This window comes from Cohnella nanjingensis, from assembly GCF_014212125.1.
In the GTDB taxonomy this organism is placed as follows: domain Bacteria; phylum Bacillota; class Bacilli; order Paenibacillales; family Paenibacillaceae; genus Cohnella; species Cohnella nanjingensis.
This window is the reverse complement of record NZ_JACJVP010000040.1, coordinates 1-44,171: the sequence shown is the minus strand read 5'-3', so window position 1 is coordinate 44,171 and position 44,171 is coordinate 1. Positions and strand designations below refer to the sequence as shown.

The following is a 44,171-nucleotide window of genomic DNA, read 5'->3' as shown; positions in this document are numbered from 1 at the left end:
AATGTAGGTAGTTTATTTACCCTTCGTTAAGCGTACCGGGCGAGAAAGGTCGCCCTGCAGATGTTGCAAGAGCGGCCTATTTTGTCACTTTGAAATGTATTCGATTTCATAACGGGTCGCCTTGTCTATAGGGGGCGAGGTGGCTCATACCCTTGATAATCCCTATAATTATTGGAGTTTTCTAAACGCTCGGTATTTTACTAAGAAATATTTTCATGATGGAGTGCAAAAAATGATTGTAATCGATTACAATATCCCCTATAATCACTTCATGGAAGCGCTTAAATCATACATGAGAGTAAGTGAAAGGCATGAACGACAGCAAAATGATCGACGTGGCCCGGCAGGCCAAGGTGTCCGTCGCCACGGTCTCCAGGGTCCTCAACGGCAGCAGCGCGGTGAGCGACAAGACGAAGAAGCGCGTCCTTAGCGCCATTAAGGAGATGAACTACGCGCCGAACGCGTCGGCCAAAAATCTGAGGTCCCTCAAGACGATGACGCTGGGCGTCGTCGTATCGGACATTCTCGTCTCCTACTACGCGGAGATCATCAAGGGGATCGAGAACACGGCCAACGGCCTGAACTACAACATCCTCATCTGCGACGCGCAGAACCGCAAGGAGAAGGAACGCGAATATATGTCGCTCCTCCTGAACCGGACGGTGGACGGGATGATCCTGGTGACCCCGCTGCTCGGCAACGAGGAGATCCGGGACTTCGCCGACATGGGCTGCGCGATCGGCATCGTCGGGCGCTACATCGATCATCCGAACGTGCCGTGCATCTACACGGACAACGTTAAGGCCTCCCGCGAGGTCGTGCACCATCTGATCGAGGAGGGACATGAACGTATCGCGTTCCTAAGCGGCTATGCGGACGCGGTCGACAGCTACGAACGCCTCGAAGGCTATCTGAAGGCGCTCCGCGATGCCCGGCTGCCGTTCATCCCCGAGCTGATCGAGAACGGGAACTTCAACGAGATCGGCGGGAACGAAGCCTTCCGGAGGCTCATGGCCAAGGACATCGGCTTCACGGCCGTCTTCGCGGCCAACGACGAGATGGCGCTGGGCGTCTACGAGGCGTGCAAGGCGCTGTCCATCGAGATTCCCGCTCGGATGGCCGTCGTCGGCGTCGACAACAACCGGATCTCCAAGTACGTGACGCCGAGGCTGAGCACGGTCGACCAGCCGAAGTATACGATGGGAGCGCTGCTGGCGGAGAAGCTGATCGATCAACTCAACGACAACGCGTTCGCCGACAAGCGCACGTTCAAGGTGGATTCCAAACTGCTGATCCGGGATTCTTCGCGCAACAGAAAGTAATCGATTACATTTTTTGAACCTATTCCTACCGCACCGTGGAGGTGGCCCGAATGTCCGGTCTGTTCCGGGAGATCCGCAAGAACAAAGTGCTCGTGCTCATGATTCTCCCCGCGCTGCTGTTCTTCGTCTTGTTCTCCTACGCTCCGATGGTGGGGGTATACTTCGCCTTCACCAACTTCAGCTTCGACGGCGGCCTGTTCAAGAGCCCGTTCGTCGGCATGGACAACTTCAAGTTTCTGTTCGAATCCGGCACGCTGTGGAACTTGACGAAGAATACGATCCTCTACAACATCGCCTTCATCCTCATCGGCAACGTCCTGCAGGTGATGAGCGCGGTATTCCTCAGCGAGCTGCCCGGCAGATGGTTCAAGAAAACGTCGCAGTCGATCATGTTCCTGCCGTTCTTCGTCTCGTTCGTGCTGGTAGGCGCCTTCGTATTCAACCTGTTCAGCACGAACAACGGGCTGGTCAACACCCTGCTGGAGCAGCTCGGCATGCAGCCCTACGACTTTTACATGCACACGGCGCCGTGGAAGTACATCATCGTCTTCTTCAGCGTATGGAAGGGGCTCGGCTACGGTACGGTCATCTACCTCGCGGCGATCATGAGCATCAGCGACGAATACCACGAAGCCGCGAAGATCGACGGGGCGAACATCTTCCAACGTATCCGCTTCATCACGATCCCGATGCTCGTGCCGACCTTCATCCTGCTCATCCTGCTCAGCCTGGGCGGCATCCTCAAAGGCCAGTTCGACCTGTTCTACCAGATCATCGGCAACAACGGCATGCTCTTCGATTCGACGGACGTCATCGATACGTACGTGTTCCGCGCGCTCGCCGTGAACTTCGACATCGGCATGGGGACCGCGGCCGGGCTGTACCAATCGTTCTTCGGTCTGGCGCTCGTCTTGACGGTCAACTACATCATACGGAGAACCCGCGACGATTACGCGCTGTTCTAGGAGGAGCGGACCATGAAGATCAAAACGGAAAAATCGACGGTTGCCTTCAACGTTCTCGGCTTCGCGGTCATGACCCTGCTCACGCTCGCTTGCCTGCTGCCCTTCTGGGTGATCGTCTCGGGCTCGTTCACTTCGGAGCTCGAGATCATCGAGGACGGCTTCAAGCTGTGGCCGGACCGGCTCTCCGTAGAGGCTTACCAGGCCGCCTTCAGCAACCCGGCGCAGATCTTCAGGGCCTACGAGGTGACGATCGCGCTGACGGTCGCGGGCACGGTCATCGGCCTGTTCGTCACCTCCATGGCGGGCTTCGTCCTGTCGCGCAAGGACTTCAAGCTGCGCAACGGACTCGCGTTCTTCATCTACTTCACGACGCTGTTCAGCGGCGGCCTCATTCCCTGGTACATCATGATCGTGAAGTATCTCGGCTGGAAGGACAGCTATCTCAGTCTGCTGGTGCCTTCCTTGCTCGGCGCGTTCAACATCATCCTGATGAAGAACTTCATGCGGTCTATTCCGGAATCCATTCCCGAATCCGCCAAGATCGACGGGGCGGGCGAATTCCGGATCTACTGGCGGCTCATCCTCCCGCTGTCGACGCCGGGCCTCGCGACGATCGGCCTGTTCATGGCCTTGTCCTACTGGAACGACTGGTTCCACGCCAATCTCTTCATCACCTCGGAGGACAAATACCCGCTGCAGTTCTTGCTCTACAAGATTCTGGCCAGCGCGGCCGTCCTGAAGACGAACGTCGCCGCGAACCTGTCCGCGGACATGAAGCCGCCCGCCGAGACGCTCAAGATGGCGGCCTCCGTCATCGTCACGGGTCCGATCGTCTTCCTGTATCCGTTCGTGCAGCGGTACTTCGTCAAAGGTCTCACGATCGGCGCAGTCAAAGGTTAGAACCGGGACGCCGGCTAACATAGACAGTTCATCCTTTATGAGGAGGGGTCATTTTTGAACCCACAGATGAAGAAAACAGGTTCTCTGCTGCTCTCGCTCACGCTGCTCGGCACCGTACTGGCGGCTTGCGGAGGCAATTCGGACAACAACGGCAATAGCCAGGCATCCCCCTCGGGTTCGCCTTCTAGCTCCGGTTCGGCCTCGCCGTCGGCCGGCGGCGACGCGGCGAAGCCCGATACGTCCAAGAAAGTCGAACTCGTCTGGTATCTGCTGGGCGACGCCAGTTCGGAATCCGCCAAGGTCAACGCCGAGTTTAACAAGCTGCTGGAGAAGGATCTGAACACGACGGTCAAGTTCAACTTCACGACGTGGAACGATTGGCAGACCAAGTACAACCTCCTGCTCGCGAGCGGCGAGAAGATCGATATGCTGTTCGCCTCTACCTGGGCCGACTACTACAAGTTCGCGAACCAAGGCGCCTTCCTGCCGCTCGACGATCTGCTGCCGAAGTACGCGCCCGAGACCTGGAACAAGGTGCCGCAGCAGGACTGGACCGAAGCGACGGTCAAAGGCAAGATCTATGCGGTCCCCGCCACGTATCCGGAGTATACGCCCGACGGGCTGGTCTACCGCGAGGACTGGCGCCAGGAGCTGAACCTGCCGGAGATCAAGGATCTGGACACGCTTGAAGCCTATCTGGACGGTGTAAAAAAGGCGAAGCCGGACGTCACTCCGATCAACGGCAAAGCCTGGAACGAAGCGTATACCCTGTTCAAGAGCTACAGCGGCTACGAGCAGATCGGCGGCGACAGCGGCGTCGTCGTAGCCAAGTCGTACGATGCGCCGAGAGACATCGTCGCCTACCCGTTCACGGACGAGTTCGAAGCGTGGGTCAAGCGGATGAAGACGTGGGCGGACAAAGGCTTCTGGACGTCCGACTCTCTGGCTTCGCAGAAGGAGGCCGGCGACGCGATCAAGGTGGGCACGGGCGCCGTCTACTGGCGGAACGCGCCGGGCGCGGGCGGCTACATTACCGACATGGAGAAGAACAAGCCGGATATCAAGATGGGCTACTTCCCGTTCACGCGCTTCCACAACTACGCGATGCCGACGCTGTCCGTGAACAACGCGATGGCGATCCCGAAGAGCGCGCCGAACCCGGAGCGCACGCTGATGGTGCTCGACAAGCTGCGGAACGATCCGAAGTATTACGACTTGTTGACCTACGGCATCGAAGGCACGCACTACTCGATCGCCGACGACGGCAAATCGATCGTCAAGCCGCCGAAGGGCATGGAGGGGAAAAAGGACTTCAAAGGCTACGACATCGCCAGCTGGGGCTGGCGGATCGAGAGCATGTCCCGCGAGAAGCAGGCCGCCGGCTGGACCGGATTCGACGCGCTGCTCGCGGAGTTCAAGGCCGAGAGCAAGCCGAATATCTTCTCGCCGGTGCTGCTCGACTATGCGCCGGTCAAGTCGCAGCAGGCGGCCGTGAATCAGGTGTTCGAGCAGTACGGCAAGCCGCTCATGATGGGCCTCGTGAAGGACCCGGACAAATCGCTGGCCACGTTCCGCGATCAGTTGAAGAAAGCCGGCGTCGACAAGATCGTCGACTATATCAAGACGGAAGCTTCCAAATATTACGATGAAAAAGGAATCCAATAATCGTCATCCATAAGATTTCAGGTTGGGGGATGTGAAGCGCCCTGCTCGCGCGGGCCTCTCATCCCCCTGCTATTGACTGGCTTTTGGGAATGACGGGAATGGAGCCGTGAACGACCTATGGGGAACGGGCAATCGCCGGGCAAGAAAAAGGTATGGCGATGGATGGCCGCGGCCATCGTGGCGGGAGGAGGAATCATACTGGCTATTCAACAACAGGGAATCCGAGGCGGGCAGGAAGCGAGGGCCGCGCTGAATCCGATTCCGCACACTTCGCAGGAAGGCTTCTTGCAGACGACGTTCTCGCTGCAAGCGATCGACGGGACGCAGGTGCCGTTCCAGAACGGCCTGCCGGTCCCCTCGTTCGAACCGCAGCGCCGCAAGACCGTGCCGCTGTCCGGCGAGTGGGAGAAGCGCCGATTCGAGGCGGATCACGGCTTCTCGATGCAGCCGCGTACCGAAGCCTGGCTCGCCGAACTGGAGAAACGGGAGGCCGACTATCTCGCCGGAGAAAGCAGGGCGGAGTGGGAGCCGAAGACGCTGCCCGCGCCGGAGAATCGGCTGACCGGAGAGGCGGCGGCGAACGCTGCGGAGACTTTCGAAGACGGCGTCTGGTATCGCCGGACGTTCCTCGTGGACGGCTATAGCCGAGATCGCGCGTATACGTTGAAGTCGCTCGGCGTGAATTACGTCTCGGACTTCTGGATCAACGGTCATTGGATCGGCTACCACGAGGGAGGCTTCACGTTGTTCGCCTTCGACGTCTCGCCCTTCCTGCGCGAGGGGGACAACGAGATTCGGGTGCGGGTCGACAACCCGCCGTGGGGGAGCCGGGACGACATCATTCCGGCCGTCGCGGGCACGGACTTCTTCAACTACACCGGCATCCTGCAGGATCTGTACGTGGAGGAGACGGACGCCGCGCAGATCGCGCGGGCGGACATCGTGCCGCGGAGCACCGACGGCAAGCTCGACATCCGGGTGGTGGTGGCGAATCGGGGAGACAAGCCGCGGAACGTCGCGCTCAAGGGCGCGATCTACGAGGCCGATCCGAAGTCTGCAGCCTATTGGACGTCGCCCGAAGCGTCCGGGATTCGAGGCGCGGCCGCCGCGACCGATCGGCCGATCGAATCCGTGGTTGCGTTGAAGCCCGGCGAAGCTCGCGTCCTCTCCTATCAAGTGCAGGTGGCGGAGCCGAAGCTGTGGTCGATGCGGACGCCGAATCTGTATGTCGCGTCGTTCGAGCTGTCGGATGCGGAAGGAGCCGGGGCGGGCGGCGGCGACCGGTTCGACACGCAGTTCGGGATCCGGACGCTGGGCACGAAGCAGGCGAACATCCTGCTTAACGGGAAGCCGACGTTCCTCGCCGGCATCGCGCGGCACGAGGAGTGGCCGGACACGGGGCGGACCGCGGCGTGGGACCGCATCCTGGCGGATCTGCGGCAGATCCAAGCGCAGCATGCCAATATGGTGCGGACGGGTCATTATCCGAACCAAGTGTATACCTATCTCGCGCTGGACCGCCTCGGACTCGCGGCGATGAGCGAGATTCCGCTCTGGCAGTTCGAGACGGCGCACTATCGGATTCAGGAGGAACGGCGGTTCGCGGACCAGATGTGGCGGGAGATGGTATTTTCGCAGTACAACCGTCCGTCGGTGCTGCTCTGGAGCACGCAGAACGAATCCAAGGAGGTCGCCCTTCGCTTGACGTACAACGAGCGGCTCGTGAACGATCTCCGGACGAACTACGACGACGGCCGGCTGATCACGCAGAGCGCGGCGGCGGACCAGCCGGGTCCGGAGGACCCCTCGATGGCGCCGCTCGACGTCGCGGGCTGGACGATGTACTTCGGCATTTTCCACGGGAGCACGTATTACGAAGGCACGCGCCAATTCCTCGAGAAAGCCCATGAAGCCTACCCGGACAAGCCGATCCTGAACACCGAGTTCGGGCATTGGACGGGAGACGGGGACGCGGAAGCGCCGGCGCAGTCTCAGACGTACGAGGAGACGATGCAGGCGATGATGGAGAAGGCGACGCTCAGTCCGGCCGGAACGGCGAGTCCGAACGGGTTCGTCGCGGGCGTCGACTTCTGGATCATGTACGACTGGTACGTGAACCACAACCAATGGATCGACACGTTCGGCGCGTACCGCATGGACCGCAAGCAAGCGAAGCCCGTCGCCGCCGCGATCGCGGCGGACTACGCGCGGCTCACGGCGCTGGGCGGCGAAGCTTCGGGAGACGGGCGACCGTCCGCCACGCTCTGGACGCGCGGGGACGGGAATCCCAAGAGCGGCAGTCCTGATGGCGGCGGTCGCGATGGCGGGAGTCCCGATGGCGGGAGTCCTGAGGGAGGGAGTCCCAAGAGCAGCAGTCGTGAGGGCGGGAGTCCCGATGGCGGGAGTCCTGATGGCGTTGATCACGTCGCTGCCGACGGAGCGGGCGAATTCAAGCTCGCGCTGGGCTCGGCCGCGGATCTGTCGGGTTACGCCTGGCTGCGTCTCGACGTCCATGACGACCAGTCGCAGATCGGCTTCGACGTCTCGTTGGAGGATGCGGACGGTCAGGTCTGGACGATGAGCACGCATCGCATCCTGACGTATGCCCGGTATCCCGTATACGTCTCGTTGGCCAAAGCCGCGGGCATCGACCTATCGGGCATCGTTTCCGTTACGGTACATGGGGAGGGGCGTGACGGATTGTCGGTCTTGCAGGTCTCCGCGACCGATGACGCCAGCGAGGCTTGGCGGCCGTTCGAGGAGCCGTGACCTAGGGACCGCTGTCCGCCTTCTTTTTCCGTTGCCCGAACAGGATCGTTCTGTAACGGATGAGATAGTAGAGATTGGTGCAGAGAAAGAATGCGCACGTCCAAGTCTTGTACGTTCTCTCTTCCGAGCCGAACGTGCCGTAGTACTTGACCATATAAACGATCAGCGAGAGATTAACGATCGTAATGACTGCAACCGCCAGTCTCACGACAAGCTTCATAAACGGACTCACCCCTTCGATAACCCTCCCTTATGCGCGCGCATAAGGGAGGGTTATTGGATTGGAAGACGAATAATTAGCTTATACAGCGCTCGCTCTAATGGCTTCTCCCCATTGGGTCCGTATTCCTCCTCGAATCCGCAGAGCGGGGGAAGGGTGCCGCCGTAGTGGGATGGATGCCGCCGTAGTGAGGAAGGATGCCGCCGGTAGCGAGGAAGGATGCCGCCGTAGTGGGATGGATGCCGCCTATATGGTGAAGGATGACACCGCCATTGGTGAAGGTGCCGCCGTCTTGGGGATGGTTTTTACGAAATGGTCCGGCCATGATCGCATTCAAAGCGCAAACGTACAAACGGGCATTCTCTTTTGCGCCTCATTCGGCAGTCCCGATGAGTGATTGCTCTACAGTGGGGACCGCGCTCCCAAAAGTTGTATTCGTACCACTTATCTAGCCGTAATCGGCGTTAAAGGGACCATCTCTTGCAAAAGTACAACTTTTTCCGAAGAAAATCGAAAAACAGGCCGAAAACGGCCGAATAAGTGGTATGTTTACAACGATTTCTCCGTTTGAGGCTCATTCCCGGGAAAAAAGTTGTACGTTTACAACGATTGTTCACGGGAGGCTCATCTTCAGAAAAAAAGTTGTACGATTACAAGTACTGCTCACTTTGAGGCTCATCCGCAAGAAAAAAGTTGCGCGTTTACAACTACAGAGTCGCATGCTCGGCTGCTATGCGAGCCCATCTTTTCATCGCCTATTGCATGCGTTGCATCATCGCTGCGGCCCGCAAAGGTCATGAATCGTTTTTGTAGCATGCATCGGGGCGTTGTCCGAATATAATGAAAAACACCCGCCACGTCTTCGCGGGACGGAAGCCTGCTGCCAATCGACGGAGGCTCGATGCGAACCGGTGCGGATAGGGGGAGATGCGTCATGTGGATCTGGTGGGTCTCGGCCTTGCTGGCCGTCGGCGTACTGTCCGGGTTCGTCCTGTTCAGGCGCCATACGATCGTCGCTAACGCGGAAGCCGGCCCGGAGACGGATCAGCCGAGGAGGCTGTCCGTCATCATCCCGGCGCGCAACGAAGCCTTCAATTTGCCCGATCTGCTCGCTTGTCTGCAAGTCCAGACGCTGCGTCCGTTCGAGGTCATCGTGGTAGACGACGAGTCCGGCGACGAGACGTACGAGATCGCGAGGCGCTACGGCGCCACCGTCATCGCCAATACGCCGCTCCCGCCCGGCTGGACGGGCAAGAATTGGGCGGTCCGCAACGGCTACGCGCATGCGACCGGCGACCTGATTGCCTTCCTTGACGCGGATATTCGGCTCGTCCCCGAGGCGCTGGCTTCGCTCGTGCAGGCGAGAGAGCGGACGGGCGGCGTCGTCTCGGTCGTCCCTTACCATACGGCCGGCCGATTCTACGAGCGCCTGGCGCTTATCATCAACATCCTCGGCGTGTTCGCCTTCACTTCCTTCCTCGAGCGCAATCGGAGCACCGGGCTCTACGGCTCCTGCATCCTCACGACGCGCGCGGACTACGAGCGGGCGGGCGGCCACGACGGCGTCCGGTCCGAGGTGCTCGAAGACTTAAGCCTCGGCGCCCAATACGTAGAGGCCGGCATCCGGGTCACCAATTTCCTCGGGGCCGGCATGGTCAGCTTCCGCATGTATCCGCACGGCATCCGCAGCGCCATCCAAGGGCTGGGCAAGGGAGCACTCCTCAGCACGTCCAAGTTGAGCGGCCTCACCGTCCTGCTCGTCGCCCTCTGGATCGTCGGTCTCATCGGCGCGGAGATCGGGCTCATCTGCGCGCCTTTCGCGCCGGCCCAAGGGTGGATCCCGCTCTGCGCAAGCTATATGCTCTACACCCTTCAGATCTTCTACTTCATCCGGTATGTCGGAAGATTCGGCAAGGCGGTGCCGATCGTGCATCTCCTGTCTACGCTGTTCTTCCTCTGTGTCATGATCTATTCCGCGTACAAGGTTGTCTTCCGGGGCCACGTCACGTGGAAAGGAAGGCAGATCGAAGTGGGAGGCAGGCAGCGCCGATGATCATCCTATGGACAATCGCCTCGTTCGTATCGGGCTCGCTCATGTTCTCTTACGCGCTGGGACGGATCGCCCGCCGCGATCTGAAGGAAGTCGGAGACGGCAATCCGGGCGGATTGAACTTGTGGCGCGCCGCCGGCATGCCGCTCGGGATCGCGGGCATCGCGCTGGACTTTCTGAAAGGGTATGTGCCGGTTCTGCTGTTCCTTCGGGCCAACGACGATTACGCGTCCAGTTACGCTATGGTGCCCGTCGCGCTAGCGCCCGTCCTGGGGCACGCCTTCTCTCCCTTCCTGAAGGGAAGAGGGGGCAAGGCGATCGCGGTCACGTTCGGCGTCTGGAGCGCGTTGACGGGGTTCGAAGCTTCGATAGCGTATGCTGTCGTGCTCGCCATCGCGATGGCGCTGGACAGATCCCTCCGGCGCCGGACCGCCGCATCGCCGCAGTCCGACGCGCTGCAGGTGGTGAGCGGAATGCTCCCGATGGCGGGGTATCTGGCGCTGCGGGGCTATCCCGGCTCGGTGCTGCTGTTCTGGCTGGCGAACTTCCTCTTGATGGCCTATACGCACCGGCGCGAGCTGCGGCGGGTCATCCCCTTCCTGCATGAGGCGGAGAAAAGGAAAGGAAGAGAGCTTTGACGGCTCTTTTCCGAATTCCCGCTTGCAAAAACTAATGACATTAGTTATATTAAAACTAATAACATTAGTTTATGGAGGGATTCGCGATGATGGCGATTCAAGCGGTCATTTTAGGCGTACTTTTTTTGGTGGAACTGGCGGCTTTGGCCGGACTTGGCTATTGGGGATTTCATGTGAAGCAGGGAATTGCGATTCGGATTCTCCTCGGGATCGGAACGCCGCTGCTCACGGCCGTCGTTTGGGGACTGTTCATCGCGCCCAAAGCGACCTTCCCCGTCACGATCCCGGTGCGCGCCGTTCTCCAACTGATGGTGTTCGGGCTGAGCGCCGCTGCGTTGTACGCTTCCGGACGGACGGGGCTCGCTGCGGCCTTCGCCGCGGTGGCGCTGGTCGATATGATTCTGGTGTACTCGCTTAAGCTTTAGGCGGCGCACGGCTGATGACGCAAAGGTATCGCCCAACCCTTAACCCCATATACGATAAAGGGCGATGAATATTGACTCCGTAAATTATTGACGAAAAATTAAAAATAGTCTAAAAATTAAAAATACGGATGGATATAAAGATATTATCGGTGTTAAAATATGGAATTATCGAGGCAGGAGGTGTGATGATAATAAGATGTGTTAGATAGACATACATAACAACATCATGGCGGTTCTAACCCATCGGCAAAACTGCAAGGCAGATCTGTCGTTCGGCTTCCTTCATCGAATGGAAAATCGAATCGAGGAGTGGGACCCATGAAAAGCAAGAATAAGTTGACGATGTGCCTATCCGTCTTCGCCTTGGCCGGAGCGCTGCTCGCCGGGTGCAACGGAGCGGGCTCCAAGGCCTCCGACTCATCCCCAAGCGCTTCACCCTCCGCCAGCGCTTCCCCCAGCCCTTCCGCATCGGCAAGCGCGCCCCCCGACGCCAATCAACCGGTGGACGGCGGGAGCATCGTCATCAGCTCCTTTTCCGATATCGTCTCGATTAACCCGATCTACGTCCAAGACACCGCGTCCGGCGACGCGCAGGGCATCGTATTCGCCAACTTATACGATCTCGACCGCCAGGGCAACGTCGTCGCGGAGCCGTGGTCGCTCGCGGCCGAACTGCCGACGATTAGCGCGGACGGACTCACCTATACGGTCAAGCTGAAGCCGAACGCCAAATGGAGCGACGGGCAACCGGTGACGGCGGACGATATCGCGTTCACCTTGAACACGATGAAGAATCCGGAAGCGGGCTCCCCTGGTATCAGCAACGTCGACAAGATCGACACCGTTGCGAAGATCGACGACCAGACGGTCGAGATCAAGCTGAAGCAGGTATTTTCCCCGTTCCTGTACTCGCTGTTCACGCCGCTGGCGCCCGCGCACGTCCTCAAGGACGTTCCGCTCAAGGGGTTGGAGAAGAACGCCTACGGTTCGGATCCGGCGAAGACCGTCACGAACGGCCCTTGGAAGTGGACGGCTTGGGAGCACGGCCAATATCTGACGTTCGAGGCCGACCCGAATTACTGGGGGGCGCAGAAGCCGCATATTCAGAAGATCACTTACAAGATCTATGCGGACCAGAACACGGAGGTTCAGGCGCTGCTCAAGGGCGACACCAACATGACGGAGGCCGTCCCGCTCACCATGCTGGATACGGTCAAGAAGCAGAAGGGATTGAACGTCATCCTCGCCCCGGGGCCTCAGTACGAGTACATGTCGTTTAACTTCAAGGACGATAACTTCCCGGACAAATATTCGCCGTTCAAGGGGCAAAAGACGCGCCAAGCGATCGCCTATGCGTTGAACCGCCAAGGCATGGTCGACAACATCCTGAAAGGGACGGGCAAGCTGATGAACTCGCCGTTCCTGCCGGGATCCTGGGCGGATCCCGGAGATCGGGCGGTCAACTATAACTACGACGCAGAGAAGGCAAAACAGCTGCTGGCGGACGACGGCTGGAAGGCGAACAAAGACGGCATTCTGGAAAAGGACGGACATAAATTCTCGTTCGAGCTGCAATACAATGCGGGCAATAGCCGCCGGGAGCAGGTGGCCGCCGTCATCCAGCAGAACCTGAAGGACGTCGGAATCGACGTGAAGCCGAAGGGCATCGAATTCTCCGCCTGGATCGATCAGAATGTGACCCCCGGCAAGTACCAGGCGCTGCTCCTGTCTTGGTCGCTCACGAATCCGGATCCCAACGGGGAGAGCATCTTCTCCTCCAAGTACTTCCCGCCGGCCGGACAGAACGCAGGCTGGTACAAGAACGAGAAGCTGGACGATCTGTGGGTGAGGGGCTACTCGGTCATCGATCAGAACGAGCGGAAGAAGATCTACGCGGAGGCGGGTCAAGAGATCTCCACCGATCTGCCCTATGTATTCCTGTATCAATACGGGCTGCCGCAAGCGTTGGACGCCACCATTCATTATGCGGAAGCGGATCGTCCGGAACCGTCGCTCGCCTATGGCTATCTCTTCCATGCGATCAACTGGTGGGTCACCCCTAAGTAAAAACCTCTATCTTCTAGATCGGACGACGACTGTCGCGCCATCTTGGGAGCGTACCGGGGGAAGGTCCTAACGGTCCTTCCCCTCTTCCGGGGACGGCGAAGCCGTTTTTACTTGACCATTTCGAATTTGTAAGTTTCACACGCTTATCCATTTCTAAATGGTCTCCGATAAAAACGTCTCGCCCTCTTCCGAGGATGTCGAAGCCGTTTTTACTTGTATAGGGGGATGCCGCAATGACCGAGTACCTGATCCGACGCACGCTGCAATCCGTCCTTATCCTGCTGCTGATTACGGTCGTTACTTTCATCCTCATCCACGCGGCGCCCGGAGGGCCGAAGCAAATCTATCTGTCTCCGAATCTGTCGCAAGCGGCGGCCAAGGTGCAGGAGCATAACTTGGGATTGGACCGGCCGCTGCCGGTGCAATACGTCAACTGGATCGGCGATCTGCTGCGCGGAGACTTGGGATACACCTTTAAGAACCATATTCCCGTCGGGGAGATCATCTGGCCAACCGTAGGTCACACGCTCGTCTTGATGGGGGCGGCTTGGCTGCTTACCCTCCTGATCGCGCTTCCTTGGGGCATCTACAATAGCACATCCGAATACGGGTTGTCCGACCAGACGGCCTCCTTCATCGCTTATATCGGATTTGCGATGCCTACGTTCTGGTTCGGCATCATCCTGCAAGAGTTGTTCGCGCTCAAGTGGAACCTGCTGCCGCTGTCGGACATGTGGACGATGGGCAAAGAGGGCCAGATCGGAGACCTGCTGCTGCATCTGATGCTTCCGGTAACGGTGCTGACGATCGGATTTCTAGCCAGTTACGTCAAGTACGCCCGTTCGAGCATGCTCGAAGTCCTGGACCAGGACTATATCCGAACGGCGAGGGCGAAGGGGCTCGGGGAAGGCCGGGTCGTCTTCCGGCACGCCCTGCGGAACGCATTGATCCCGATCATCACGGTGCTCGGCCTTGATCTGCCGGTGCTCGTAGCGGGCGCGGCGCTGACGGAGAACGTGTTCAACTGGCCGGGCATGGGCAGGCTGTTCGTGCAGATGGCCGTCGCGCGCGAGTACTCCGTCCTGATGGCGATTACGCTCCTCACGGCGGTGTTCGTCATCGTCGGCAACTTCGTGGCGGACTTGCTGTACGCGCTGGTCGACCCGCGGGTGAAGCTGAGCCGGAAGGGGGGCGCGGCGGCATGAGTCCTTCAACCGCGCCGGTCCGCGCAGCCGGCGAACGCGCGCGAGCGGATAGGCGCCCTCCAGGCTTGTGGCAAGCCGGGTGGCGGCAGTTCTCCCGCAACCGGTTCGCCGTGGCGGGTCTCGCCATCATGGCCGTTTTCGTAATCGCGTCCTTGACGGCCCGATGGATTGCGCCGTACGACCCCACCCGTATCGACATGATGTTTCCGAACTTGCCGCCCGGCACGGGAGATCATCTGCTCGGCACCGACGAGCTGGGGCGGGATATCTTCTCCCGGCTGCTCTATAGCAGCCAGGTGTCCTTGCTAGTCGGATTCAGCGTCGCCATCGCCTCCGTCGCCATCGGGACGCTGATCGGCGCCGTCTCCGGCTACTTCGGCGGATGGCTCGACACCTGCTTCATGCGGCTGGTCGACGTCATGAACGCCATACCGCTGCTCTTCCTCAACATTCTGATCTTGGCGATCTTCGGTTCGGAATTCTCCTACATGATACTAGTCATGACATTCACCGGGTGGATGGGCGTGGCCAGGCTGGTTCGCGGCACCTTCCTGCAGCTGCGGGAGATGCAGTATGTGGAGGCCGCCCGGGCGATCGGCGTGTCGGATGCGGGCATTATCTTCCGCCATCTGCTGCGGAACGCGTCCGCGCCGATCATCGTCAACGCGACTTTGATGGTCGGGTACGCCATTCTGGGCGAATCTGCCTTGTCCTACCTAGGGCTGGGCGTACAGGTCCCCCAGACGAGCTGGGGACTCATGCTGTCGAACGCGCAGGAGTTCATGCTGGTCGATCCGCTGCAAGCGGTCTACCCTGGCCTCTGCATCCTGCTCGTCGTATTGGCGGTCAATTTTGTAGGCGACGGCTTGCGGGACGCGATGGATCCCCGCAAGCAAGCGGCGATCGCGCGAAGGGGGTGGGGGCGTTGGCGGAGAAACTCCTCGAAGTTCGGGAATTAACGGCAGGCTTTCACACGGAGAGAGGCTTCCTGCGGGCGGTCGACCGCGTCTCCCTGTCGCTCGAAGCGGGACAGACGCTGTGCGTCGTGGGGGAGTCGGGCAGCGGCAAGAGCGTGACGTCGCTCGCGATCATGCGGCTGCTCGATTATTCGGGCGGCACGATCGCCGGAGGCGAGATCCGGTTCCGCGGCGTAGATCTGACCGAGTTGCCCCAGCGCGAAGTGATGCGAATCCGGGGCAACCGGCTGACGATGGTCTTCCAGGATCCGATCTCGGCGCTTAATCCCGTATTCACGGCCGGCGATCAGATCGCGGAGAGCCTCCGCGTCCATAAGGGGATGAGCCCCAAAGCGGCTTGGCGGAAGGCAGTCGATATGCTGAGGCTGGTCGGCATCCCCGATCCCGAGATGCGGGCGGGTCAATACCCGCACGAGATGTCCGGCGGCATGTGCCAGCGCGTCGTCATCGCCATGGCGCTCGCGTGCGATCCGGAGCTGATCATCGCCGACGAGCCGACGACCGCGCTCGACGTCACCGTGCAAGCGCAGATTCTGGAGCTGCTTCAGCGGCTGAAGCGGGAACTGCGGACGTCCATCCTGCTCATTACGCACGACATGGGCGTCGCGGCGGAGATGGCGGATCGGATCGCGGTCATGTATGCAGGCGCCGTCGTGGAGGAGGGAACGGCGGCCGCGATCTTCGAACGCCCGCGCCATCCCTATACGATCGGGCTGCTGCGATCGATTCCGGGGACGACGGGAGAGCGCGGCACGGAGCTCTATACCATTAAGGGGGGCATCCCGCGCATCGAACAGCTGCCTGGCGGTTGCCGGTTTCATCCCCGCTGCCCCTACGCGATGGAGAACTGCGCGCGAGAAGAGCCTCCGCTGCTCGAGGCGGCGGACGGTCATCGATCCGCATGCTGGCTGACGGACATGCCGGAGGTGATGACGTGACGGAGCAGCCCTATCTGATCGAAGCCGTGCAGGTACAGAAGCACTTCCCGATCCGCCGCGGGCTGTTCGGCCGGGTAGCGGGGCACGTGAAGGCGGTCGATGACGTCTCCTTCGGCATCCATGCCGGCGAGACGTTCGGCCTGGTCGGGGAATCGGGGTGCGGCAAGTCTACGCTGGGCCGGGTCATGCTTCATCTGCAGCGGGCTACGGCCGGCGAAGTCCGGTTCGAAGGACGGGATATCCAGCAAGCCGGCGCCCGGGAGCTTCGGCGGCTGCGCGAAGAGATGCAGATTATTTTCCAAGATCCGATGGGCTCGCTCAATCCCCGGTTCCTGGTCCGCGATCTGATCGGGGAGCCGCTGCGGCTTCATCGGCGGATGTCGGCCGCGGACCGGGACGACCGGGTCGTCTCCCTCATGGAGATGGTGGGGCTGGACGCGACCCGCCGCAACCGCTACCCGCACGAATTCTCCGGCGGGCAGCGCCAGCGGATCGGCATCGCGAGAGCGATCGCGCTGGAACCGAAGTTCATCGTGGCCGACGAGGCGGTATCGGCGCTAGACGTGTCCGTGCAGTCCCAAGTGCTCAACTTGATGATGAAGCTGCAGCGGGAATTCGGCTTGACCTATCTGTTCATCGCGCATGGGCTGAACGTCGTGCGTCATATCGCGAGCCGCGTCGGCGTCATGTACTTGGGGAAGATGGTAGAGGTAGCCGGGACGGACGCGTTGTTCGCGCGCCCGCTCCATCCGTATACCGCGGTGCTGCTGTCCGCGATTCCCGAACCGTCTCTGACGCGCAAGCGAGAGCGGATCGTGCTGCAAGGGGACGTGCCGTCGCCCGCCAATCCGCCCTCCGGATGCCGGTTCCATCCGCGCTGTCCATTCGTCCAGGCGCGTTGCCGGACCGACGAACCGCCGCTTGCGACGATCGCTCCCGGGCGGCAGGTCGCCTGCCATTTTCCTTTGGCCTAACGAGATTCGGCTGGGCGCAGGGAGCTCAGCCGATTTTTTTTCGAGATCTCCTGTTTAAAAAATGCCTATTGTGGTTAAGTTAGGGTTGAGCGCCGCCGCGAGAACGGACCATGCGCGTGCAGACGGCGGAGATCCGCTCGCCCTTTTGCTTGCCCAATTAGAAATAAAATCCCGTTTGCGTTCTCGGACAAGATATGATAAGATGACACTAATCTAAATCTTGACCTGAGTTCACATATTGTAGAGGGTTATTATTTTGAGGCGCAATAACCTTGTACAATATGTGAATTTTATTTTCCAAGCGAAATAAAAGGTCATGTAGAAAAACATTTTTTGGAGGTAATACACATGCAACAAGGTACAGTTAAATGGTTCAACGCAGAAAAAGGCTTCGGTTTCATCGAAGTTGAAGGCGGCAACGACGTATTCGTTCACTTCTCCGCAATCGTCGGCGAAGGCTTCAAGACGCTGGACGAAGGCCAACGCGTTGAGTTCAACGTGGTTCAAGGCAACCGCGGTCCGCAAGCTGAGAACGTTGTAAAACTGTAATTTAAGCGGCATTCGCCCTTAAATAAGCGAAACCCGACCGTACGCGGTCGGGTTTTTCGCATGTATAGAGGACTTGCGGGACGGCGTCTCACATCGGAACGCCGCGTCCCGGCCGGGCCTGCTCCTCTAGCGAGAAGAACGGCCGGACTCTCTCATACAGCGCATACGCGCCATAGCTTTGCAGTAGGATGAAGACGGGCATGAAGTCCAGGCGATACCGGGTCTGCACTTCGATCGCCAGATGAACCGCGGCATAGCCCAGCCACAGCAGAACGAGGAAGAGCGGTCCGCGCGTCTCGCCGCGCCGTAGCAGCACGAACAGCGAGCAGGCGCCGAAGGCGCTCATCGCGACATACATCGTTCGTTCCCATTGATCGAGCAGGCGCGTCAATTCGGGCTTGCCCATCTCGCCTAGGCTCCACATCGTAGCCGAATCGGCGCCGCCCCAGAGCAGGACGAGCTTCCGCGCCATGAGTGCCGCCACCTCGGCTTTGTCCGACAGCCTCATCTTCACGACCGCGAGCTCCGCCTCGTTCCTCGCTTCCCCGAGCGGATACCGCGCGGCGAGCTTGGCATCCTCCATCGACCAGCCGCCGTCCGTCGCGGCATTCAGCCCCACCATGAACTTCCAGTAAGGCTCCCGGTTGGACAGCTTGTACTCCGTGACGCCGCCGGCGATGAGCGCGTAGCTGACGAGCATCTGTACGAGATAGAAGACGCCCAGGACCCCTGCCGCCTTGGCGATGACGATCCGCTTGGCCGTCCGAAGCGTAGGCAGCAGCTCGAAGAGGATCACATACGCGGCGAACCCGATCAGGAAGATGCTGCCGAGCGGCCGCATGACGTTGCCTAGCCCGAACGCGAGGCCGATGCCGATCCAGCGGAACTTCGCGTCGAGTCCCCGGTTCAAGACGAGCCAGCAGCCGAGCGTGAACAGGAAGATCGAGAGGTGCTGATTGGTCAGCACCGAGCACATGAGGATGTGCGGAATATAGCAGGCATGCAGCAATGCCGCCGTTCGGCCGCTGAACTCGTTGAAGAGACGTCTGCCGATGCCGTAGACGAGGACGGAAGTGCCCGCGCCAAAAAGCGCGTTCAGCAGCTTGAGGACGATCAGCGAGCTTCCGAACAGCTTGATGACGAGCGCTTCGTACATCGTGAAGCCGAGCTGATAGACCCAGCTGCGGAAGTACTCGTCGTCTCCGAACGAATAGTCGCCGCTCGCCGCGTTCATCGCGGCCGCGTGCATGAAGGCGAAGTCCGACGCGGGCGGCGTATCGATCCAGAAGATCCACGCGAGCCGCAGGCCCAGCCCCAGCGCGAGCAGGACCGCCAGGAACCCGGAGCGGCTCAGATAACGATTCGCCAAGGCGCCCATGAACAAGATAAGACCCGCCGAGGATAGGGCGGCGGCGCCGATCTTCAGCGGCGAGCCGAAGAGCGCCGACCCGTTCGCGAGGGAGGCGGCCAGCGCGATCGCGAACAGAATGCCGCCCGCCGCCAATATCGCCCGCGAGGTCAGCGTGAGGCTTTTGCGGAGCATATTCATTCCAATTTCCTTTCTAATGGCCTATGTCTTCCTCATCCTATCCGATTGCCGCCGGCGGCGCAGTAGCTAAATAGTCCCAAAAAGCGATGGAAAGCGTCTTCATTCCGCGATGTAGTAGTATAATTTAGAGGCTAGCGCAGCAAGAGGGTACGACAGAAAGGTGGAAACGAAGATGAACGAACTGCCGAAGCGCGATCCGTACGGCTTGGGGCGCCGAGAAATGCGGCAGACGACGGAAGGGCCCGTTCGTCCGGATGGCCGGGATCCCCGGGTGGCGGAGAGGGTCTGGCATCGATGCAACCTGGAGGGAGCGGACTTCGCGGGCAAGGACCTCTCGGACGGCTCCTTCTACGGTTGCAACCTGCGGAACGGGAACTTCGCCGGCGCCGGTCTGACGGGGGTACACTTCGCCAGGACAAGCCTCCGGGACGCGATCTTCCGGGACAACGCGCTGGACCGGACGCACTTCGTCTTCTCCGATCTGTACGGCGTCCGCTTCGACGGCCAGACGATCTCGGGCGCCGTCTTCGAGCATGCCGGCTTGTCGGGCGCTTCCTTTGAAGGGACGACCTTCCGGCACGTCTCGTTCAGATTCGGACAGCGGCACGGGCATCTGTTCGTCCGCCGCCGCAAGGGCTTGGTCGTCGCCCAGTTCGATCCGCGGGCGGACCAGGCGCGCTTCGACGGCGCGTTCATGGATTGGGCGACGTATGCGCCGCTGCGCGATGCAGGCGTCGATCTGACGGGCGTCACGCTGCTCCCGTGAACGTTGCGTGCGCCGATCCGGGGGCGGGTTGGAGGATCCGGCACGGTCCGGCGCTCTCCGCGCTGCCCGCATGAAAGAGGCAGGCGCGAGAAGCCTGCGCGAGACGCCCGCGCGAGACGCCCGCGCGAGACGCTGCGGATCAGCCGTGCGGCGCGGCTCCCGGCGACTGCCGCGGGGAGGCCGGCCGTTCGTGCCAACGGAACATCAGATTGTAGAGCGCTGCGGCGGCGACCGCAAGCGCCGCGAGCAGGGCGAAGGTCCAAGGGAAGCCGATCCAGTCGCTAAGCGGGATCGACAGCGGCGCGATCGTCCGGCCCAGCGTGAAGCGCAGGCTGGAGGCCGCGAAGTATTGGCCGCGCATATCGTCCGGCGCGAGCCGCGAGATGAACGTCTGCTGCGGTCCGGCGGACATGAGTTCGGCGAGCGTGAACAGCACGATCACGAACACGAAGCCCCAGAAGGACGTCATCTGTCCGAACAAGGCGATGCTCGCCGCATAGATCAAGGCGCCCGCCACGAAGACGTAGCGATCCCGCAGGGCATTGAGTCCTCGGGTGACCGAGACGGTGAACAGCGCCACGAGGAAGCCGTTCAGCGAGACGATCGCCCCGAACAGCTGCTGGCCGCTAAGCTGCCAATGCCAGTCCCCGTAGGCGAACACGGCCGTACGCTCGACGGTCTCCTCGATGAAGACGGGGAAAAGCAGGTCAAGCTGCAGGAACGTCTGTCCGACCAGCACGCCGGCAACGATGAACAGGAGAAAGACGCGATCCGAGGCGATGATCCGGTACTGGCGCAGCTCGGCGACCAGGAAGCGATACCAGGGACCGCCTGCCGGCGAGGCGGCAGCGGCCCGGTCCATCCGGGGCGCCGTCTCCCGCAAGCGGCTGCCGAGCAGCAGCCCCACCCCGACGCAGCACGCGCTGGCTGCGGCCAGCACGAGGGACGGATGATTCAGATAGAATAGCGAGCCGAGCAGCGGTCCGATGACCACGGCGATGTTGACGGAGGAGTAGAAGACGGCGAACACTTGGGACTGGTGCCGCTCTTCGACGACGTCCGCGACCATCGCCTGGCTCGCCGGCCAGTACAGGGAGCCGAAGACGCTGGCCGCGCTGAATCCGGCGAAGGCTGCTGCCGGAGAGGCCATCCACGGCGTGGAAGCCAAGGCGAACAAGCCGTAGCCCGCCGCTTGGCCGAACGAGGCGATGACCATCATCCGTTTGCGGCCGAACCGGTCGGCGCAGTATCCGCCCAGCAGATTGGCGATCACCGAGAGCACTTGCGACAGGACGAGCAGCAGACCGGTCAATCCCTTGCCGAACGCCTCGGAGAAGTAGATCGCGAGGAAGGGAAAGAAGGTCCAGAAGATGACGTTATTGATGAATTCTCCGCCTAAGCGAATCTTCAGATTGGTATCCCAGTTGCGGATTTTCATAAGAAGGCATTCTCCAAATTCTTAGTTGTCGTTCCCTTCATCATACGATTCGCGGGCAGGTTGGACAAGCCTTGGTCGACGGAGACGCGACCCGGCACGCATCCTGCGCGGTTCCCAGGCCCAAGGCGGGCCAACTGGCGGCGAAGGGCAAGCTAACTTAGACAGAGAGCAGAAAGAAGGCATCGACGATCATGAAATTCAAGACGCAGGCGAAAGTCGCGGTATCGAAACAAGCGCTGTGGGAGGCATGGGCCGACGTGCCGGCCTGGCCGAAGTGGGATACGGAGCTCGAAGAGGCAATCTTGGACGGCGGCTTCGCCGTCGGCGCCGAGGGACGAATGAAGTCGAAGAAAGGCGGCGTCTGGTCGATATTCCGCATTCTCGCGATCGAACCCGCGCGAGGCTATACCTGCGTCGTGCCCATGCCGGGCGCGCGGTTGGAATTCCACCGCACGTTCCGCGAGGCGGAGAACGGCGAGCTCGAGATTGCGCACGAATTGGACTTCCGCGGCCCCCTCGGTTGGCTGTACGGCTTGACCCTCGGACGGGCCACGCATCGGAAATACCCCACGCTCATGAAGCTGTTCGTCGAACAGGTGAAGGCGCGGGACCGGGGCGATTGGCGGTAGGCTGCAGGTGGATTAGCCGTCGCTCTTGCGCTGCATGCGGCGCTCCGTCGTCCGGTTGAATTGCCGGAGCAATTCCGCGAACGCGCGGCAGTCCGCTTCGGGCCATTCGGTCAGGAGATTGGCGTAGAAGCCGGCGCGCGCCTCGCGGATCTCCTTCAGCAGCTGCGGCACGGGCGGGGTGATCTGCAGGAGATTGACGCGGGCGTTCCTTGGGTGCGGTCTTCCGCTCGACATAGCCTTTCGACGCCAACCGTAGACGCCGTCGTGCTGTGGGGATTCGGGATCGACGTCGCGAGCGTGCCGAAGCTACTTCACATGTCCTTCAACGATCCAAGCAGGCCGCCCGATCCGGCATCTCAGGCCCGGGCGGCCTTTTTCCTCCTAAGCCAGCAGCGACTTCGACTTCGCGATCGTCTCGGCGATCTTCTGCTCCAGCCCATGCTGCTTCGCCTTGGCGTCGTTCGTCTGCCGGGCCAGCGTTAGCAGGGTGGCCAGCGAATCGCTCGCGCCTTTGGCGTCCTGCTTCTTCACGGCGGCGTTGAACGTCTTCCATACGGCGGCGAACGACTTCTTCGCGGCGGACGCGGCGCTCTTCTCCGACTGGATGCGCGTCTTCAGCGGGTCCGTCTCCGCGAGCGCGGTACGGACCTTCTTGGCGCCGGCAGAGGCCGACGCCTTCGCCGCCTTGAGCGCGGCTTCCTTCACCCGGATCTCGTCGCGCGCCAGCTGCACCGACACCTTCATGGTGCTCGCCTGCAGTTTGAGCAGGGCGTTCAGCTCTTTGTTCTTCAGCGGACGCACGGCCGAGATCTTGTCGTTCAGCGCGGCGTAGTTCGCGAACAACGGCTTGTACCGTTCCTTCGCCTGCTTCACCTGGGCGTCCAGCTTGGCGATCTTGTCCGCGTCGATGCGCGAGACGAGCTTGCGGACATCCGCGGCCGCCGCGTCGTTGCGGTCGTGGAGCGCCTTGATCTGCGCGTCCCACTGCTCGGCCTGCTTCTGCAGCGCGCCGAGCTCGTCGTACTGCGCGCCCAGCTTGGCGGCGAGCGGCGCATCGGCCGCCGCCTTCATCTTGGCGAAGCTCGTCTTCGCCGTCGCGCTCAGCTCGTACGAGGACGCTCCGGCCGCCCCCGGCAGGACGCCCATCCAGATCAGCAGCGCGATTCCGGCCCATGTCCATCTCATCTTCATTCCGTTCCGCTCCTTCATGAATAAGATTGCAGCAAAAAAGCACCCGGCAAGCCGGCCCAAAGGCCTCGCTCGCGGGTGCTTCCCACTGTTCAAAAAGATGAAAAATCGGTGATGTGCGTTCACTATACACCACCCGTTCGACGGGCGTCAAGCCGGTAAAAACCGAAAATTTCGGCGTCTAACTAGAGCTGTACTAGGCATAGACAAGCCTATTAAGAAAGCTATTTTCGGATGAGGACGGCGGTCTCGGTTTTCACCGTGTCGTACAGCCAACGGACGTCTTTGTTGTGCATGCGGATGCAGCCTGCAGACACGTATTTGCCGATCGACTTCTCGTTGTTGGTGCCGTGGATGCCATAAGCGTAAGAGACTTTGCCGCCTTTAAGCGTCACTTCTAGACCCAACCAGCGGTCGCCCAGCGGATTGCGGGGGTCTCCGCCCTTGATTTTCTCCTTGTAGTAAGGACGGTTCTTGATTTTCTCGTGAATCGTGAACAGACCTTCGGGCGTCAGCGTGGATTTCTTGCCGGTCGCGACGGGGAACGATTTGACGAGCTTGCCTTTCTCGTAATACGAGAGCCGGTTGTCGGACTTGTCGATCACGATGAACTGCGCTTCCTGCGCGTACTTGGCATCCAGCTTCTGACCGGCTGCGGCGGCCGCCCGGGCGCCTGAGGGGAACGCGAAGAGGAGCAGCAGCGCGATCATCGCGTACAGCGCAAATGCCTTCTTGATGTTGCTCGCCTCCTTGGTATAGCACATAGATATGCGGATGGAGGCGCGCGTATGGATAAAATTAGGCGAAAAAATGAGGCGGCAAGTCCGTGAGGTACAGCAAAAGCCGGTCCTTTCCCGCAAGGAAAAGAACCGGCTCTTCGAGATTAGGGGGTTCGGGCCGCAAGCGGTCTAGCGCTTCTTCAGCTCGAAGAACTCGCATTCGGTCCGCACGTGGTAAGCGATCTCGCTGACGCCGGACTGAATGACGACGGTACGCTCGTCGAAGCGCAGGATGACGCCGCCCGTATCGACGATGTGGTCGTCCTTGAAGACGCGCATCCGCAGCTGCTTGTCCAGCGCTTCCTGGAAGTCTTGATCCGTTACTAACCTGCGGTTGATGGCCATGTCCGTGCTCCTTTTGTCCGTTCTAGAAAGCGCGCAAGGGCGCCTTTCCGCGATTCGCATGAGATTACGATAAACGTTCGGGCGCCGCATTTCAACTCCCGGACGCGCGGAATGTTCATTCGGCCCGCTCGGCGGCGGGGAGTCCGGCTTTCAGCAAACGCACAGGAGGCGTTCATCGCCGCTTCAGCTTGCTGTGCCATACTGAGGGCCCGCAAGTCCGAATGAAGGAGGCACATGCCATGAATCTCAACGCCGAAGCGGGCGCGGCCCGCAACCGGTTTGCCCTCTACGCGGCGATCCTTGTCGCTTGCGCCTTCGTCCTGCGCCTCGTGTTGGCCGACCGTCTGCCCGGCTTCCGAACGGATCAGATGCTGTTCGTGCAATGGATGGAGGCCATCCGCCAGCACGGCCTGGCCGGCGCTTACCTCTCTAACGGCAGCATCAATTACCCGCCGCTTTTCCTGCTGCTCATGGACGGCTACGCCCGGGCGGCGGGCTGGTTCGGCGTCGTGCCCGCGGCCGGCGCGCTGTCGTTCAAGATGCTGATCCTGCTCATCGATCTCGCGGCGATGACGCTGGCGGTCCGGCTGACAAGGCGGATCGCGGACGTGAGATGGCGCTGTTTCGTCCTGCTGCTGTTCGCGTTCAATCCGGCGATGTTGGCGGACGGCGCCGTCTGGGGACAGGTCGAGATGCTGCACGGCATGCTGATGCTGCTCGCCGTGATGACGGCGGTTCGCCGGCCTTGGGCAAGCGGGCTGTGCATGGCGCTCGCCCTGCTCGCGAAGTTCCAAGCGGTGACGGTGCTCCCCGTCCTCGGAACGTATCTGCTCGTCGTGCTGCTGCGCGAACGCCGCTGGCGGCATCTGCCGTTATGGCTGGGAGGCTTCGCCGCGCCCTGGGCGGTCACGGCGGCTTACTTCGCAGCCGAAGGAGCGCTCGGGCGGATGTTCGCGCAGGCCTATACGGGGGCGGTCGGATCGTTCACGGGGGTGACGGTTAACGCCATGAACATCTGGTACAACCTGCTCGGCGTCGGACCGGGGGAGCCGGACACTCAGGTCTGGTTCGGCGCGGTGACGCTGCGGGACGCGGGGCTCGCGCTGTTCGCCGCCGCCGCGCTGGCGGTCTGCGCCTATGTCGCGCTGGCGATTCGCAGAGGCGCGGGCGCGGAATCCGTGCTGCTGCGCGCCTCCGCCGCGATCGGCTTCGCCTTCTTCATGCTGCCGACCGAAATGCATGAGCGGTACGGCCTGCCCGCGCTCGTCATCGCGATCTTCGCCGTGCTGATGGATTGGCGGTGGGCCGTCGCGGCGGCAGGCCTAACGGCGACGACGCTGATCAATCTGGCCGTCGTGCTGCAGGCCGGCAGCGGGGGCGGCCCCGGCGGCAGGTTCGGCGGTCAGGGCCGCGGCATGGGGCAAGGACGAGGCATGAGCGGCGGCGCGCGCGGCGAGGGCGGCGGATGGCAAGGGGGCGACGGGTTCGCGAACGGCGGCGGCGGAGGAACCGGCGGCGGTTGGCCCGACGGGAGCTTTCCCGCTAACGGGACCGAAGGCCAAGGCTGGGACGCGATCGGCGGGTTCGGCGGCATCCGCGGCGGCAGCGCCAACAGCAACGTGTTGGGTGGCGGGTACACTTGGGTCGCGGTCGTCAATGCAGCGCTACTCGCGTGGATGTTCTGGCTATTATGGCGGGAAGTGCGCGATGCCCGCGCCAAGAATGACCCTGTCGAAACGGGTACGGACTTGATGCGTTTAACGGACGGCGGCGCCGGACCCCTCCCGGAACCCGTCGAGGCCGCGGGAGACCAACCGGGCGCTTAGCTCCTGAAGATCGACAAGCGGCATCTCGACGGTCTGATCTTCATCACCCGTCTCAAACGAACCCATATACCGCTGAAGGAAATCGAAAAGTACATGACGTCGGCAACCTTTCAAGATTACGAGAGCTGCTACAACATACTTCTTGATCGCGAGCTTTGAGCATGAGGCGGCAGCGGCAGTCCGGGACGTGATTTTATCGTCCTGGACTGCCGGTTTTTTCTGGGAGAGAGCAAATACCAGAACTGCTGGTGAATGAGCCGAAGGAATACAGCTGAGGCGATGTGACATCAGCGTCGCCTTTAAGACCCTTCACGACCAGGTGAACGGCAAGAAAAGAAGGCCAAATATCAATTTCCGCTACCGGGTTGACGGACTGACCGTCTGCCATTGCGGAGACCCGGGGCATCTGTTGAACCTTAGCATACGCGTATTTCATAATCCTCGTATTGTCCTCTCCAGTACACACTCCGTACAAATTGGAATTGTATAATTCACTCCAGATAGAGGAGAGGAGAGGAGAGAACGCAATTGAGTTGGTTGATCCGAATCAGTTTGAAAAATGACGTTGCCGTCGTTATTTTATGTGTGTTTGTACTCGGGTACGGATTCTATTCGGCTACGCAAATCAAGCAGCAGACGTTCCCGGATTTGGAGTTTCCGGCGGTCTTTATCCAAGTCGTTCAGCCAGGCGCGTCGACGGAGGAGATGGAGACGAGCGTTACGAAGCCGGTGGCGGACAGCATGAAGAGCATCAAGGGCTATGTTCCCTTACCAGCACTTCATCGGAGAATGCCGCCAGCATCGTGATCCAATTTCCGTTCGGCTCGAATATGGACAAGCTTTCCGGCGATATTGAAGCCGCCGTGAATAAGCTGAATTTGCCTGCGAACGCAAAAGTGAATGTCCAGCGGTTGTCGATTAACGCTCAGCCCATTGATCAGGCCGCGATATTCTCCGGAAGCGGAGATCCGCAAGCGCTGGCTAAGAAGCTGGAGGGAGAAGTCGTTCCCGACATGAAAAGTTTGACGGCGTCAGTTCCGTCGCTTTGAAGGGGACGACGTCTGAGCAATTGAACATCGTCGTAGACAGGGAAAAAGCCGCTCAAAAGGGAATCAGCCTAAGCGCCATCTAGAGCGCCTTGCAGTCGCTGGACTATGCCCTCCCGCTCGACACGGTCACGCAGGAGGAGACGACCATCCCGATCCGTCTGACCGGCAAAGTCAGTTCTTTAAAGCAGATCGAGGCGTTGAAGCTGAAATCCGCCGGTACGCAAGGGATGGGAGCCCCTGCTTCCGAACAGCCGGGAGGTGCGGCGAACGGCGCTATCCTGCTGTCGGACATTGCCGAGATCAAGACCGTGACGACGAAGGAACAGTTTACCCGCTACAACGGAGAGCCGAGTTTCGTTGTCGAAGTCATTAATGATCAGGATGCGAACACGGCAGACGTCTCCGATGAAGTCAAAGCGCTGCTAGCTTCCTATGAAGACAAGGGCGAACGTAGGGATCGTCGTCACGAATGCGGGTCGTCCTGCTGGACCGGGTCGATGGCATGGAAACGGCGTAAAGCGAAAGAAATCGAATCATTCTAAGGTTGCGATTGCGGCGAGGACAGAAGAGCTTCAACCGAATCTCTTCTGTTCTTGAAAAACGAAGGGAGAGGATTCATGATGAAGAAGCGGCTGAATTCGACGGAGAGGAAGCCTCGTTCCAAGCTGCTGCGCACGGCGTCCGTCACGGCTGGCGTACTGATTGTTCTCATGTCTAGCGTCCTTTGTTTGCATGTGCCGGAAAAACAAGGCATCGAGGTCGCATTGATGCCGTTTGTTCTCATTGTGCTTGCGGTTGCCGTATTGCAAGTATTACAAGGATGCAAGCCTTCGCAAGGACGCTCCCGCAGCGGATAATTAGAATAGGAGGCGAGCCCGATGACCACCGTTATGGTCGTGGACGACGAGGCGCCTATCCGGGAGCTCGTCCGGCTATATTTGGAAGACGAAGGCATGGAGGTCGTAGAGAAAGCTAATGGGGAGGAAGCCTGGCAATATTACAACAAGCTGGAATACGAACATCTTGCGTTAAATATTCGCCAATATCGATTGGACGAGCAAATCCGAAACGTCATCATTACCTCCGAACCGCAGTGGTCGGCCATAAATTTGGATATCGAGCTGGAGTTGGCGGAGATCGCGGCGATATTCAAGTGACGAGACAAGTCGGCCAATGGACGACGTTCCGTATTTACCTGCCTAAGGCGTAAGTTACTTTGTCAGCATCCGCATTAAGAGATCTACGTCCGGAAACCCGTATTCTTCTTCCCCCTGTTCGCACAGGATCAGACTGTTAAGGATCGAGATGTACCAGAACAGCCGCTCTCTGGGATCGCCGGGAGCGAATTCGCCTGCCTGCTGTCCTTTGACGAAGATCGGAATCAGCCGATCGATCAAAGCATTCTCGGAATGCCGTTCAAAGATCCGCGCGACCTCCGCCGGGAGCTCATCCGTCTTGCGCGCCTTGAGAATCAGCATGAAGGCATATTTATTCTTTTCGTCCAGTATGTTTTGGGTCAGCGCTCTTATCCGTTCGTAAGGCGTGCCCGGCACATGGCGACTGTCTTCGACCTCCTCCGTCGCGTCCTCCATGAGCTCTCGGACGATCGCCGTGAATAGTTCGTCTTTGGATTCGAAGTAACGATAGATGAGACCTTCGCTAATGCCGGCGGCCGCGGCAATCATGCTCGTCTTCGTACGTGCGAATCCGTGACGGGCGAATACTTGAAGTGCCGCTTGTTTGATCTGCGTCGTGCGTTCGTCGCGGATTTGATCCAACTGCCGTTTGTTTAAGGGTGACAATGGCGTTCAAGCTCCGATCTTTGAGAAGGTTGTTCTCATTATAACACGTGAGATATCCCTCATGATCACGACAACGGGCTCGTTATGGGCACGTTAGGGGCGCACCCGATTCATTAATTCTTCGAGGAATTGATCGGTTTGAGCAAAACAAGCCAGATGACCGGCGTTCTTGATGAGCACGAATTCCTTGCGAGGCGCTTCAATCTCGTTGAAAAAAGCTTGAGCGGTCTCGGCTGGCGTGACCAGATCGGTATCCCCTTGGAAGATGAAGTACGGCAATTCGTACCTCGTTCCGAGCTTGCGGGCGTCAAAGGAGATCAATTCATCATACAGCATATCGAGCGTGTGGCTCATCCCTTTGAAAATATCGATGAGGTCGCGCATTTTATGATCCGGAGAGGCAAGCATCGACGGCAGAATGAGGTCCATAATCATATTGGGAACGGGCAATTGGACTTTGACCATCCAGCGGTTCTTTTGGTCGAAGTCTTTCTGGCTCCAGCGGGAAGGGTCCGAGCCGATTTTCTCGTACAGCTTGACGCCTTTCGAACAACCGGCCGCACGGAGTCCTTCCAGATTCAACTGATAGGATAGCTTATGCCCTTCGACGCTTACGTTCTGATCCGTACCTACATAGGCATGGAAAAGCTCGGGTCTCCGCAGGGCCATCTGAGTCCCGATAACACTGCCCACGGAACTGCCGATGAGGATTATCTTGTCTAGCTGAAGATGGCGAAGCAGGTATTGCGCGACTTCGATTCCATCTTGAACGAGACGATCGAAGGAGATGGAACCGTTGCCCTCTTTGCCGTTCTTGCGGAATGTCTTGCCTGCGCCGCGTTGATCCCACTGGACAACGGTGAAGTGCTTCTCCCACGAACGCAACAACGGAGCGAAGATGGAATACGCGGAAGCCGGCCCGCCATGAATGAACAATAGTACGGGATTCCGGCGATCCTCGCCGCGCACCGTGATCCATTGCTCGATGCCGCCGATCGTAACAAAACGGCTTTCGACGATGCCGTTCGGCGATTGGAACCGAAGTTTCCGCGCGTTTTTGCGTTGATTGAACCTCCTCATGATCAGATCCGGCAAGATGTTGGTTTTAGCCATTTGGAATAGCTCCTTTGAATTGGATTCGATTGATTTAATCATGAGTGAGTAACTCACTCATCAAAAGAATAATCTCATTTCAATCGGCTGTCAATCCCGAATTACGACATACAGGCGGAGGTCATAAAGAAATAAAGAGCCGCTTGCTCCGCGATAAGGGGGGAAGCGGCTTGTTATAGATCGCGACGGGACGATACATTCGGGGAGGTAAGCTTCCCCGGGCTTCATTACATTTTTTTCTCCTACATGCGGCTAGGCGCAGGCAGTCCAAGCACCGCCAGGGCGTCGCCAATCGTTTCTTTGAATTTGAAGGTTAGCCAGAGCCGCTGCGCTTTTTGATCGTCGTCGGCTTTGAGAATGGGGCAAGACGCATAGAAATTGTTGAACAAGGTGGCTAACTCGTAAGCGTAATTGCATATCGCGTTCGGCGATAATTCGCGATAGGCCACGTATAAAGCATCTTGCCAGGTTGCCAAATGTCTGAGCAAGGCGTGCTCCGCTTTTTCGATCGCATGGATTTCGAGAGGAGTCTGCGGTCTCATATTCCATTCCTCCTCGGCTTTGCCTAAGATACGAACTGCCCGCGCATGAGCGTACATCAGATATACCCCTGAATTTCCGGTGATTTCCGTCGCCTGTTGGATATCGAATACGACCTCCGTCATTAGACTGAAGCGAAGCAGGTAGTAACGGATCGCCGCGGCCGCGATCGTTCTGCCGGACAGCCCTTGCCGATCCGACCGCTTGTCTTCGATGACGCCTTCCATGAGGTCGAGCAATTCGGATATCTTGATCCCGATGCCTTGTCTGCCGGACATGGCGTAGGAGGCTTTTCCGGCCGAAGTGTCTATGCCCAACGCTTGGGCGGCCGTCGGACTCAGCGAGACCACGCCGTAGCTGACATGCCGAAGCTTCTCGGCTTGCGCGGCGTAACCTAGAATATCCAGCGCTTGTTTGACCATGGCTTGCGGATATTGCTGCCGATAGTCGATGACGTTAATGACGAGATCGGCTGTCCCGTACGAGGCGCCGGTCCCGGCGCGATGCGTCGACCATAAGTCGTCGGAAAAGCGTTTATACGAGAAGTCCTTCTGAAGCAATCCGAACTTCCAGAGATGGTAGGCGATATCTTTGGCCGTATAGGTTAGAATGCCGTTTGAACGAACCAAAACCTTGTCCGGTTGATGTTCGGAATCCCCGTCCTCTCCTTCGGACGCCGCTTGATTGAGTACCCAGCATCCTTCAAGCTTCCCGGAGGTTTCCCGATAAAATTGCGGGGTTTGCTGCAGCAAGCGAAAGGCCGAATCCCAAAATCCCTCTCTGACGATATTGCTTTCCCATACCAGCAAGTCGTAGCGGATGCCGAACGCATTCATTTCTTCGAGATGTTCGCGAACGATTCGTTCGGCTGCCAGCAGCCCCATCCAAGAGACGTTCTCGTTCCCTTCCTCCAGCGCATGTAGGACTTTCGTTCTCTGCTCCAAGAGCGAAGGGTGCCGTTCGTACTCCTTGTTGACCTGGGCATAGATATCCCAGCAGAAGTCGCCAAAGCGCGCATGCTCCTTCTGGTGGGGGATGTTCAATAGACCTACCAAGGTATCCGCCAGCTGATTTCCCAAATCGTCGATATAATTGTGCACCTCCACGCGGTATCCGACCCGCTTTAAGAGCCGCACGAGCGCATCGCCGATACAGGCGTTTCTTAGATGTCCGATATGGGCCGACTTGTTCGGATTAATGGACGTATGTTCGATGACGGCCTTGTCGCCGGCGTTCGCGGGCAGGATGAACGTCCTCTGAGCCCATTGGCCCCAATCCATGTGCAGATTGATAAAACCCGGGGGAGCGACTTCGATTTTCCGGACCAGGTTCTCGATGCTGCCGTCTCTCTCCAGCTTGGCTTTCAACATTTCGGCGATTTGGACGGGCGCTTTACGCAGTCTTTTGGCCAGCTGCATGGCGATATTCGTGGCGTAGTCGCCATGCTCCAAATGAGCGGGCTGTTCTACAACGATCTTCAGGTCATCCCCATATTCGAGACCTATTTCCTCCAACAAACTTTGCGTTGACTTCTCTATGCACCTGACGATCGTCTGGCTGATCATGGAGACCTCTCCCTTCAAAATCATAAAAGCCCTCGTCTCTGTAAAAAGAGACGAAGGCTTATGCATTCGCGGTACCACTCTTGTTGTTGAACGGACGTTCAACCACTCGGTAAGATAACGGTCTTCGCCGTGACTTCCTATTGCTGCATTCAGAAGTCATTCTCATGGGTGCGCTTCGCGCATTGACTCCGTACCGGCTCCCACCCTCCCGGCTCGCTTGAACTTCCGTCAACGGCTACTGTCCCAGTCATTGAATTTGCTGTATTTTCTAAATAGTATAGTCAATTCTGACAGGAAATCAACAGCAAATTGATGCAACCTGAAGCCGGCGCCGATCGGACTCGCGGTGACGACGGTCGTCGCGATGTTCCTCGTCTGAACGGCGGCGTATAGATTTCCCTGCGGTTCTCGTGAACCGCAAGGTTTGTTTGCGTTCCGCATCGCTCCAATAGGCTTTCAGTCTCTAGTCCTTCGGGGATGCTCCCGCATTCACGAGCTTGAGGCGGTCCCCGCGCCTTGGCGCGAAGCGGGATCGCTTCTTTTTCTTGTGCAAAATCCAACTTTCAAGTTTACTTCGTTGTAAATATTCACCATATCTTTTATAGTAAAAATAGCTTGGATCATAAGGACTATGGCGCGTGTTGTGAGGTGTGAACCGGGTGCTGCAAAATCTGCTATTAAACGTCATAATCATCATAATTCCGGTCGTATTTTTCGCGATAATGCTGCAATATTCTGGTTATCATGATCAGCGCGGACTCGCGAAATATCGTTACGCGATCGCGCTCGTCTGCGGGTTGTCCTCCGTGCTCTGCATGTTGATTCCGGTGGTGAACGCAGACGGGTTCAGGTGGGATCTGGGCGCCATACCGATCGGGGTCGCCGTCCTGTACGGCGGGCGTCTGCCCGGAGCGGCGGCCGCGCTCATCTACGCGGCCGCCAACTTCGCGACCGCGGACGGTCGGTTCGCCGCGGAGATGCTGTCTCTGGCCGCTGCGCTCCTCTACCCCTACATAGGGTCCGGACGCTACGCCAGGTCGAACTTGTCCGTCAAGCTCATCGGAGGCCTCGGCGCCTCGATCGCGTTTTATTTCGTCACCTTGAATCTGGTCCTGTACCTGTCCGATTCGTTCGACGCGAGTCTGCGCTTGGATCGTTTGACGTTCATCGTGTTTCAATTCCTCGTCATCGTCGCGCTGCCAATCGTCTTGTTCCTCGTCGAGAAGCAGTTCGTGTGGGCGATGTTCCAGGAGCGGCTGCGACAAGCCGAACGCCTGAATATGATCGGAGAGATGGCCGCTTCCATCGCGCACGAGGTCCGCAATCCGCTGACGGTCGTGAAGGGATTCCTGCAGCTGCTGAGCAGCTCCAATGACGAGAAGACTCGCCTCTACATGACGACTTCGATCGCCGAGCTCGACCGCGCGGAGTTCATCATCAGCGACTATCTGAACATGGCCAAGAATCAACCGGAGGAGCGTCATCCGCTGGACGTGTGCGAGCTCGTCGAGACGGCCGTGCAGACGATGACGCCGTTCGCCGTGATGCAGAGCATCGAGCTTCGCCATCTGTGCGAGCGGGACCACTATGTGCAGGGGGATACCGTCAAGTTCAAGCAGGTGATCATTAACGTCGTGAAGAACGCCATCGAAGCGATGCCGGGCGGCGGGATCATCGAGGTGCAGTCGTTCCGGCAGGAGGACGAGGTCATCGTGAAGGTGCTGGACAACGGAGAAGGCATGACGCAGGAGCAGCTCGGCAGGTTGGGATCGCCGTATTTCTCCGCCAAAGAGAAGGGAACCGGCCTGGGCACGATGGTCGTATTTCGGATCGTAGAGTCGATGGGGGGTAAGATTACGTACCGGAGCGAGAAAGGCAAGGGGACGCAGGTCGTGATGCAATTCCCGGCGGCGGGAGAAGGTTAGTCGCGCTAAATACGTCAATCAGCTCATTCTATATCCAATAGGAGATCCCATGCCCAAAGCCATTCTGTTCGATCTTGACGGTACGCTGCTCGACCGCGACCGCTCGCTATTGGACTTCGTTCGGGCCCAGTACGACCGGATTTCGGCTTTCCGTCATGTGGACAAGCCTGCCTTCGTGCGCCGATTCATCGAGCTGGACGCAAAGGGGTACGTCTGGAAGGACCGCGTCTACCAATCGCTGCTGTCCGAATTCCAAGCGGATCACAGCTGGGAGGCGTTGCTTGAAGACTATATCGACGGGTTCCGGCACCATTGCGTCGGGTTCCCCGGCCTGCATGAGATGCTGGGGCACCTCCGAGATAAGGGCTTGAAGCTCGCCATCATCACGAACGGATACACGAGATTCCAGGAGAACAACATCATGGCGCTCCAACTGCCGCCCTACTTCGACGAGATCGTCGTCTCCGAGCGGGAAGGCGTGCGCAAGCCGGATCCGGAGATTTTCCACCGCGCCTTGCGGCGGCTGAACGTAACGCCCGGCGAGGCGGTCTACGTAGGGGACCACCCGGCAAACGACATACGGGCGGCCCGTCAGGCGGGAATGCGCGCGGTCTGGAAAGAAGATGCCTACTACGCGAAGCCGGACGAAGCGAACTGGACGATCCGGCAATTAAGCGAGATTAGCGCGCTGGCGGATCATCTCCTGCCTTAGCTGTCAATAGCCGCTTTCGTTGAATCCCCTTCATCGCGCCAGTCCGCAGCGATCGAGGTTGTGTTTCATTTCCAATCCGGTTAAGATGTAGAATATTACCCACTAATTTGATTGGAATTAATGACAAGCCGGAGAGGATGCGTGAGGATGACGAGAATTGCCAGCAATCTGACCGACCTGATCGGGAACACGCCGCTGTTGGCGTTGTCCAGGTTCGCGGAGGGCCTGGAGACGGAGGCGAATCTGATCGCCAAGCTGGAGTACTTCAATCCGGCGGGCAGCGTGAAGGACCGGCTCGGCTTCGCGCTGATCAAGGATGCGGAGGAGAGAGGGCTCCTGAACCGGGACACCGTCATCATCGAGCCGACGAGCGGGAATACGGGAATCGCGCTGGCGTTCGCGGCCGCGGCATTGGGCTATCGGCTGATCATCGCGCTGCCGGAGAGCTTCAGCGTCGAGCGGCGCAAGCTGATGACCGCGCTCGGCGCCGAGCTGGTGCTGACGCCCGCGACGGAGGGGATGACGGGAGCGATCCGGCGGGCGGAGGAGCTCGCGGCGGAGAACCCCAATTCGTACATCCCGCAGCAGTTCAGCAACCCGGCGAATCCCGGCATCCATCGGACGACGACGGCGGAGGAGATCTGGCGGGATACCGATGGGCAGGTCGACGTCTTCGTGGCGGGCGTCGGCACGGGCGGAACGATCTCGGGCGTCGGGTCCGCGCTGAAGGCCCGGAAGCCCTCGGTCCGGATCGTCGCGGTCGAGCCGTTCGACTCTCCGGTCTTGTCGGGCGGCGCCAAAGGGATGCATGCGATCCAAGGCATCGGCGCCGGATTCGTGCCGGATAACTACGATCCGTCCGTCGTCGACGAGATCTTCAAGGTGAAGAACAAAGATGCCTTCGAGACGTCGCGCGCGTTGGCCAAGTCGGAAGGGCTGCTGGTCGGCATCTCTTCCGGCGCAGCCGTGTACGCCGCCGTCCAGATCGCGAAGCAGCCGGCCCACAAGGGCAAGAATATCGTCGTGCTGCTGCCGGATACGGGCGAGCGGTATCTATCGACCTCCTTGTTCCTGGAAGAGTAGCGAATCAACGAGAGGGCCGCCCGGCGGGGCGGCCTTTTTGGCGTTTTGGCGAGATGGCGGCGTATATGCCGGTCTCGGTATCGTTTCATCAATATGGGAGGTTTCCTCGCATTCGAATGCGGAAGATACCCTCATCTGTAGATTCCGTCCGATATTTATGTAAATATCATGTAATTTAGGAACCGAATAATCGATTTTAGTTCTCATTTATGTTAATTTAAATAACATTATATGAAATTTTAATTGCCATGTGAATCTTTCTCCTGCTAAAATCGGGATAAATATACCGATGACGGTAGGGGGACGAACGATGAAGAAGCTGTCTTGGGGCGTGTTGGCCCTGATGCTGACGATGTTCGCGGCAGGCTGCGGCGCGAAGGACGACGGCAAGGAAGGCGCCGCTCCGAGCGCCGGCGAGGCCGGCGGCACCGCGAGCGCGGATGGAGCGGGCGCGAAGGTGTATCTGATCGGCACGGACGCGAGCTACGCGCCGATGGAGAGCATGGACAAGGACAAGATCGTCGGCTTCGACGTCGACTTCCTGGAGGCGGTCATGAAGGAAGCCGGCCTTGACTACAAGCTGGAGAACGCCGGTTGGGATCCGCTCTTCACCGACCTCGAGTCCAAGACGCACAAGTATGACGCCGGCATCTCGGCCATCTCCATCACGGACGACCGGAAGGGAACGTTCGACTTCTCGATGCCGTACTTCGAATCGGTCAATATGATCCTCACCAAGGAGGACAGCGCGATCGCGAATGCGCAGGATTTGAAGGACAAGAAGGTCGCCGTCCAGGGCGCGACGACAGCGGAGGAGCTCATGAAGGGCATCATGGGGGAGACCAACGCGAGCTTGAAGCGGTTCGACAGCAATACGGTGGCGCTGCTGGAGCTGGAGAAAGGCGGGGTAGACGCGGTGGTCGCCGACTTCGCCGTCGTGCAGTCTTACGTCCAGAGCCATCCGGACAAGAAGTTCAAGGCGATGTTCGACAAGACCAACTTCCAATCGGAATACTACGGCATCATGCTGCCGAAGGGCAGCGAACTGAAGGCCAAGCTCGATCCGGCGATCGAGAAGGTTCGGAGCAGCGACGCCTACAAAGAGATGTACAAGAAGTGGCTCGGCGTCGAGCCGGACACGACCGACCTGCTGAAGACCAAATAACCGGGGAACGCGCGAAGAGCATGCGGCAGGGCAATCGCCTGCGCATGCTCTTGCCGTAAGGAGGGGTGCAGATGGATTTTCGGTTTGACATCATTGAATATTACGCGCCCCAACTGCTGAAAGGTACGCTGCTGACGATCGGCATCTCGCTGGCGGCGATCGTCGTGGGCTCGGCGCTGGGTCTCGGCGTCGGCTTCGGCAAGATGTCGTCGGTGCGAGCGCTGCGGTGGCCGGTAAGCGCGTACATCAACTTTTTCCGGGGGACGCCTCTTATCCTGCAGGTGCTGATCGTGCACTTCATCCTGATCCCGCCGATCCTCGGGACGACTAACGGCGTCGTCGCGGCGATCGCGGCGCTCGGATTGAACTGCGCGGCCTACACGGCCGAGATCTACCGGGCGGGCATCCAGTCGATCGACGCCGGCCAGCGCGAAGCCGCCTATTCGCTTGGGCTGACGCGCCGGCAGGCGATGCGCTTCGTCATCCTGCCGCAGGCGGTGAAGCGGATGATCCCGGCCTTCGGCAACGAATTCATCGTCCTGATCAAGGACTCCTCGCTGGTCGCCTGGATCGCGGTGCCGGAGCTGATGTACTGGAGCAATGCGATGAAGGGCCAGTATCTGCGCGTATGGGAGCCCTATCTGACGGCGGCGCTCATCTACTTCATCCTCACTTACTCGCTGAGCAAGCTGCTCGGCTACATCGAGAGGAGGGTGTGACCGCATGGAGACGAGTCCGCTCATTCAGATGAACGGCATTACCAAGTCGTACGGTTCGAACGTGGTTCTGCGCGACATCGATCTGGCGGTGCGGCGCCAAGAGGTGGTCGTGGTGATCGGGCCTTCCGGCTCGGGGAAGTCCACGCTGCTGCGCTGCATGAACCTGCTGGAGCGTCCGGATGGCGGAGACGTCCGGATCAAGGGGCAATCGCTGACGGCGAAGGGCGTCGATATCGCGGCCGTCCGCGCGGAAGTGGGGATGGTGTTCCAGCGGTTCAACCTGTTCCCGCATATGAGCGTGCTGGACAATGTCATGCTGGCGCCGGTGCAGGTGCGCAAGCGGCCGCCGGAGGAGGCGAAGGCCAAGGCGCTGGCGCTGCTGGCGAAGGTAGGGCTGACGGAGAAGGCGGACGCGAAGCCGGAGTCGCTGTCCGGCGGCCAGGCGCAGCGCGTCGCCATCGCCCGGGCGCTGGCGATGGAGCCGGAGATTCTGCTGTTCGACGAGCCGACGTCGGCGCTCGATCCGGAGATGGTCGGCGAGGTGCTGGCGGTCATGAAGACGCTGGCGGCGGAGGGGATGACGATGGTCGTCGTCACCCACGAGATGGGCTTCGCGCGCGAGGTGGGCGACCGCTTATTGTTCATGGAGCAGGGCGCGATCGTAGAGGAAGGCGTCCCGCGCGAGATGTTCGAGTCGCCGCGGCAAGAGCGGACCAAGCTGTTTCTGTCGAAGGTGCTGTAGCGCTCGGTGCTGGGCCGGCTTCCGCCTTCATGAAGCTTGTGCGGAGCCATCAGCCTACATGCAAGATCATTCTGGCCATCGAGAAATAAATGACCAATCCGGTACCGTCTACTAATGTCGTAATGAAGGGCCCCGATACAACGGCGGGGTCCACTTTGAATTGATTCAGAACGAGCGGCAGAACGGCTGCGACGAGAGAAGACCAGATGACAATGAAGATCGCGGTAATCGCCACGACGGTCCCGATATCGAAGCCGACGCCCAAAAACTGCGCCCTGAAAAACGCCACGGTCCCCATGCACAGACCAAGAAAGAATCCCGTGAATATTTCTTTTCGAATGACTTTAAAAATATCTTTGAATTTCACTTCGCCCATGCCTAGCGCGCGGACCAGCGTCGTGACGATTTGCGTGCCCGAGTTTCCCCCGGTCCCGATCAGCAAAGGAATAAAGAAGGATAAAGCCACGACTTCATTAAGGGTCTCCTCATAATGCCGGAGCACGTTCCCCGTATAAGCCTCCGCGACAAACAGAATAAGCAGCCATCCGATGCGCTTCCGGAACAGGCTCCATATGGAGTTTTTGAAATACGGCTCCTCTAAGGGTTGGCTGCCCCCTAACTTCTGGATGTCCTCGGTGGCTTCCTCGTGGATGACGTCGATCAGGTCGTCTACGGTGACAATCCCGATCATGCGATGGTCCTGCGTGATGACGGGAATCGCATACAAATCGTACTTGGATAAAATAGAAGCGACTTCTTGTTGGTCCATCTCCGCAGGGACCGTCACGATGTCTTCCTTCATGATCGCTTCCAGCAGCGTCTCCGGCTGCGCCAGGATCAGATCTTTAAGCGAGATGATGCCGATTAGCTTGCCGTAGGTATCCAGCACGTAGATATACGATACAATCTCCGCCTCGCGCCCCACTTTCCGGACATGCTGCAGGGTCTGGTCGACGGTCCAGGCATTGCGCGCGGAGATATAGTCCACCGTAGCCAGACTTCCGGCCGAGTCGGGAGCGAAGTTCATCAAGGTGCTTATCTTTTCCCTATAATCGGGGGGCAAGGAGCCCATCATTTTTTCCGCTTGATGGGGATGGATGGCTAATAGCAGATCCACGACGCTGTCGCTGGACATTTCGTTCAGCAGGGAGGATGCCGCATCGGCGCTGCTTCGATTCAATATGCGGTACTGGGCATCCGGTTCCATGTATTCCATGATCTCCGCGCTCAGCGATATCGGAAGATCGGCGAACAATCGGACCTGGTCTTTCAAGTCCAATTGCATGAACATCTCCGCAAGATCGTACGGCTGAATCCGGGCGATGTATTCCTCTAACGCGTCCCGGTCGTTTGCGTTCAACAAAGACTTCAGCTCCTGGAGCATCGATAACGTCCCTCCTTGTCTAAGTTTGGTCAGCCTGGCTCTTGGCCTGTTCAATATGTACCCAGCAAGCCGAAAAGGATGCCGGATTTCCGCTTTTGCCTATTTTCAACCCATCCTCTTACGGGTAAGGAATCGGGGAGCGCCGAAAACGCCGCCTTTTCAAGCAATTCGACGAATCAGGAACGCTGCGTTAACGGGGCGGCGGATAGCCGCTTCAATCGGCGCTATCGTCAACCCTATGTCTTTTGACACCTCTCCGCCCGCATAGCATAATAATCACTATCTTTCACGAACGCGATTCGCGATCTTTCGCGATTGCTACCACGATTTATCGCAGAGGGCCCGCTCGATTATTAAGCAGCAGCCCTTTTTTTTATGCGAATGGAAGGAAAGGAAGGCGACTCGCCATGCGACTGTGGTCCGAAATCCGGAGCAAGCCGATGGTCTTCTTCACGCTGATTCTTCTGCTGAAGGGCGCATTGGCCTGGTTCGTCATCTTTGACGGCGGCCCCTCGTGGATGACGGCGCTAACGGAGATTCCGTTCATCCTCATGCTGTTCATCGCGATCGAATGGTTCGCGTCGAAGCGGAAGTTTCTGTATTACATGCTAGTCAATCTGCTCATAACCATCCTGTATTTCTCCGTGCTGATGTATTACAAATATTATGGCATCATCGTCACGTATCATGCGCTGGAGCAGGCGGACAAAGTCGCCAAGGTCGGCGAGAGCACCTATTCGCTGCTGGACCCGTACTATCTGCTGATCTTCATCGATATTATCGTGCTCGGCATCTATATGATCCGGCCTAAGAACATCGCCAAGCTCAAGGACCTAGGCACGCGGCGCAAGGCGAACCGCACCGCGCTGCTCGGCGCGTTCATCGTGTCGGCCGCCCTGTGCGTGTTCAACGTCTGGCCGAACCACGCCAGCATGAACGAGAACAAGAAAGCCGAGGGCATGGGCATCCTGAATTACGAGGTGTACACCATCTTCGCCGACACGACGGAGAAGCAGCCGATGATCGACAAGTCGGAGATCACGCAGAGCGCGGTCGACGAGGTCAAAGGGATTCGGGAGCCGGCGTCGCCCCGCTACTTCGGCGCCGCGCGCGGCAAGAATCTCATTGTCGTGCAGATGGAATCGTTCCAGAACTTCCTGATCGGGTTGACGATCGACGGTCAAGAGATTACGCCCAATATCAACAGATTGGCCAAAGACAACTTGTACTTCAACAACTTCTATACGAGCGTCGGCCAAGGCACGACCTCGGACGCGGAGTTCGTCGTGAATACGTCCTTGTACGTGCCGCATCACGAAGCGGCGACTTCGTCGGCCTATATGGATAAGGACCTGCCGAGCCTGCCGAAGGCGATGTCCGCGAACGGCTACAAGACGGCGACCTTCCATACGAATAGCGTGGACTTCTGGAACCGTTCGGAGCTGTACAAGGCGATCGGCTTCGATAAGTACTACGACAAAGCCTTCTACGGAGACGACGATCATATCGCGTTCGGCGCGTCCGACGAGGTGCTGTTCGCGAAGACGGTGCCGGAGCTTGCCCGCATGGACCAAGACCGGCAGCCGTTCTATGCGATGGTCATCTCGATGAGCGCGCACCATCCGTACAAGATTCCGGACGAGAAGGCGAAGATTCGGCTTCCGGAGCGGTTCGACGGGACGCTCGTCGGCAACTATATTCGTGCCCAGAACTATGCCGACTATGCGATGGGACAATTCATCGACGGCCTGAAGGCGCAGGGCCTCTGGGACGACAGCGTGATCGTATTCTACGGCGACCACCAAGGTCTGCCGCTCTACTCCTTGAGCAACAAAGAGAAAGAGCTGATGCAGGGGATGTTCGGCCGGGAATACGGATATACGGACATGTTCAACATTCCGTTCATCGTGCATGCGCCGGGCGTATCGGCGCCCGCCGTCTTCGACAAGACGGGCGGCCAGGTGGATATTCTCCCGACCGTAGCGAATCTGCTGGGCGTATCGCTGAAGGACCAGATCCACTTCGGCGAAGACTTGTTCAATCAGGATACGAATCTGCTGCCGATGCGGCACTTCCTGCCGACGGGATCTTTCATCAACGACAAGAGCGTGTTTTTGCCGGGCATCTCCTACGAGGACGGCACGAACTTCAGCGTCCTGGACAACGGCGTGTTGGCGAACGGTTCGGCCGAATCGGAGTACGACCGGGCGCTGAAGCTGCTGAATATGTCCGACAGCTTCGCCGCGCAGCTGCCGGCGTTGCAGGGGACGGACGGAGACGCCAAGAAGTAAGCGAGGAGCCGGAACGGTCGTCGGGCGAGCTCGCATCGCAAGAAGGAGTAAGCAGAGAGCCTGAACGGTCATCGGGCGAGCTCGCATCGCAAGAAGAAGTAAGCGGAGAGCCTGAACGGTCATCGGGCGAGCTCGCATCGCAAGAAGGAGTAAGCGGAGAGCCTGAACGGTCATCGGGCGAGCTCGCATCGCAAGAAGGAGTAAGCGGAGAGCCTGAACGGTCATCGGGCGAGCTCGCATTCGCGATAGGAAATGGAAGGCGGTCTGCGGGGGCGGGATTCCCTGCGGACCGTCTTTGCTTTTGTTCTGGCTGCATCGAGGGTAATATAAGCCTATGAGGATCTATGCGTTTCCCTATCATACCTAGTTAGAAGGAGTACATCATGCCAGGACAAGCCAAACATACGGCCGCGATCTCGCTCGGCGTCATGGGGGCGGGGTTCCTCGCCACCTTCCCGCTGGGGGGCTGGCCGGGCGCCCTCTTGCACGGGGGATTCGAAGCCGGACTCGTCGGCGGGCTCGCCGACTGGTTCGCCGTCACGGCGCTCTTCCGCCACCCGCTCGGCATCCCGATCCCGCACACCGCGCTGTTGCCCCGCAACCGCGACAAGGTCGTCCGGTCGCTCGTCTCCGCGATGGAGAACGAACTGCTGACCAAAGAGAGCATCATCCGCAAGACGTCCGACCTCCGGATCGGAGACCGGCTGCTGGCGATGGTCGAGTCGCATCTGCCGGAAGCGACGAACGTCGTCGTCCGCGTCAGCGAGTATCTGGTGCGCCATGTGCCGGTCGAACGCGTCGTGCCGTTCGTCGCGCAAGAGCTAGGCGGCCGCATCCGAGCGATCGATACGGCGGCGGCGCTGCGGAAGATCGCGGAAGAGGCGCTTGCCCGCGGCTACGAGGAGCAGGCGCTGGGCTTTCTCCTGGCGAAGGCCGACGGCTTCGTCTCGCGTCCGCAGATCCGGCAGCAGCTCGGGACGATGGCCGCTTCCGCGCTCGGGAACATGCAGGCCGGCGGCTTCATGGGCTTCGCCGTCAACGCGTTCGTCGGCTTCATGAGCGAAGAGAAGCTCGGGACCCTGCTGCAAGGGGCGATCCTGTCCACGCTGAGAGAGATGCGGGAGGATGAGGCTCACCCGCTGCGGCAGCTGGTGCTGGACGAGATGCGCGCCGCGATAGCCGGACTGCCCGAGCAGCCTGCCGTGCTGGCGGAGCTGGAGCGCTGGAAGGCGAGCTTGACCGACGGCGACATGCTGGAACGCTACCTGTACGGTTGGGTCGAAGAGTTGAAGGGCAAGGCCGCCGCTTTCGTTCAAGACCCCGCCTACGCCGAACGATTCGTGCAGCCGGCGCTGACGAGTCTGCTCTCCCGCTTGCGGGAGGATCCCGCGATCGTGGATGGCATTCAGACCTGGCTTCAGACGAAGATCACGCAGATCGTTGAGGACAACCACTGGAAGATCGGCAAGCTGGTCAAGGAGAATATCGACAAGCTCGACAACGCTTCGCTCATCCGCATGATGGAGGAGAAAGTAGGCGGGGACCTGCAGTGGATCCGGGTCAATGGCGCCGTGTGCGGGTTCTTGATCGGGCTGATCCTGGAGGGCATTAACCTGCTGATGTGATGAATGCTCGCGCGTCAGTAGGCGCATGGGCGCATGGGCGCACGGACGTACGGACTGGGGCGCCAAAGGGTTTTAGCGGGAGAGAGAAGCTAATCTAGAATGGAGACCAAGAATGGAAACGTTAAAAAGGAACCGCCGCGGGCGGTTCCTTTTTTGTGAGCCGTTCGGCAAATTCGGCGGCAGTCGGTTATGAGCGAGGAGGCGCGTCTTTCGCCGCTGTAACGATACATTCTATCGTTGGAGCAGGCTGAGGCGCGTCTTTCGCCGCTGTA

Annotated in this window: 43 protein-coding genes and 1 other annotated feature; of the genes, 32 read left to right on the top strand and 11 right to left on the bottom strand. The window is 59.3% G+C overall.

Going from position 1 to position 44,171, the window contains the following annotated elements; translation table 11 throughout:
- The first annotated feature begins 311 nt into the window (after positions 1–311).
- From H7C19_RS23015 to H7C19_RS22995, 5 genes are all read left to right on the top strand, one after another.
- Entirely contained in the window at positions 312–1,322 is a 1,011-nt protein-coding gene (locus H7C19_RS23015; protein WP_185671422.1) for a LacI family DNA-binding transcriptional regulator, read from the top strand.
- 50 nt (positions 1,323–1,372) lie between these two features.
- Entirely contained in the window at positions 1,373–2,287 is a 915-nt protein-coding gene (locus H7C19_RS23010) for an ABC transporter permease (RefSeq protein WP_185671421.1), read from the top strand.
- A 12-nt stretch (positions 2,288–2,299) separates the two neighbouring features.
- Positions 2,300–3,187, top strand: a complete 888-nt coding sequence (locus H7C19_RS23005) for a carbohydrate ABC transporter permease (RefSeq protein WP_185671420.1) — start codon at positions 2,300–2,302, stop codon at positions 3,185–3,187.
- Between the two features lie 54 nt (positions 3,188–3,241).
- Positions 3,242–4,852: an extracellular solute-binding protein gene (locus tag H7C19_RS23000; RefSeq protein ID WP_376775399.1), complete on the top strand. Its 1,611-nt coding sequence runs from the start codon at positions 3,242–3,244 to the stop codon at positions 4,850–4,852.
- A 117-nt stretch (positions 4,853–4,969) separates the two neighbouring features.
- Positions 4,970–7,621: a glycoside hydrolase family 2 TIM barrel-domain containing protein gene (locus H7C19_RS22995; protein WP_246469695.1), complete on the top strand. Its 2,652-nt coding sequence runs from the start codon at positions 4,970–4,972 to the stop codon at positions 7,619–7,621.
- Between the two features lies 1 nt (position 7,622).
- On the opposite strand, the gene H7C19_RS22990 is transcribed toward H7C19_RS22995, so the two are convergent.
- Positions 7,623–7,853, bottom strand: a complete 231-nt coding sequence (locus tag H7C19_RS22990; protein ID WP_185671419.1) for a hypothetical protein — start codon at positions 7,851–7,853, stop codon at positions 7,623–7,625.
- Between the two features lie 223 nt (positions 7,854–8,076).
- Between H7C19_RS22990 and H7C19_RS22985 the strand changes: the two genes are divergently transcribed.
- The 10 genes from H7C19_RS22985 (at position 8,077) to H7C19_RS22945 (ending at position 17,664) form a co-directional block, all read left to right on the top strand.
- Positions 8,077–8,238 (top strand): hypothetical protein, encoded by a 162-nt coding sequence (locus H7C19_RS22985; RefSeq protein ID WP_185671418.1) that lies wholly within the window; start codon positions 8,077–8,079, stop codon positions 8,236–8,238.
- Between the two features lie 537 nt (positions 8,239–8,775).
- Positions 8,776–9,894 (top strand): glycosyltransferase, encoded by a 1,119-nt coding sequence (locus tag H7C19_RS22980; RefSeq protein WP_185671417.1) that lies wholly within the window; start codon positions 8,776–8,778, stop codon positions 9,892–9,894.
- Positions 9,891–10,529 carry a glycerol-3-phosphate acyltransferase gene (locus H7C19_RS22975; protein WP_185671416.1) on the top strand — a complete coding sequence of 213 codons (639 nt, stop codon included), beginning with the start codon at positions 9,891–9,893 and terminating at the stop codon, positions 10,527–10,529. Before H7C19_RS22980 ends, H7C19_RS22975 begins: the two co-directional genes overlap by 4 nt.
- An 86-nt stretch (positions 10,530–10,615) precedes the next feature.
- Complete coding sequence (locus H7C19_RS22970) at positions 10,616–10,954, top strand: YrdB family protein (protein WP_185671415.1); 339 nt, start codon at positions 10,616–10,618, stop codon at positions 10,952–10,954.
- A gap of 318 nt (positions 10,955–11,272) precedes the next feature.
- Positions 11,273–13,021, top strand: a complete 1,749-nt coding sequence (locus tag H7C19_RS22965; protein WP_185671414.1) for an ABC transporter substrate-binding protein — start codon at positions 11,273–11,275, stop codon at positions 13,019–13,021.
- A 233-nt stretch (positions 13,022–13,254) separates the two neighbouring features.
- On the top strand, positions 13,255–14,226 hold the full coding sequence (locus tag H7C19_RS22960; RefSeq protein ID WP_185671413.1) for an ABC transporter permease: 972 nt from the start codon (positions 13,255–13,257) through the stop codon (positions 14,224–14,226).
- Entirely contained in the window at positions 14,223–15,185 is a 963-nt protein-coding gene (locus H7C19_RS34955; protein WP_246469694.1) for an ABC transporter permease, read from the top strand. The genes H7C19_RS22960 and H7C19_RS34955 overlap by 4 nt, the downstream gene beginning before the upstream one ends.
- Positions 15,152–16,141: an ABC transporter ATP-binding protein gene (locus H7C19_RS34950; protein WP_246469693.1), complete on the top strand. Its 990-nt coding sequence runs from the start codon at positions 15,152–15,154 to the stop codon at positions 16,139–16,141. The genes H7C19_RS34955 and H7C19_RS34950 overlap by 34 nt, the downstream gene beginning before the upstream one ends.
- A complete protein-coding gene (locus H7C19_RS22950) occupies positions 16,138–17,115 on the top strand; it encodes an ABC transporter ATP-binding protein (protein ID WP_313731968.1) in 978 nt (325 codons plus the stop codon). The genes H7C19_RS34950 and H7C19_RS22950 overlap by 4 nt, the downstream gene beginning before the upstream one ends.
- 348 nt (positions 17,116–17,463) lie before the next feature.
- The gene (locus H7C19_RS22945) at positions 17,464–17,664 is read left to right on the top strand and encodes a cold-shock protein (RefSeq protein WP_090575021.1); all 201 of its coding nucleotides are present in this window, start codon (positions 17,464–17,466) and stop codon (positions 17,662–17,664) included.
- 88 nt (positions 17,665–17,752) lie between these two features.
- Here H7C19_RS22945 and H7C19_RS22940 read toward each other — a convergent pair whose 3' ends face one another.
- Positions 17,753–19,207, bottom strand: coding sequence for a glycosyltransferase family 39 protein (locus H7C19_RS22940; RefSeq protein WP_185671410.1), 1,455 nt, complete (start codon positions 19,205–19,207; stop codon positions 17,753–17,755).
- Positions 19,208–19,385: 178 nt separating this feature from the next.
- Here H7C19_RS22940 and H7C19_RS22935 point away from each other — a divergent pair, with 178 nt between their 5' ends.
- The gene (locus tag H7C19_RS22935) at positions 19,386–19,979 is read left to right on the top strand and encodes a pentapeptide repeat-containing protein (protein ID WP_185671409.1); all 594 of its coding nucleotides are present in this window, start codon (positions 19,386–19,388) and stop codon (positions 19,977–19,979) included.
- A gap of 139 nt (positions 19,980–20,118) precedes the next feature.
- Here H7C19_RS22935 and H7C19_RS22930 read toward each other — a convergent pair whose 3' ends face one another.
- The gene (locus H7C19_RS22930) at positions 20,119–21,417 is read right to left on the bottom strand and encodes an MDR family MFS transporter (RefSeq protein WP_185671408.1); all 1,299 of its coding nucleotides are present in this window, start codon (positions 21,415–21,417) and stop codon (positions 20,119–20,121) included.
- A gap of 191 nt (positions 21,418–21,608) precedes the next feature.
- On the opposite strand from H7C19_RS22930, the gene H7C19_RS22925 reads away from it, so the two are divergent.
- Positions 21,609–22,046, top strand: coding sequence for an SRPBCC family protein (locus tag H7C19_RS22925; protein ID WP_185671407.1), 438 nt, complete (start codon positions 21,609–21,611; stop codon positions 22,044–22,046).
- A 12-nt stretch (positions 22,047–22,058) separates the two neighbouring features.
- Here H7C19_RS22925 and H7C19_RS22920 read toward each other — a convergent pair whose 3' ends face one another.
- The 4 genes from H7C19_RS22920 to H7C19_RS22905 all read right to left on the bottom strand — a co-directional run bounded on the left by H7C19_RS22920 (position 22,059) and on the right by H7C19_RS22905 (position 24,358).
- Complete coding sequence (locus H7C19_RS22920) at positions 22,059–22,280, bottom strand: winged helix DNA-binding protein (protein WP_185671406.1); 222 nt, start codon at positions 22,278–22,280, stop codon at positions 22,059–22,061.
- A gap of 147 nt (positions 22,281–22,427) precedes the next feature.
- Positions 22,428–23,231 carry a hypothetical protein gene (locus H7C19_RS22915; protein WP_221469421.1) on the bottom strand — a complete coding sequence of 268 codons (804 nt, stop codon included), beginning with the start codon at positions 23,229–23,231 and terminating at the stop codon, positions 22,428–22,430.
- Positions 23,232–23,458: 227 nt separating this feature from the next.
- A complete protein-coding gene (locus tag H7C19_RS22910; protein WP_313731962.1) occupies positions 23,459–23,998 on the bottom strand; it encodes a L,D-transpeptidase in 540 nt (179 codons plus the stop codon).
- A 144-nt stretch (positions 23,999–24,142) separates the two neighbouring features.
- Complete coding sequence (locus tag H7C19_RS22905; protein ID WP_185671404.1) at positions 24,143–24,358, bottom strand: hypothetical protein; 216 nt, start codon at positions 24,356–24,358, stop codon at positions 24,143–24,145.
- A 239-nt stretch (positions 24,359–24,597) separates the two neighbouring features.
- Between H7C19_RS22905 and H7C19_RS35325 the strand changes: the two genes are divergently transcribed.
- The 7 genes from H7C19_RS35325 to H7C19_RS34415 all read left to right on the top strand — a co-directional run bounded on the left by H7C19_RS35325 (position 24,598) and on the right by H7C19_RS34415 (position 28,390).
- Complete coding sequence (locus H7C19_RS35325) at positions 24,598–26,184, top strand: putative hexosyltransferase (protein ID WP_185671403.1); 1,587 nt, start codon at positions 24,598–24,600, stop codon at positions 26,182–26,184.
- 265 nt (positions 26,185–26,449) lie between these two features.
- Positions 26,450–26,674 (top strand): MBL fold metallo-hydrolase, encoded by a 225-nt coding sequence (locus H7C19_RS35760; protein WP_376775400.1) that lies wholly within the window; start codon positions 26,450–26,452, stop codon positions 26,672–26,674.
- Between the two features lie 38 nt (positions 26,675–26,712).
- Entirely contained in the window at positions 26,713–26,991 is a 279-nt protein-coding gene (locus H7C19_RS22890; protein WP_185671401.1) for an efflux RND transporter permease subunit, read from the top strand.
- Positions 26,988–27,233, top strand: coding sequence for a hypothetical protein (locus H7C19_RS22885; protein WP_185671400.1), 246 nt, complete (start codon positions 26,988–26,990; stop codon positions 27,231–27,233). The genes H7C19_RS22890 and H7C19_RS22885 overlap by 4 nt, the downstream gene beginning before the upstream one ends.
- Positions 27,234–27,322: 89 nt before the next feature.
- On the top strand, positions 27,323–27,775 hold the full coding sequence (locus H7C19_RS22880; protein ID WP_221469420.1) for a hypothetical protein: 453 nt from the start codon (positions 27,323–27,325) through the stop codon (positions 27,773–27,775).
- Positions 27,776–27,853: 78 nt separating this feature from the next.
- Positions 27,854–28,090, top strand: a complete 237-nt coding sequence (locus H7C19_RS22875) for a hypothetical protein (RefSeq protein WP_185671398.1) — start codon at positions 27,854–27,856, stop codon at positions 28,088–28,090.
- A gap of 21 nt (positions 28,091–28,111) precedes the next feature.
- On the top strand, positions 28,112–28,390 hold the full coding sequence (locus tag H7C19_RS34415) for a response regulator (RefSeq protein WP_221469419.1): 279 nt from the start codon (positions 28,112–28,114) through the stop codon (positions 28,388–28,390).
- Positions 28,391–28,444: 54 nt separating this feature from the next.
- On the opposite strand, the gene H7C19_RS22865 is transcribed toward H7C19_RS34415, so the two are convergent.
- The 3 genes from H7C19_RS22865 to H7C19_RS22855 all read right to left on the bottom strand — a co-directional run bounded on the left by H7C19_RS22865 (position 28,445) and on the right by H7C19_RS22855 (position 32,253).
- A complete protein-coding gene (locus H7C19_RS22865; protein ID WP_246469692.1) occupies positions 28,445–29,011 on the bottom strand; it encodes a TetR/AcrR family transcriptional regulator in 567 nt (188 codons plus the stop codon).
- A gap of 117 nt (positions 29,012–29,128) precedes the next feature.
- Positions 29,129–30,148 carry an alpha/beta fold hydrolase gene (locus H7C19_RS22860; RefSeq protein WP_185671396.1) on the bottom strand — a complete coding sequence of 340 codons (1,020 nt, stop codon included), beginning with the start codon at positions 30,146–30,148 and terminating at the stop codon, positions 29,129–29,131.
- Between the two features lie 242 nt (positions 30,149–30,390).
- Positions 30,391–32,253 carry an arginine--tRNA ligase gene (locus H7C19_RS22855; RefSeq protein ID WP_185671395.1) on the bottom strand — a complete coding sequence of 621 codons (1,863 nt, stop codon included), beginning with the start codon at positions 32,251–32,253 and terminating at the stop codon, positions 30,391–30,393.
- 43 nt (positions 32,254–32,296) lie between these two features.
- Positions 32,297–32,513, bottom strand: a binding site (T-box leader).
- A 462-nt stretch (positions 32,514–32,975) separates the two neighbouring features.
- On the opposite strand from H7C19_RS22855, the gene H7C19_RS22850 reads away from it, so the two are divergent.
- From H7C19_RS22850 to H7C19_RS22825, 6 genes are all read left to right on the top strand, one after another.
- On the top strand, positions 32,976–34,178 hold the full coding sequence (locus H7C19_RS22850) for an ATP-binding protein (RefSeq protein ID WP_221469418.1): 1,203 nt from the start codon (positions 32,976–32,978) through the stop codon (positions 34,176–34,178).
- Between the two features lie 49 nt (positions 34,179–34,227).
- Positions 34,228–34,890 (top strand): HAD family hydrolase, encoded by a 663-nt coding sequence (locus tag H7C19_RS22845; protein ID WP_185671393.1) that lies wholly within the window; start codon positions 34,228–34,230, stop codon positions 34,888–34,890.
- A 147-nt stretch (positions 34,891–35,037) separates the two neighbouring features.
- Positions 35,038–35,973, top strand: a complete 936-nt coding sequence (gene cysK, locus H7C19_RS22840) for a cysteine synthase A (protein ID WP_185671392.1) — start codon at positions 35,038–35,040, stop codon at positions 35,971–35,973.
- A gap of 310 nt (positions 35,974–36,283) precedes the next feature.
- Complete coding sequence (locus tag H7C19_RS22835) at positions 36,284–37,138, top strand: basic amino acid ABC transporter substrate-binding protein (protein WP_185671391.1); 855 nt, start codon at positions 36,284–36,286, stop codon at positions 37,136–37,138.
- 71 nt (positions 37,139–37,209) lie between these two features.
- Positions 37,210–37,857 (top strand): amino acid ABC transporter permease, encoded by a 648-nt coding sequence (locus H7C19_RS22830; RefSeq protein ID WP_185671390.1) that lies wholly within the window; start codon positions 37,210–37,212, stop codon positions 37,855–37,857.
- 4 nt (positions 37,858–37,861) lie between these two features.
- Positions 37,862–38,599: an amino acid ABC transporter ATP-binding protein gene (locus H7C19_RS22825; protein ID WP_185671389.1), complete on the top strand. Its 738-nt coding sequence runs from the start codon at positions 37,862–37,864 to the stop codon at positions 38,597–38,599.
- Between the two features lie 49 nt (positions 38,600–38,648).
- Here H7C19_RS22825 and mgtE read toward each other — a convergent pair whose 3' ends face one another.
- Complete coding sequence (gene mgtE, locus H7C19_RS22820; protein ID WP_185671388.1) at positions 38,649–39,983, bottom strand: magnesium transporter; 1,335 nt, start codon at positions 39,981–39,983, stop codon at positions 38,649–38,651.
- 407 nt (positions 39,984–40,390) lie between these two features.
- Between mgtE and H7C19_RS22815 the strand changes: the two genes are divergently transcribed.
- Positions 40,391–42,274, top strand: a complete 1,884-nt coding sequence (locus tag H7C19_RS22815) for an LTA synthase family protein (RefSeq protein WP_185671387.1) — start codon at positions 40,391–40,393, stop codon at positions 42,272–42,274.
- A 383-nt stretch (positions 42,275–42,657) separates the two neighbouring features.
- The gene (locus tag H7C19_RS22810) at positions 42,658–43,899 is read left to right on the top strand and encodes a DUF445 domain-containing protein (RefSeq protein WP_185671386.1); all 1,242 of its coding nucleotides are present in this window, start codon (positions 42,658–42,660) and stop codon (positions 43,897–43,899) included.
- The last annotated feature ends 272 nt before the right edge of the window (positions 43,900–44,171 follow it).

Excerpts from the sequence above, each read along its gene's own strand:
- H7C19_RS22875 (WP_185671398.1), top strand. The coding sequence starts at position 27,854 with ATGAAGAAGCGGCTGAATTCGACGGAGAGGAAGCCTCGTTCCAAGCTG.
- H7C19_RS23015 (WP_185671422.1), top strand. The coding sequence starts at position 312 with ATGAACGACAGCAAAATGATCGACGTGGCCCGGCAGGCCAAGGTGTCC.
- H7C19_RS22915 (WP_221469421.1), bottom strand. The coding sequence starts at position 23,231 with ATGAGATGGACATGGGCCGGAATCGCGCTGCTGATCTGGATGGGCGTC.
- H7C19_RS22975 (WP_185671416.1), top strand. The coding sequence starts at position 9,891 with ATGATCATCCTATGGACAATCGCCTCGTTCGTATCGGGCTCGCTCATG.
- H7C19_RS22905 (WP_185671404.1), bottom strand. The coding sequence starts at position 24,358 with ATGGCCATCAACCGCAGGTTAGTAACGGATCAAGACTTCCAGGAAGCG.
- H7C19_RS22825 (WP_185671389.1), top strand. The coding sequence starts at position 37,862 with ATGGAGACGAGTCCGCTCATTCAGATGAACGGCATTACCAAGTCGTAC.
- H7C19_RS22980 (WP_185671417.1), top strand. The coding sequence starts at position 8,776 with ATGTGGATCTGGTGGGTCTCGGCCTTGCTGGCCGTCGGCGTACTGTCC.
- H7C19_RS34415 (WP_221469419.1), top strand. The coding sequence starts at position 28,112 with ATGACCACCGTTATGGTCGTGGACGACGAGGCGCCTATCCGGGAGCTC.
- H7C19_RS22815 (WP_185671387.1), top strand. The coding sequence starts at position 40,391 with ATGCGACTGTGGTCCGAAATCCGGAGCAAGCCGATGGTCTTCTTCACG.
- mgtE (WP_185671388.1), bottom strand. The coding sequence starts at position 39,983 with ATGCTCCAGGAGCTGAAGTCTTTGTTGAACGCAAACGACCGGGACGCG.
- H7C19_RS22940 (WP_185671410.1), bottom strand. The coding sequence starts at position 19,207 with ATGCTCCGCAAAAGCCTCACGCTGACCTCGCGGGCGATATTGGCGGCG.
- cysK (WP_185671392.1), top strand. The coding sequence starts at position 35,038 with ATGACGAGAATTGCCAGCAATCTGACCGACCTGATCGGGAACACGCCG.
- H7C19_RS22855 (WP_185671395.1), bottom strand. The coding sequence starts at position 32,253 with ATGATCAGCCAGACGATCGTCAGGTGCATAGAGAAGTCAACGCAAAGT.
- H7C19_RS22995 (WP_246469695.1), top strand. The coding sequence starts at position 4,970 with ATGGGGAACGGGCAATCGCCGGGCAAGAAAAAGGTATGGCGATGGATG.
- H7C19_RS22970 (WP_185671415.1), top strand. The coding sequence starts at position 10,616 with ATGATGGCGATTCAAGCGGTCATTTTAGGCGTACTTTTTTTGGTGGAA.
- H7C19_RS22945 (WP_090575021.1), top strand. The coding sequence starts at position 17,464 with ATGCAACAAGGTACAGTTAAATGGTTCAACGCAGAAAAAGGCTTCGGT.
- H7C19_RS22925 (WP_185671407.1), top strand. The coding sequence starts at position 21,609 with ATGAAATTCAAGACGCAGGCGAAAGTCGCGGTATCGAAACAAGCGCTG.
- H7C19_RS22835 (WP_185671391.1), top strand. The coding sequence starts at position 36,284 with ATGAAGAAGCTGTCTTGGGGCGTGTTGGCCCTGATGCTGACGATGTTC.
- H7C19_RS22860 (WP_185671396.1), bottom strand. The coding sequence starts at position 30,148 with ATGGCTAAAACCAACATCTTGCCGGATCTGATCATGAGGAGGTTCAAT.
- H7C19_RS23005 (WP_185671420.1), top strand. The coding sequence starts at position 2,300 with ATGAAGATCAAAACGGAAAAATCGACGGTTGCCTTCAACGTTCTCGGC.
- H7C19_RS22960 (WP_185671413.1), top strand. The coding sequence starts at position 13,255 with ATGACCGAGTACCTGATCCGACGCACGCTGCAATCCGTCCTTATCCTG.
- H7C19_RS22985 (WP_185671418.1), top strand. The coding sequence starts at position 8,077 with ATGGATGCCGCCTATATGGTGAAGGATGACACCGCCATTGGTGAAGGT.
- H7C19_RS22850 (WP_221469418.1), top strand. The coding sequence starts at position 32,976 with ATGCTGCAATATTCTGGTTATCATGATCAGCGCGGACTCGCGAAATAT.
- H7C19_RS22810 (WP_185671386.1), top strand. The coding sequence starts at position 42,658 with ATGCCAGGACAAGCCAAACATACGGCCGCGATCTCGCTCGGCGTCATG.
- H7C19_RS22845 (WP_185671393.1), top strand. The coding sequence starts at position 34,228 with ATGCCCAAAGCCATTCTGTTCGATCTTGACGGTACGCTGCTCGACCGC.
- H7C19_RS22930 (WP_185671408.1), bottom strand. The coding sequence starts at position 21,417 with ATGAAAATCCGCAACTGGGATACCAATCTGAAGATTCGCTTAGGCGGA.
- H7C19_RS22910 (WP_313731962.1), bottom strand. The coding sequence starts at position 23,998 with ATGTGCTATACCAAGGAGGCGAGCAACATCAAGAAGGCATTTGCGCTG.
- H7C19_RS23010 (WP_185671421.1), top strand. The coding sequence starts at position 1,373 with ATGTCCGGTCTGTTCCGGGAGATCCGCAAGAACAAAGTGCTCGTGCTC.
- H7C19_RS22965 (WP_185671414.1), top strand. The coding sequence starts at position 11,273 with ATGAAAAGCAAGAATAAGTTGACGATGTGCCTATCCGTCTTCGCCTTG.
- H7C19_RS35325 (WP_185671403.1), top strand. The coding sequence starts at position 24,598 with ATGAATCTCAACGCCGAAGCGGGCGCGGCCCGCAACCGGTTTGCCCTC.
- H7C19_RS22920 (WP_185671406.1), bottom strand. The coding sequence starts at position 22,280 with ATGTCGAGCGGAAGACCGCACCCAAGGAACGCCCGCGTCAATCTCCTG.
- H7C19_RS22935 (WP_185671409.1), top strand. The coding sequence starts at position 19,386 with ATGAACGAACTGCCGAAGCGCGATCCGTACGGCTTGGGGCGCCGAGAA.
- H7C19_RS22830 (WP_185671390.1), top strand. The coding sequence starts at position 37,210 with ATGGATTTTCGGTTTGACATCATTGAATATTACGCGCCCCAACTGCTG.
- H7C19_RS34955 (WP_246469694.1), top strand. The coding sequence starts at position 14,223 with ATGAGTCCTTCAACCGCGCCGGTCCGCGCAGCCGGCGAACGCGCGCGA.